Genomic DNA, 54,908 nt, shown 5'->3' on the forward strand with positions numbered 1-54,908 from the left:
CGCCACCGAGGTCGAGGTCAAGGAAAAGAAAGACCGCGTCGATGATGCCGTCCATGCGACCAGGGCGGCTGTCCAGGAAGGAATCGTGCCGGGCGGCGGCGTGGTGCTTCTGCGCGCCAAGGCGGCGGCCGCCAAACTCAAGAACGACAACCCCGACGTGCAGGCCGGCATCAACATCGTCACCCGCGCCTTGGAAGCCCCGATCCGGCAGATTGCGGAGAACGCGGGTGTCGAGGGCTCGATCGTGGTCGGCAAGATCAACAGCAACAACTCGGAAAGCTTCGGCTTTGATGCGCAGACCGAGCAGTATGTCGACATGCTGCAGGCCGGCATCGTGGATCCCGCCAAGGTGGTGCGCACCGCGCTCCAGGATGCCGCCTCGGTGGCGGGCCTGCTCGTGACCACCGAAGCCATGGTCGCCGAGGCGCCCAAGAAGGAGGCCCCGCCCGCCATGCCGGGGGGCGGCGGCATGGGCGGCATGGGCGGCATGGACTTCTAAGCCCAGCCAAGCTCACCATAGAACCAGGGGCCCCGGAGCAATCCGGGGCCCTTTTCGATGGAAGGGTCTTGCGCTTCTGCGTTCCGACCGTCGAAGCTGGCCCGGCGAATGATGGACCGGTCCCTGGAAGCGCTTGGCAGGATGGGTGGAGATGACGAGGCGTGACCTTCTCCTCGGGACGGCTTCGTGCTTCGCCGGCATGGCCTGGACCCTCGAAGCTGTGGCAGCTTCGAACGATGCTTTCGAGATCGTTCGCACCGAAGCCGAGTGGCGGCGGCTCCTGACGCCGGTCCAGTATGCCGTGCTGCGGGAGAAGGAGACCGAACAGGCAGGCTCGAGTCGGCTCGTACGCGAGAAGCGACGCGGCACTTTCCACTGTGCCGGCTGCGACCTGCCGGTCTATTCCTCGCGGGCGAAATTCGACTCGGGGACCGGCTGGCCGAGCTTCTGGGCTGCTCTCGAAGGCGCGGTCGGAACACGGGAAGACAACTCCCTCTTCATGAGGCGAACGGAAGTGCATTGCCGGCGATGCGGCGGGCATCTGGGGCACATCTTCGATGATGGTCCACCCCCGACCGGACTGCGCCACTGCATCAATGGCATCGCGCTGAAGTTCGTGCGCAGCCCGGTATAGAGTCCGCTGAAAAGATGATGCCCCCGCAGGGATGTGCCGGGCGTCACGAGGCGCGCCCGTTTCGATCCTCAGCCTGTCGAGGATGGGCTTTTCCGGCTGGCGGGCTCCCTTGCGGTCTGGCAAGGTGCATCTCGCCTTTGAGGAATTTTCTGAAACACTATGGCCGTCGGGAAGCTATCGGGACAGGAGAAACGAGACGTACTCGGGACGCATCCACTCTTCGAGGGACTGCCGGTCTCGGTGCTCGACCGCCTCGCGGCTCATGCCCGTATTGCCTCCTTCCCGGAGGGAGATCGGATCTTCGAGAAGGGCGATCCCGGCCTCTCGCTGATGCTGGTGCTGGAGGGGGTCGTCAAGATCAGCATCTTTTCCGACGAGGGCAAGGAAGTCGTCCTGAACCTCATCCGCGAGGGCGAAATCCTCGGCGAGATCGCGATCGTTGATGGAGAGAAGCGGACGGCCGACGCCTGGGCGCTTCGCGACCTGACCCTGCTCGTCATCGACCGTCGGGACTTCATGCAGGTGCTCGCCAGCGAGCCGATGCTCGGCGCCCGCCTTCTCAAGGTGTTGAGCGATCGCTTGCGGAAGACGAGCCAGCAGGTCGAAGAGATCAGTTTCGTGGATCCGCGCTATCGCCTCGCGAAGTCGATCCTCAAGCTCGCAGCCGTCCAGGGCGTGCTGCAGCATCCGGAACCACGCATCACGATGACCCAGAAGGAGCTCGGACAGACCATCGGACTCTCGCGCGAGAGCACCAATCGTCAGCTCCGGGAATGGGCGGAAACGGGGCTGCTCAGCCTCGAGAAGGGCGGGTTCCGGATCCGCGCCATTGACCGCCTCCGCGAGATCGCCAGCACGCCCGCTCCAAAGCACGATTCCTTCTGACGTTCGCGCGTGTCGGGCCTGCGGAATCAGGCTCCGGGCCCCTCCGAGTGCGCACCCGCATCGCCGTAGGCTCGTCGTCCAGCATCAGACCGCCATCGAACGGCGCAGCAATGCGCCCGAGTGCAGCCCGGAAGGCATCGTCTCGGACATACGTGTGAAGAATGCCTTCATCCGCGGGTCCGCTCGCCTGAAGAAGCGACACGAATTGCTCCTCGTCGAGTGTCGGGAGGCGTGCCAGAAAGTCCCGCATCCGGTGACCAGCGGACGGGTCCTGACCTGCGGCAAAAGTCGCGAGAAATCCCTGGACGAGGCGCGTCGCGAGCGCATGGTCCGGATGGGTGGAGTTCTCGTGGGCCCGCCCGAATTCGTAGAGATGGCGTGTCGCGCCCCAAGGGACGGGCGCTCGCGGCAGCCGTGCCGCGAGTTCCGTTTCCTCGGCAGCCACGTAAAAGCGGTTCAGGCCGTCGAAGAGCGCGAAGACGTAGTCCTGTGCGCGGAGAATAGCATCCCATTCCCGCCAGGACTCGGCTGCGCCGTGCGGGGCGACGACTTCGCCGACGACGATGCGCGGCCGCCATCTCGACCAGTCTGCGCCCGCGAAGACGTCCGCCTCGGCTCCTTCGACGTCGACCTTCAGGAAATCGATGCGGTTCACATCGTGTCGCGCGCACAACTCCGCAAGCGTGGTCACGGGGCGCCGGACGGTGCTGTAGGCAGCCCCGAAAGCAGCCGCCCGCCTAGCATTCCGCTCCACCATCGATGACAGCCCGTGGAGCCCCTCGACGATGTGGAATGCAGCATCGCCGGTCTCGCGGCCGATGAGGCTGCCCGAAGCGATGTCGCGCGGCCTCAAACGACGATAGAGCGCAAGGAGAGGCTCCTGCGGTTCTACGACGAGGCCTCTCCAGCCCTGGAGGTAGAACCAGAAGGAGACATTGTCCGCCACCGGGTGGCCGGCTCCGATATCGACATAGAATCCTTGCCTCTGGTCCGCGAAGGCGCAGGCGAGATGATAATCCTCCAAGCGCTGCGCATAGGACAGATCCATGCCTTCGGCTCCACGGTTCGGGTCGCCGAACCACCGTGCGGGCGCGTCAGATCAGGAGCGATTGCCCGCCATCGATCCAGACAGGTGTGCCCGTGATGTGCCGCGCGCGATCGGAGACGAGGAACAGCACGAGCTCCGCGACCTCGTCGCTCGTTCCTGCCGTGTCGCCGGTCAGCGGGATCTTGCCGGCGGGATATTCCGCCGGAAAGGCCGCCTTTTCCGTGTCTCGCTGTTCCGTGTTCTCGTTGATTTCCGTGCTGATCCGGCCCGGGCAGATCACGTTCACGCGGATGTGGTGCTGCGCGAGCTCGAGGGCGAGCATCTTCGTCATCGCGACCTGCGCGGCCTTGGTACAGGCATAGGCGGTGGCGCCGGCGCTCGAGAAGGTTCGCGTGCCGTTGATCGACGCGGTGATCACGACCGATCCGCCACCTGATTTCCTGAGATGGGGAACCGCGTAGTGAAGCGTCAGGAACGTGCCGCGCAGGTTGGTGTCGATCGTCCGATCCCATTCCTGCGGCTGAAGCTCGTCGATCGGCGCCCAGACGCCGTTGATGCCCGCATTGGCGAAGACGATGTCGAGCCGCCCGAACTTCGCGACGCAGTCCTCCACGGCCTTCTGCATCTGCCGCTCGTCGCCGACATCCGCCGCGAGCGGCACGGCTTCGCCGCCTGCGGCCGTGATCTCGCTGCAAGTTTCCCGGATCTCCTCTTCGGTGTCGCTCAAGGCGCCGATGCGTGCGCCTTCCTTTGCCAGGCGAAGCGCCGCCGCCTTGCCGATGCCCGATCCCGCGCCCGTCACGAGCGCAACCTTGCCGCGAAGTTCCATCGAGGTCGTCCCAATGCCTGAGCCCCCGACGTGAACCGGACGAACCGCATCCGGTTCCCTTTCCGGCTCGCACGGCAGAAGTCGGACCGATGGCGTCGAAGGGCTGTCTTCGGACAGGTCGTGCCAGTTTGCCGCGAATGCGAGTTTCGGCGGCAGCCGCGCCGTTGCTTCGGGGCCGGCTGCGTAGTGCTAACGAACGGTAAACATGTGCGTTGGAACACATTCGCAACGCGCATGGAAGCCGTGACAGCTTTGCGCTTCTCAGGAACTGCTAAGAAGGGCTTCTGTTCTTCATCTTCCTTCCGCTGCGCCGTTCCGCGTGCGCGGCTCTCTCCGAGAGCGAAATGACCAGCCAGTTTTTGACAGTGAGGGTTCCCGGGGATCGCGCCCAGGGGGCCGCGGCGATGCATTCCGCTCTTTCGGGGCCGCTGCGCGGCATCCTCCTCATCGTCGCGTCCACCCTGTTCTTCGCCTGTTCCGACGTGTTCACGAAGGCGCTCACCGCAACGGTGCCGGCCGTTGAGGTTGCGTGGATTCGCTACGCCACCTTTTTGCTGCTGGTGCTGCCGCTCGTTCTGGCGCATGGCGGCCGCAAGGTCCTCCGTTCGCAGAGGCCGGGGCTTCAGGTGCTCCGCGGCCTCGGCATGGTCGGCTCGGCCCTCCTCTTCACGATTAGTCTGCGCTTCCTGCCGATCGCGGATGCGAGCGCCATCAATTTCGTTTCACCGATCCTGATCACCGCTCTCTCGATCCCGTTCCTCGGCGAGGTCGTGGGCTGGCGACGTTGGACGGCCGCCTTCGTGGGGCTCATCGGCGTTCTCATCATCATTCGTCCCGGGACCAGCGCTTTCGAAGCGGCTGCTCTTCTGCCGCTGCTCGGCGCCACCTGCTGGGCCGGCGCCGCGATCGTCACCCGCCTGATGAGCAACAGGGATCATACCGTGACGACGCTTGCCTATTCGGCGCTGGTGGGCGCGGTCGTGCTCAGCTTGGCGATGCCCTTCGTCTGGGTGACGCCGACCGCCGAGGAGCTTGCGCTCGGACTCAGCGTCGGCGTCCTCTCGACGGCCGGGCACTGGCTCGTCATCCTCGCCTACAAGCATGCGAGCGCCTCGACGGTCGCGCCCTATTCCTACGTGCAGCTGATCTGGGTCGGTGTGCTCGGCTATTTGGTTTTCGGATCGCTGCCGGATTCCTGGACGATCGCCGGTGCCGGCATCATCGTCGGCAGCGGCCTCTATACGGCCTATCGCGAGCGCGTGCGGGCGGCGCAGCGCTGAGGTCGCATCTCACGCGAGCATGATTTCGCTCGCGTGGGTGGTTTCGGCGCACCGGGCTCCTGGCGCGGGAAGGGAGGCTGTTTCTGCCACGAGACTCCGCTAGATGCGGGCGGTGACCGTTCGGTGCGAGCCTCCCTCCAACCGCCATCGCTGAAAGGTGCAAGATGCAGCTGCGAAATCTCGGGAAGTCGGGCCTGCGCGTTTCGACTGTCGGCCTTGGCTGCAACAATTTCGGCGGGCGCCTCGATCTCGAGGCGTCGCGCCGGGTCGTCCATAAGGCGCTCGATCTCGGGATCACCTTCCTTGATACCGCGGACATCTACGGTGATGCCGGGGGCTCGGAGACGATCCTCGGCGAGATCCTGGGCGACCACCGCAAGGAAATCGTGCTCGCGACGAAGTTCGGCATGGTGATGAGCGAGGAGCGCCAGCTCAAGGGAGCGTCGCGCCGCTACATCATGTCGGCGGTCGAGGACAGCCTGCGGCGTCTCAAGACGGACTGGATCGATCTCTACCAGCTCCATACGCCCGATCCGCACACGCCGATCGAAGAGACGCTGCGTGCGCTCGACGACCTCGTCCACCAGGGCAAGGTCCGCTATACCGGGTGCTCCAATCTGCCGGCCTGGCAGGTCGTGGAAGCGCAATGGACATCTCGGACCCTCGGGCTCAATGCCTTCGTGTCCTGCCAGGACGAATACAGCCTGCTCGTCCGCGACATCGAACGGGAACTCGTGCCGGCCGCCCAGGCTTACGGTCTCGGCGTGATCCCCTACTTCCCGCTGGCGAGCGGCCTCCTGACCGGCAAATACAAGCACAATGCGCCGCTCCCGGAGGGCACGCGGCTGGCGAACACGCAACGCCTCGCATCCCGCTACATGACGGAGCGGAATTGGCGAAAGGTGGAGCGGCTGACAGCGCTCTGCGAGACCCGCAACCGCAGCCTGCTCGAACTTGCCTTTTCGTGGTTGCTCGCCCGTCCGCAGGTCGCCAGCGTCATCGCAGGCGCGACCCGACCGGAACAGATCGAGCAGAATGTCGCTGCGGCCGGATGGGAGCTGAGCCAGGACGACCTTGCCGAGATCGATCGGGTGCTGTCGGAGGCGTGATGGTTGCGCTATACTTATAAATATAGTGCTGCCCTTTACCTCTCCCCCTGGCGGGAGAGGTCGGACGCGAAGCGTCCGGGCGAGGGGTGAACCGCCGCGCTATCCTGTTGATGGTATTGTGAGATTTTCTCCCGAGAGCTTTGCGCTGCCTCCATCGCCCGCCCCTTGTGGGAGAGGTGCCCCAATTTGGCAGAACGAACCCAAATTGTGCCTTCGCCTCTCCCCTTATGAGGTCGCCCCAAGGGGGATGAGGGGAACCACCGCAATCCCAAGTCGACCGCGGCCGACGGGTTCCTCGCTTCGGACACTCGCCATGTCACATTCCGATCGGCTGTTCCGTCTTGGCATCGGGACCACACATTCGGGAGACCACGATGAAGCCGAGACTGAATCCGAATACCGCTGCGCCCGAGCTCATGCAGGCCATGATCGATTTCGAGAACCGCGTCAGGAACAGCGGTCTCGAGCATAGCCTCATCGACCTCGTGAAGTCGCGCGCCTCGCAGATCAACGGCTGCGCTTTTTGCATCCATATGCACACCCGGGATGCACGGGCTAACGGAGAGACGGAAGAGCGTCTGTATCTGCTCGACGCATGGCGCGAGTCGCCGCTCTACTCCGATCGTGAACGAGCGGCGCTCGGGTGGACAGAGGCGCTGACGCTCGTTTCCCAGACGCACGCTCCGGACAGCGACTACGAGGCCCTGAAGGCGCAGTTCACCGATGAGGAGCAGGTCAAGCTCACTCTGCTGATCGCCGCCATCAATGCATGGAACCGGATCGCGATCGGCTTTAGAGCGGTGCATCCGGTCAAAGCGAATCGCGCCGCTGCATGATGCCTGTCACACAGGACGATGCCATCGCGTCCTTCGATTCTCTCAGGCCGCGACTGATCCGCATTGCCTACCGGATGCTCGGATCAGTCGCGGATGCGGAAGACATCGTGCAGGACGCCTTCATCCGCTGGCATCAGACCGATCGAACCGTCGTCCGCAATCCGCAGGCATTCCTTACCCGAACGGTGACGCGCCTGTGCCTCGACTTTCTCGACTCGGCCCGTGTCCGACGGGAAAGTTATGTCGGGCCGTGGCTTCCCGAGCCTGTCGTGGAGCCCGCCTTCGACAAGATGGAAGACATCACGCTGCCGCTCATGATGGCGCTAGAGAGACTGTCACCATTGGAGAGGGCAGCCTTTCTTCTCCATGACGTCTTCGGAACCGGCTTCGACGAAATCGCGCAGATTCTCGGGCGCGATTCCGCCGCCTGTCGACAACTCGCCAGTCGTGCGAGAGCTCATATCCGTGCCGCGCGGCCACGTTTCGCAGTGCCGAAGGAGAAAGGGATGGCGATCGCAACCGCCTTCTATGCAGCCTCGCGCAGCGGCGATGTGCAGGCGCTCAAGTCGCTGCTCTCGGCGGATGTCGTGTCCTACACGGACGGGGGCGGAAAGGCACCGGCGGCGCTCAAACCCATCCAGGGCCAGGATAAGGTTGCACGGTTCTTTGCCGGAATAGCCAGGAAGAGCGGGAGCGGCGCGTCTCGACTCCTCTACCAGGGCCTGCTCAACGGAGAGCCCGGTTTCGTGACGATCGAGAAGTTCGGGATTCTGCAGACGACGACTCTCTCGATCGAACACGATCGCATCGCAGCCATCTACATCGTGCGCAATCCCGACAAGCTGGATCACATCCGGTATCGTCGCGAGGTCACCCAGGCACTGAACGCCTGAACGCGACGCGACCGGCTACGTCGCCCCAAATTGCATCATCGATCGCCCTGCAGCCCTCCCGATGGAGGCAGCCGGTCGTCCTGCGAGGTCGATGCGAGACTACGCGGCTTCCGCAGATTGAACTGCAGGCGGAAGGGTGGCGAGCCAGAGCGCAACCGCGAGTGCGGCGAGCAGCAGGGCGGAGACGAGGCCCGTAACGCCCCACCAGCCGGCCGACGACCAGAACAATCCGCCGATGGACCCGACGATGCTCGATCCGGCGTAATAGCAGAACAGGTAGAGGGCGGAGGCCTGGGCACGGCCGCGCTGCGCGCGGCGGCCGACCCAGCTGCTCGCGACCGAGTGGGCGCCGAAGAAGCCGAAAGTCGCGATGGCAATCCCGGCCAGGATCATCATAATCTGGCTGAAGGTCGTGACGGCGACGCCGGTCAGCATGATGACGATCATCGCCCAAAGGACTTTCCGGCGGCCCAGTCGTCCCGCCAGATCGCCGACCCAGGTCGAGCTGGCCGTGCCGATGAGATAGACGACGAAGATCGCTCCGATGGCGGTCTGGCTGAATCCGTAGGGCGGGGCCGCAAGGCGATAGCCGAGGTAATTGTAGACGGTCACGAAGGAGCCCATCAGCAGGAAGGATTCCGCGCACAGGCCGCAGAGGCCCGGATCCCGGATGTGATCCGTGAAGGATCTCAGCTGGCTCGCCAGATTGGAGCGTCGCGGCCGGAAATTCACAGCCGAGGGGAGGCTGCGCCACGCCGCAATGGCGGCGACGAGCCCGAGCGCGCCGAGGCAACTCAGGGCGAAGCGCCAGGACCCGAAATCCGTCAGAAATCCGGTGACGAGACGACCGGCCATGCCGCCAATGGCATTGCCGCCGATGAAGAGTCCCATCGCAAGGCCGATCGACTTTGGATGCACCTCCTCGCTGACATAGGTCATTGCGACGGCCGGAAGCCCGCCGAGCGTCACTCCCATCAGAGCCCGGGCGAGCAGGAACCTGCCAGCTCGGCATGGCGACCGAGACGATGGTCAGAGTGGCCGAGGACATGAGGGACAGCACCATGACCGGCTTGCGCCCCCAGGCATCCGAGAGCGAGCCGGCGACCAGCATCGAGAAGGCGAGGAGCCCGGTCGTGAGCGACAGCGCAAGGCTGCTTTCGGCGGCACTGATCCGGAACTCCTCCGAGAATACTGGAAGCAGCGGCTGCACCGAATAGAGCGTAGCGAAGGTCACGAATCCCGCCGCGAAGAGCGCGAGGTTCATGCGGCGAAACGCGGGTGTGCCGCTTTCGAGCAGCCGTGGCGCCTCTTCTCGAATCTCCTGCATCATGCGACTCGTTCGGGGCCCGTGAGACGGCAGCGACGTCGTGGGGATGCGCCGTCATGAACTTCCGGACGGAGCCCGGCAAGGCCGCTGCGATCTTCAATGCACTCTGGGCAGGTCGGGTCCCGAAGTTATTGCGGGCCTTGCATTAACCCGATGGTAACCATGTTGAGGCGTAATGGAGACGATGACGTTGCGTAACGAGCGTGACGTTACAGTCGGCTCCACTTCCGATCCGGCTCCTCGGCCTCACCGAGACCGCTTGCTCCTGGCGGTGGTGTGTCCGTGATGCCGGCTCCCCGTGTCGCCACTGTGGCGGAATCCGATGGACATTCGACAAGGGACGACGCGCATGGGGAAGGTTCTCGTTGTGACATCCGGCAAGGGGGGCGTCGGAAAGACGACGTCGACGGCCGCTCTCGGGGCTGCGCTGGCGCAGAACGGGCAGAAAGTCGCCGTCGTGGATTTCGACGTCGGTCTCCGGAATCTCGATTTGATCATGGGTGCGGAACGCCGCGTGGTCTTCGACCTGATCAATGTCGTTCAGGGCGACGCCAAGCTGGCGCAGGCCCTGATCCGCGACAAGCGCATCGACACGCTGTTTCTGCTTCCCGCCTCGCAGACCCGCGACAAGGACAGCCTGACCGAGGAGGGAGTCGCGAAGGTCATCGGCGAGTTGCGGGAGCAGTTCGACTGGGTGATTTGCGACAGCCCGGCCGGCATCGAGCGCGGTGCGCAACTCGCGATGCGTCACGCGGATGTCGCGGTCGTCGTGACGAACCCGGAAGTTTCGTCCGTTCGCGACTCCGACCGCATTGTCGGCGTGCTCGATTCCAAGACGGTGCGAGCCGAGAAAGGGGAGGTCGTCGAGAAGCATCTCCTCCTCACGCGCTACGATGGCTCGCGGGCCGAGCGCGGCGAGATGCTCAAGGTCGAGGACGTGCTGGACATCCTGTCTATTCCGCTTCTCGGCGTCGTGCCGGAGAGCCGGGAGGTGCTGCGCGCTTCGAATCTCGGGACCCCGGTCACCCTCGGAAGCCCCGGCAGCGCACCGGCCCAGGCCTATGAGGAGGCCGCTCGGCGCCTCCGAGGCGAGACCGTCACGACGAATACGGGTCGAGGTTTCCTGGGCAAGCTGTTCGGACGGAGGGCCGCATGAAACTTTGGAGCTTCTTTGGCCGGAGGGAATCAGCCCCGGTGGCTCGCGAGCGCCTCCAGATCCTGCTCGCGCACGAGCGCACGGCGGGCAGCGGTGAATCCGACCTGGTTGCCCTCCTCCGGGAGGAGATCCTCGCCGTGATCGCCAAGCACCTGGCGGTCGAGCAGGACAACATCCAGATCAAGATGGACCGCGGTGCCTCGGTCTCGACGCTCGGGGTCGACATCGAGATCCCGATGCGGGTGGGGGTTGCTTGAGGCATATAGCCTTCGCAGGAAAACCGCTCTCGCGGGAGAGATGGTGTGCGTAAAGCCGCACATCATCTCTCTTACGAGGCATCGGTCTGTCTGCCGTTATCCGAACTGAGGCGGTGTCTTCTGCATGGAGGGGCGCTGACTCATCGCCTCCCACCATTGGCGGAGGCCCGGTGTAGATGCGAGCAAACCTTCGGCATCGGGCGCCAGGACGAGATAAGCGAAGATCGGAGCCAGGAAGCAATCCGCGAGGCTGATGTCCTGTCCGGCGAGAAATGGGTTCGAGCCCTTCAGGCGCTCGAATTCCGACAGGCATAGTTGCACCATGCTCATCGAGGCTTGCACGATCGTCTCGTCGCCCTGGCCGCCCTGCATCGGCACGACGAGGCGCTGCCAGACGAGTTGCCTGATGATGGATCCATAGGCGTAGGAATCGATCACCGCGATGATCTGATCCATGCGGGCTGCCTGCTTGGCGTCGGACGGTTGCAGGGACGGGCCCGAAAACACGCGATCGATGTAGCGGGAGATCGCGATGGTTTCGTAGAGCGAAAACCCGTCATGCTCGAAGGCAGGCACCTTGCCGAAAGGATGGCGCCTGGTGTGTTCCGCCCCCTGCGCCTCGCCGGCCATGATGTTGACGGGCTTCAACTCGTAATCGACGCCCTTCTCCTCCAGCACGAGGCGAACGGTTCGCGTATAGGTGCTGAGGCTCGGTCCATAGACGATCGGCTTTGCCACGAGTTCCTCCCTTGCCGTGATCGGATCTTGCCTGTGGGGCATACCCGACGGTCGGGAGTGTAGTGCGATGGCCGCGATCACGCTACGGCATCTGTGCGGAGATGATCTACTAAGCGCCGGGCCTCGATGTTCTGCTGAGCCGACCGGCTGAGATCAGTGCCACTCGGGAGACGAGTCACGCCCGAGGGCGAACGGACCCACTGCCGTCCTTGCGAGCCGCAGGCGTGATGCACTGCCCGTTCCAGCGCCTCACCGTCTTTGCGAGCCGCAGGCGAAGCAATCTACCCGTCGTCCGATTCGCTCCTGGATGGCTTCGCTCTGCTCGCCATGACGGAGCACCTCACTGCAGGCGTGCGATCCGTCCTGAGCGCCTCTCACGACAGCAGGTGCGGCAGGAAGAGCGCGACCTGCGGCACGAACAGGATGAGCAGCATGACCGCGATCATCACGGCAAGGAACGCCGTGAGGTAACCGAATGAATCCGACATCGGAATCCGGCCCACGCGACAGGCTGCCATCAGGTCGATGCCGAGGGGCGGCGTGTTGGCGCCGATGGCGAGATTGAGCGTCAGCAGAATGCCGAAATAGACCGGATCGATCCGGTAATGCTGCATGATCGGAACGAAGACGGGCGCGAGGATGAGAATGATCGCGATTGTCTCCATGAACATGCCGAGGAGGAGCAGGATGAGCATCATCAGGAGAAGGGCGACGGTCGCGCTGTCCGTGAAAGTGCCGATGAACTCCACCATGTACTGGGGCACCTGTTCGGCGGCGAGAATCCAGCCGAAGAGGCTGGCGGTTGCGATAACGAACAGAATGCTGCCGGTCGCCTCGGTCGCCTGCTTGAGCTGCTCGACGATGATCTTCAAGCTGAGTGCGCGATAGATCAGGCCGCCAACCACCAAGGCGTAGGCGACGGCGACGCCAGCCGCCTCGGTCGGTGTGAACAGGCCGCCGCGAATGCCCCCGACGATGATCACCGGCGCAAGAAGGGCGAGCCAGGCGCTGCCGAGTGCCTGTCTCAGCTCCCGCCAGGAGAATGCCTCGCCGCCGCGCCAGTCATTCTTCCTGGCGATGATGTAAGCCACGACCATGAGGCCGAGTCCGGTCAGGATGCCAGGCACGATGCCGGCCACGAAAAGCTGGCCGATCGAGGTGTTCGTCGCCGTCCCGTAGACGATCATCACGATGCTCGGCGGAATGACCGTGCCGAGCGATCCGGCGCAGCCGAGCAGGGCACAGGAAAAGCCCGGGTCGTAACCGCGCTCGCGCATGGCCGGGAGCATCATCGTACCGATGGCGACGACGTCTGCAACGCCCGATCCCGACAGGGCGCCGAAGAGCATCGCTCCCATTACGGTAACGAGAGCCAGACCGCCGGTCGTGCGCCCGACGATCGCGCTGCACAGCCGCACGATCCGCGGCGTCAGATCGCCATGCAGGAGAAGCAATCCGGCGAGCAGAAACAGAGGGATCGCGAGCAACGTGAACGAGTCGATCCCGGCGACCATGCGCTGGGCGACGAGGATGATGGGCGCAAGATCGGAAAAGAAGAGATAGCCCGCGGATGCGAGACCGAGCGCAACCGCGATCGGGACGTCGATGACGACGAGGACCGTGAACAGGCCGAGAAGAAGAACGAGACCATTCACGGAATCAGCATCCGGAATAAGCGTGCCGCGAAGCGCGGCGGCAGCTGTGAATCACGACTCGGAAACTTTCGGTAGGGGATACTTAGCGTCTTGGAAGCGCGATCAGCGCGATGATGCACGAGAGAGCAGCACCGACGGGCAGCGCGAGATACATCCACGCCACGGGAATTTGCAGGGAGGTCGTCAGCGAATTCCAGGTGCGTGACGTCAGGTCCCAACCCGTCCAGGCGACGACGGCCATGAAGCCGATCGTGCAGAGGTCCGCCAGCATCGAGATAACCGATCGGGCGCGCTCATGGCGGACGATCAGGGGCAGGAGGCCCGCCGAAAGATGCGAGCGGCGGACCGTCGAGACGACGACGCCGAGGAACGTGACCCAGATGAGCAGAAGGCGCGGCACCTCTTCTGCCCAGGGTGGTGTCCGATGGAGCAGAAAACGCATCGCAACGGTGTAGATGACCGTTGCGGAGAACAAGGCGACGCCGATCGAGCCGATCGCCAGCGTCGTCTGCTCGATCAGGCGTTCGAGCCGCGTGAATTCATGCCCCGGTTCCGGCTCGGCCATCTCCACCTCCAGCCACGCAGAGCATGCACTCGTCGCAATAGGCCGAGACCACGACCCATTCCTCGGACAACACCTCGACGATGTGATCGGTCCCAGGCGGGATGCGAACGGCCGTTCCAGGAACCAGACGGTAGCGTTGATCCCCGACCCGAAGTTCGGCCTCGCCCTCGAGAGTGAGCGTGACCTCGTCGCGCGGGTGCGTGTGAGGGAGACTCATGGCTCCCTTCTTGCCGCGCACGACCGCGAACTTGATGAAGCCCTCGCCCCGTGCGGCCGGTGAGAAGATCACCTGCCGCTGGAAGTCGAAGAGTTTTTCGACCGGAACGTTGTCGAGATGGACAACCTCGGCCTGGCGCTGCCCGGGCATCACTGGCGATACTTGTTCAGGAGAGACATGAGCTCGGGCCCGTAGACTGCCTCCTGGCTCTTCCACACCGGCTGGACCGCGGCCACGAAGGGCGCCGTATCGACCTTGTTGATTGCCATGCCCTTGCCCTCGAGCTTCTGGATGAAGTCGGCGTCCGATTCCGTGATCATGCGGCGCTGCTCGTCACGCCACTTTGCGGCGGCTGCCCGGACGATCTTCTGGTCGTCCGGTCCGATGCGGTTCCACACGGATTGAGACACGACCAGACAGGCCGCGCCCCAGACGTGGCCCGTCAGCGACAGGTATTTCTGGACCTCGAAGAAGGACGAGCCGTAGATGATCGAGAGCGGGTTCTCCTGGGCGTCGAACACGCCCTGCTGCAGGGCCGAATAGAGTTCGCCGAAGGCCAGCGGCGCGGGCTCTGCTCCGAGCGCCACGAAGGTGTCGAGGCGGACCTTGTCGGGCGTCACCCGGATCTTCAGCCCCTTCAGGTCCTCGGGCTTATTGATCGGCTGCTTGTTGTTGGTGACGTGGCGATAGCCGTTCTCCCACCAGCTCAGGACGACGATGTTCTTGGAGAGGAGAAGCTTGTCGAGCGCCGCACCGAGCTCGCCGTCGAAGGCCGCGAAGGCCTTCTCGCGAGTCGGCCAGGCATAGGGGAGCTCGACGATGCCCATCTTGGGCTCGATCGGCTGGAACGAGCCGCTTCCGATCACGCCGGCCTGAACGGTGCCGATCTGAAGCCCCTCGACCACCTCGCGTTCGCTGCCGAGCTGACCTCCGGAAAAGACCTGGATGTTGACGCGTCCCTGCGTCTCGCGCGCAACCTGCTCGGCAAAGCCTTTGGCTGCGACATGCCAGCTATGGCTGTCCGACAGCACGTGGCCCAAGCGGATCGTCACGGGCTTGGACTGGGCGGCTGCCTCGCCCGCAGCGAGGCCAATTGCAAGCGCGCCGCATGCAGCGGCTATGAAGGAACGACGAAGCATCTTCTGGATCTCTGGTCCGGTCTGGGCGCCGGTTGGGATGGTGGGACGGGCCCTTTTAGCCGACTTCCGGCGTGATGCCAGGGGCAAACGGAAGGTGTGAATCCATGCTTGGGCATTGTCCGCGGAGGAGTGAGCCTGCGGCAAGTTGTATTCCGAATCTTGGGAATTCCGGGGTGGCGCGCGGCCTGTAGCCCGTCCGGAAGATGGCGACGCGGGCCATTCGGCAGCGTTTTGCGGTGCTCGTTCCGGTTCTCGACGAGGGCGGCCCCGCTCTCGCCCATGGCAGTCGAGGCGTCGGCGGCGCTAACCATGACAGAACCAAGCGGTGAGGCGCGCGATTGGTCTGGCGCGCGGCACCATCGGGCGGATCCGGCACCCAAGTGGGCCGGCAAGCCGCTGACCACACGGGATCCACCCCTGCTGACAGCGATGGCTCGAACGGGTCGCGGGCGCGCCTTTGGAAGCTGGATCTGCAAAGGTTGGTCGATCACCTGATGGCCGGCCAGCGTCTGCCATCTGCTGTCCAGCGCCTCAAAGCGGAACAGGATCGAGTACTGCCTGTTCGGGCTCGCCACCGGCAGCTCGAGTGACAGGCCGCTGATCAGCCATCAGGTGATCGCGCGGATGATCGCCGCGAGCGCTACCGAAATCGGTCCGACGGTGCATTGTGCACCCGACGCCAGCCTCTATCCGGCCGGCCTCATCGTCTCGGAGCGCGTTATGGTCGGTGTCCATCTCACCCGTCACGATTTTCCCGGGGAATGGAAATATGCCATCTCGCCGAGAACCTCCTCATCGAAACAGCAATTTCGGGACAAGCCCCAAGGCAGCGGGATGGATGAGCACTGCGCTTTCGGTATCGAGGGCCGTACATGTGCCGGCGCTTCCTTGGTGCTCCTCTGGGCTGGGAGCGATGGCGCCTTGTATTCGCCCCATTGGATCGCTACATAGCATTTATCGACTTTTGGCCGGACAATTGGGCCGTTACGCCTTGGCATGCCGGGCGCACGTTCAGACGCTCTTCCCAAACATCGACAAACCCGAGTTTGAGGTCGTGCATTCGCACACCGTGAGCTCACGTGCAGTCATGCATAGCCAAGGATACTCCCATGAATACGGGCACCGTGAAATTCTACAACGATCAAAGAGGCTTCGGCTTCATCCAGCCTGATAATGGCAGCAAGGACGTGTTCGTCCACGCGACGGCGCTCGAGCGCGCCGGCCTGCGTGGCCTCGTCGAGGGCCAGAAGGTCGCTTTCGATACCCAGGAAGACCGCCGCACAGGCAAGGTCGCCGTCAACAACATCCAGACGGCCTGACTTCGATCACACGCAAGCGGTGTGGTGCGCCACGCCGCTTGGCAAAGCCGCCCTCCGAGCGGCTTTTTGTTTTTTTCAACATGGAGCACTTGCAATGGCCAAGGAAGAATTAATCACGTTCGAGGGTGAGGTCAGCGAAATCCTGCCGGATGCTCGCTATCGCGTGAGGCTGGAGAGCGGCCACGAGATCGTTGCCTACACCGCAGGAAAGATGAAGAAGAACCGCATCAAGACGCTCGCGGGTGATCGCGTGACCGTCGAGATGTCGCCTTATGATCTCGACAAGGGCAGGCTTATCTTCCGTCACAAGGATAGCGGATCCGGAGGTCCCCGTCCGGTGCGTCGCCCGCAGTTTCGCCGCCGGTAACTGGTATCCCGGCCGGATGAACTCAGCCGAGCAAAGGTTGGTAATGCCCGAGAAGACCTGGACGTTTGAAGCTGGCGATCGAGTGCCGGAGTGGCTGATGCGTCAAACCAATTGCCTGTTGCGGTTTCATCGTGATGCGATTGTCGTCGAGAGAAACAGGGAGTTCCAGATCTATCCGGTCAGCGTCATGAACGCTGACGACACGATGGTATTCGCTGAAATCATAGACCAGCAACGTGATGCAGAAGTTCAGCAGGTTCTCCCAATCAGGGCCCATACGGCTCCCAGATCGATCTCTCTGAACTGACCGGTGAGATGTGACGAGCCGCCAGCAGGTTGCTGCACTTGCTCGGGCGCGACATGCCTGATCAGGCCGCATGCGGCCAACAATTCCTCCGAAGAGAAGCAATACGCAGTGCAGCGCGCCCGTTCAACATTGTTCGAAATTCTGCTGGCTCTCTGGACCGGGCTATTCACGCCTGCTCTGGCGGTGCTGTGGTTGTGTGGATCGCCTGAGCGCAGAGTTCGGCAAGTGACTCGGGTGTGGGCTCGCGGCGTTCTCATCGAGCTCAAGTGGATTGTCGGACTGACCCATGTCCAACGAGGTCAGCACAATATCCCTGATGAGCCTTGTCTGATCATCGCCAATCATCAATCGACTTGGGAGACTCTGGCATTCCTGGTTCTTTTCCCTGATGTGGCAATTGTTGCGAAACAGGAACTGCTCACGATCCCTGTGTTCTCGTGGTTCCTCCGCAAATCGCCGATGATCTTGATCGATCGGGAGAGCGGATCAAAAGCCGTGCGGAAGATGATCGATGAAAGCCGGGCCGCACTGGCCCAAGGCCGTTCCGTGCTCGTTTTTCCTGAGGGGACCCGAAAGCAGGCCACCACGCGGATCGAGTTCAAACGCGGAGTCGAACTCCTCTATACAAAGCTCGATACGGTTGTTCTCCCTGTGGCCCTGAACTCGGGTCTATTTTGGGAGCCGGGCCGGGGCCTGAAATGTGCAGGGGCGATCTCGGTCTCTTACCTGAGTCCGATCGAACCAGGTCTCCCAGGCAGCGAGTTCACAAGGAGGGCCGAGCAACTCCTTGAAGCCGAGAGGGTTCTCTTGGTCCGAGGCGGTTCAGCCGTCTCTGAGAATCAGCCGAACCAGATCACTCTCGAGCCGCCTCTCTTGTCTGAGCCTACGAGCGGTTAGGGCAGTCTGGCCGCGCTGGCGACATATCAGCGGCGCACCCTGGACCCCGGCCAGCATAGCGTAGAGGAAGCAAAAACCCGGTCGTGTAGCACTCTGCCGTTCTATTGACCCGCGGCTCGCCCCAGGGTTAATGTTCCCATTATGTTCCATCCGGCAGCATCTTGGGACTGGCTCCCGCCGCGCAGCAGCACTTTGGAAGCGATCCGCTGAGGCAATGGCCAGCCAATCGGGATCACGAACGCTTTTCTTCTTCGAGAAGCCGTCGGCCATGCGGCAGCTGCAGCGGTTCTTCAGATCCCCCAGCACCGTCTGCGTGTCGGCCGAGGGGCATCTTCTGACGGCGGAGGAGCCCGGCGAAGTGCGCGAGGAATGGAAGGCCTGGCGCTTCGACACACTCCCGATCCTGCTCGACCGCATTCCCGTCACTTACGGCACCAGCCGCTCAGGCCAGTCGCACAAGCCCAAGATCGAGGCGATCAAACAGGCCCTCCAAGGCGTAGAGCGGGTCATCATTGCCACCGACCCGGGCCGCGAGGGCTCGATGATCGCTTGGGAGGTGCTCGAACATCTCCGCTATGGGGGTCGCGTGGACCGCCTGAAACTCGGTGCGCTCGATGAGGTCTCGATCCGACGTGCTTTCGCGGTGATGGCCCAAGAGACCAATTCCGGCGAGCGTGATTACGCGGCCTATCTCGAGGCCCTGTGCCGACAGTATGAGGACTACCATCTGGGTCTCAACGGCACCCGCGCCATCTCGCTTCGGCTCAGGCCGCCGGCACTCCGGGAGCCATGGCGCTTCGGCGGCGTGCAGACGCCGACGCTCGCCATCCTGGCTGATCTCGAACAGCGCATCCGGGATTTTGTCCCGCAGGACTACTACAAGATTGCCCTGGCGATCACGACCGAGAGCGACGCCGAGATCACACTCTGGCACGCGCCGAAAGACAAAATCTTTGAAAAGTCGGTCGCGGAGGCCATTCAGCAGGCCGCCGAAGCGTGGTCGGGACCGCTTGCCGTCGAGCACAAGGATGTGCGCAGGGCGCCACCCCGACTGTTCTCGAAGGACACCCTCGCGCGGCGCTGTGCCAAGCGCTTCGGCTGGGATCCCCAGCACACGGCAAAGCTCGCGCAGGATCTCTACGATCAGGGATACTTGAGCTATCCCCGCACCGAATCCGAGCACCTGCCCGAGAGCCAGACCGGCGATGCCAGCGCGGTCATCGGAAGCCTCGTCGAGATCCTCCCGGATCTTGCAGGTCTCGTTCCACCTGAAGGCCAGCTCGTATTTCGCAAGGGCAGCAAGGGACACTACGTCAAGGATCCCGGCGAGCACCATGCGATCGTCCCGTTGCGCAAGGTTCCCGGGGAGAGAAGCGTCGGGAGCGATCACCTCCGCCTCTGGAGCCTGATCGCTCGAAGCTTTCTCGCTGCGCACCTGCCGGACGGCATTGATGCTCGCACCACTGTGTCCGCGCTGGTCCCGACGCCGCTTGGTCCCAAGCGTTTTGCGGTCAGTGGAAGCGTCATCAAGGACCCGGGCTGGCGTGCCGTCTATGGAGCGGAGGCGGACACGGACGTGGACACTGCTCCCGGTAAGGCGAAGTCGGATGAAGAGCCCACCACAGCGCGCATGCCGCTCATTCAGGATCTTGAGGCAGGCAAAGCAGCGGACGCGAGGATCGAGACGGCTCAGACCGAGCCACCACGGCGGATCACCCGCGGCGAACTGCCGGTCGTCATGGGCCGCCTCATCGACCAAGTGGAAGACCCTGCACTGAAAGCTGCCCTCGAAAATCCCGTGAACCCGAACGAGCCTAAAGGTCTCGGGACTGCCGCGACACGCGACACGATCCTGCCGAAGCTCGAGAAGAGCCGCTACGTCGAACTCCTGAAGGGAAAGGACCCCCCGATCCAGGTGACGGAAATCGGGCTTGCATTTGTTGCAGCCGTGCGACGCGTTTTCCCGACTTACGGCGATCCGGTGGGGCGGGCAATGTTCGAGGCGGAGCTGGCAGAGATCGGGCGGGCGTCAACACGAGACGAGGCTCTTCGGCGCGCGGCGTCCTATCAGGAGCGAACCCGCATCCGTGTCGCAGAGCTGATTGCAGCAATCGCACAGTCGAGGACTGCCGATGTTGATCCTACCAGTGTGCGCATGACTTCCGCTGCCGGGAGCGGGAGACCGCCCACGAAGGCGATGATCGCGTTCGCGACCTCGCTTGCTGCTCGGAAGGGGGTGACGCTGCCGCGGGGCTTGAAGAGCAACAGCGCGATCTGCCGGGCCTTTCTCGATCAGCATGCACCACAACGAACATCCGGGTCAGGAGACCCGACGCACGGAGGTGGATCCCGCTCACCGAGCGAAGCGATGGTGCGCTATGCTCGGGCTCTTGCTGAAGGGAAGGGAATTGAGTGCCCATCAGCAGTAACAACCGACTTCGAAGCATGCCGGGCGTTTCTCGACGAACACTCGGAAAAGGCGCAGCGCCCTGGAACCAAAAGCGGGATCAGAACCAGAGGGGGAACCAACGCCCCCGGAGGACACGCCTCGAACGGTTCGCCAAACAACGGCAGCAACAACCGAAAGCGATCGGCCGCCAAAAGGCCCACAGAGAGGACAGAGGGCGCCACACACCGTCTGACACAGTCGCAGCCGACGCAACGATGAGTGAGAGCGCCCATCTGCTCTCGGCAGCCCTGATCTGGCACTCAGCAGCGCGGCAGCACCCAAAAGTCCGGCTGGTTCTCGGGCTTGCGCACGATCGCGATTACGAAATCGCGGTAGGCGGCCTGGCTCAGCTCTCCCTCCCCGGATGCACAGGCTGATATGATTATGGCATCTGTGGTGGCGCAAGCCAGCCTCGAAGGTGGCAGTTCAGGGGACGTTCGGCGCAGCTTCAGCTATGGGAACATCGATCGATGGAAGACCATCTGTTGACGGGTTCTGGACCTTCCCTTCACGCAACACGAGAAAGCTGCCAGGCTGCACCTCGGTCCAAACTTCGTCCCGTGTGAGTGGTCGCGTTGCAACGACAGTCACAACGTCAGTCGGTAGGGTCTCCTGGGCAAAGTCAACGCGCCAATCCTCGTCGATAAGGGTCGCAGCTCCGAATGGAGCACACCTCGTGAGATAGCAAAGGCGCTTGCTGCAGTGACAGTAGAGAGTGCGGCTGTCGCTTAGGAGCATATTGAACACGCCGAGCTCATTTAGGCGGGAGCAAAGTTCGCGGAGAAAGAAATCGAGGTGCCTCGGAGTTGGAAGAGTGCGCCATCGCGTGCGCAGCTGATCCAGGATCCAGCAGAACGCATGCTCGCTGTCGGTTGTGCCGATCGGTTGAAAATAATTGAGAGGCCAGCGCTTGATACCCTTCAGCTGGCCGTTGTGGGCGAAGGTCCAGCTTCGACCCCAGAGCTCTCGCGAGAATGGATGTGTGTTCTCGAGCGCCACTCGGCCTCGGTTTGCGCGCCGGACATGAGCAATCACAATCCGGCTCTTGATCGGGTATTCGCGCAAGAGGCGGGCGATGTCTGATCGGGCGCTTGGCTGTGGGTCATGGAAGCTACGGCAGCCTTTCCCCTCGTAGAATGCCATTCCCCACCCGTCGCGGTGGGGGCCAGTTTCGCCGCCTCGCCGAGAAAAGCCGGCAAAACTAAAGCGGATATCAGTTGGCACGTTCGCACTCATGCCGAGGAGCTCGCACATCTGCTCAGCCTTTTGATGGAAGACGCATCATGGCAGCATGCTCCTTGGATCTCATCGCACGCCCTGTGCGTCTCGGCAGGATGACGGGGTGCGCTGAGGAGGCCGATGTGATCGACCCGTATTACTGGCTCGCTCCAAATGGGCACAAGATCACCATGCTCTTGGAAGAGGTGGGGCCTCCCCTGTGAGATCCGCCCGGTCGACATTCGTGCGGGCGATCAGGGGCGATATCGCCGGGCAATCGCATACCCGCCAGAGTGGTTCCTAATCCAATGGGGGGCTGTGAGCCCGTCTCGGTATTCGAATCAGGCTGTCCGTGGGTCCCCTACAGCTAAGCTAGACCTAGCCCCGTTGAATCAGTGCCGAGCCAAGCTTCAGGATCGGCCTGAGAGAGGTTGGGCCGCAGCGGCACAGCCGCAACGCACCCGACACGATTCGAGCGGGCGACCTTGGCCTTAGGAGACTGCCCTCCAAGGGTGTTGCCGGACGCCCCGGTATCCGCTAATTGAGGCTCAGGCTCCTCGCCAAGGCACCCGTAGCTCAGCTGGATAGAGCGTTGCCCTCCGAAGGCAAAGGTCACACGTTCGAATCGTGTCGGGTGCGCCAAAATCTCCCTAGAATATCAACGTATTAGGCGCTCACCGGATGCGGTTGGTCCGCCACACTCAGCGCTGCCCATGCTACCCCGTGCAGGGGCGCGCAGCACGCTGGGTAGGGCCTCCTTGGCCCTGGCGTGATCGAGTGTGTCCCACGGTGAATGTCCCTGTCGCCTCAAGATCTGCGAATTCTGATCCCAATCTGTCCTCGGGGTCAGGATCAGCTTTAGAATGCGCCTTCCCTCGCTCAGGCTGCGGAGGGGGATCGCGACCGGGCTCTGCGGCTGGACGATCTCCAATGCTCTGGCCGACCTGCTGGAAGCGGAGCGGCGAACGGCAAATGGTGTCCAACTGATTTCTCGCGGCTATGCCCGAGGGGCTTTCGGGCGGGCCCGAGATTCGCTGCAGGACCTACGAATCTCTCGGCCATCCAAAGGCGTCGCCAACTGACCGCCCCAGCAATCGCGCACAACGACAGCCCATCCGATGCGTGGCGTCGAGCGCTTATCTGATTTCCCGTAGGTCACGGTCTGGGTTGAATGCCCTCATTGTCCTCATCGACATGGGAGCTATCGTCTTGTCCACCTTGCCGAGAAGTTCGGCGCTGAGTTCATGCTGACCGAGGTCTTGGATCGAATCGCCTTCGACTGTCCCTGGCGCACCCCGCCCGGCAAGCAACCGCCGGACCATTACGACGCTAAGTGCAAGCTGAGGTTCACGGACCTGGACCGGAATCGCCACCGCCATCTGATGGACCACCGCTACTGAGACGGCTTAGAGTCGCATGTAACGATCACGGCAGATGGTCGAGCGTTCGCACACAGCGGCGCGTGTGTTGGTGAGCACAGACGTGGCATGTAACGATCACGGCAGATGGTCGAGCGTTCGCACACAGCGGCGCGTGTGTTGGTGAGCACAGACGTGGCATGGTCGGCCGTTATAGTGACCCAGAATGCGATGCCGGAAGCTTCATGATGCACCCCAACACAGACTTCTTAAGTCTGAGATCGTGCGGGGGGCGCTGTTGGGAGAGAGCCATGAGCCACGAGGTTGAAAAGGGCTCGTTGCCAGCGAGCATCGGTGCGACCCTTGCTGTTATCGGCATGCTTAGCATCCTCTATGGTCCGCTACTCGCCGGATAGGCCCATTCTCGTTTGCCTGGACCGGCAGATCGAAGAGCACCGCCCCTCTCGGCGGCTCGTGACCATCTCACCCGGTCAGCCTGTGCTGCCCTATTCTACACGTCGCGGGTTGTGGCTCTTTCCGCATCCTGTCAGCGACTTCCGCAAAGATGGGCAGGCTGCGGTCGATCATTGCGTCGGATGCCGTCAGGCTGAGGCGGAAGTAATCGGGCCTCTCCATGACACGGCCCGGCATGACGAAGACATCCCGGTCTGCCAAAGCATCCCAGAAGCGATCCGGGTCAGCGCCAGGGCTCTTGCAGAACAGGTAGAACGTGCCCTCTGGCGGCAGCACTTCGTACCCGACTCTTGCCAGGGCCTCAATCATGCGAGTCCGCTTGGCCGAGAGAGCGTGCATGTCGATGCTGAGCCCCTCCAGATCGGGAATGGCATACTGCATGACCGCATTGGGGAAGCACCAGCCCAGCGCCATCTGGGCGGCGAACAGGCTGTCCTGAAGAGCCTGCCGCTCGGGTCGTGGCATAAGCGGCGAGAGGGCCAAGTAGCCGAGACGCTGGCCCGGTGCGAGCAGAACCTTGCCGTAGCTGTAGGTGATCACAGTCCAGGGATAGACCGCCGCCGGGTTCACGAACTCTCGCCCGTCGAAGCGAATGCGCCGGTAGGGCTCGTCCGAGAGGAGGAAGATGCGCCGCCCAATTCGATCCGAGGCTCGGTCCAGGAGGTCCGCCAGCGCGACAATCTCATCGCGGCTGTAGATGCGTCCCGTGGGGTTGTGCGGCGTATTGATGATGACGAGCCGGGTCCAGGGCGAGATCGCGGCCTCTATGGCGCTGAGATCGAGGTCGAACGATCCGGGGCGCAGCGTCACTTTGCGGGGGATTGCGTCCGCTGCATGCAACAGCGGTTCGTAGCAGAACCATCCTGGCAGCGAGAAGACCGCCTCATCGCCCACATCGAGGAGCAGGCGGACCGCGACGCTGATCGCGGCGAATCCGCCGGTCGTAAGAGCGAGGTCGGCGGGCTCAAAGGGCAGCGCCAGTTCCTGGCTGAGGCGATCCGCCAGGAATGCCTGCGGCTCGGCCTCGCTGGTCTTGTAGGCGAACCAGTCCTTGTTGTGGGGCACCGCATGGTGCCGGACGGCCTCGACCAAGCCGGCCAGCGGCATCTCGTGAGGGTTGCCGAAGGTGAAATCGCTGATCCCCGGCTCACTGCGCCGAGCCGCGTATCGGGACTGGAAATAGAACCGCTCGACAGGCGCAAAGCTCCTGGCAGCGGCACGCACGCGATTGGAGACGACCTGCATTCCTTCCTCCCTATGTGCATAGACCTCTCAGAGCCGATGGCGGGGTTCTCTGGGGTCTACTGCCCAGAGCGGATTTTGATCACGGTATTGCCAGCCGCCAGTCCGAGCCCCATCCCCATAGCGGCTGAAGGGTTGCAGGGACAGGTACGCTCCGCGCCCGTTCAAACTCCTGTGCATCCAGTCATTGCAGCATCAATCCTCTGCCACAAGCCTGGAATGGATCGGGTCATCCGACCGTAAGCAGGATTGGACTGCGCTTCCGTGCGGGAGGTCACATTTTTCCCTCCACCCTCGGCCAGCTTAAGCCAAGAGCCGCTTCATCATGCCAGCCGGGTGGCTTACCACCTGTGTTCCGACTTGCTCCGGCCTGTCTGAGGGAGTGCTCTCTCGATTGGAGGCCCTATGCGGAACCTGCGGTGGCAGGCACTGGCATGAGGAAAGGCCGGAAACCAACCAAATGGTCCCGCCATTGACCACCCTATGTAGTCTATACGCTGGTCGGAGAGATCATGCTCGCTGGACTGCTCGCCCTGATTGTTGCCGCGCTCTTCGCCGGAGCCGCCGTCTATATCAACGTCGCCGAGCAGCCCGCCCGCTTGCTCCTGGACGACCGCTCGCTCCTGATCGAGTGGAAGTTCGCCTACAAACGCGGGTTCGTGATGCAGGCGTCTCTGGCCGTCATCGGCTCCCTTCTCGGGATCGCGGCGTGGTCGCAAACCGGAAACTGGCGCTGGCTCCTCGGCGCAGTCGTCTTGATCACAAACTGGCCTTACACACTGGTCGTGATCATGCCGGCCAACAACACGCTCATGCAAATGTCTGACACCGAGCCTGATCCGACAACGCGTGCTCTGATCGAGCGTTGGAGCAGGTTGCACGCAAACCGCACGGCGCTTGGGTTCGCGGCAACCCTGATCTTTCTCTGGGCTGCACTTTCGTGACGGCAGCCGGGAGCGGTTACACGCAATCGTAATGGCTGGATAGAAAACTGAACATGAAGGCGAACCGATGTTTGATGGCTTTCAGCGCGATCTGATCGAGACCTCCGAAGCCAGCATCTGCTTGCGCCATGGTGGGTCGGGTCCTCCCGTCCTGCTCCTGCACGGGCACCCGCAGACGCATGTCATGTGGCACCTCACGGCCCCCGTGCTCGCGAAGGACTACACGGTCGTGTGCGCTGACCTGCGAGGTTATGGCGATAGCTCGAAGCCGCCGACCACAGCCGACCATGAGCCCTATTCGAAGCGGGCGATGGCCCGCGACATGATCGAGGTCATGCAATCCCTCGGGTTTGAGCAGTTCACCGTGGTGGGTCACGACCGGGGTGGCCGGGTGGCGTATCGGATGGCTCTCGATCACCCTGCGCGCGTGCGGGGGCTCGCGGTGCTCGATATCGTTCCGACCGGCGAGATGTTTCGTCGGGCCGACATGTCGTTTGGCCTCGGCTACTGGCACTGGTTCTTCCTGGCCCAGCCCTTCGATCTCCCTGAACGCGTGATCGGAGCGAACCCGGACGGGTTTTATTTCCACCGGGGCCGGGACGTGTTCGATCCAGCGGCTATGGCGGAATACCGGCGCTGCTATACGGACCTGGCGACAATCCATGCCATGTGCGAGGACTATCGTGCGGGTGCAACCTTCGACTTCGACCTCGACGAGGCTGACCGGAGGGCCGGAAAGCGCATCCGGTGTCCACTGCTGGCGCTCTGGGGCGCAAAGGGACACATGGATCGCTGGTATGACGTGCTGGAGGTCTGGCGCGCTTGGGCCGATGATGTGCAGGGGCAGGCGCTCGATTGTGGGCACTACCTTTCGGAGGAGGCTCCAGAAGCCACGCTGGAGGTGCTGACACCGTTCCTGGCACAGGTTAGCGCGTATTGATCGACCGCGCCGAGGTGCTGGAGCAGAGCCTACTGCCTCTGAGGTGGACCTCGTCCGAGGCAAGCTAATCGAGAACCTCTTTGAGGCTCCTGATGGCGGCTTCATGTCCGGGCGATGGATCTGGAGGGGAGAAATGGGACCGCCGTCGCGGTGATAGCCTGCTACGGCTACAGCGTCACCGGAGTCAGCCGCAGGCTTGTTGGTGTATACCGGAGCCTCGACGAGGCACGTGTTGCACTTGGCAAGGACTTTTGTCTCGGAGAGGTTTGAGTCACCCACATACGGTTCTGCATACGAGGATCAAAACGCCTCGACCTTAGCCTACTCACGGGTGTCACGATGCGGCTTGAGGTAGACAAGGAACAACTGGCTATCCTGAGGCGCGCCCTCCAGGCAAGAGTGCACGACATGCAACTGCGCTTGGGCAGCGAGCCCGGTGATGAGGGTTATCAGCGAGAGGCAGCACTATCCACGCAGCTTCTCCGGCAGGTGGAAGATTTGGAACGGCGTGCGGGCCGCCGCACCTGGGGCGCAGGTGATGCGGAGTTCTATCCGAGCAATGACAAGGATTGAGGCTTGCAATCGACTCTGTCCGCACTGGCGGACATCGACTGCGTCTTCGAGAGGAACCTTGAGACTGTTACGACGAGCGGGGCTCCTGAGGCTATCAAGAAGGAGGCCATCAAGACGCTCCAGCAGCGCCACCAAGACGCCCGTGTGTCATACGTTCGGCAACCCAAGGCGCTGCATAGGCGAGCCATGACAGCGGCATTGGTCTCCTTCCCCGTCCCGTCGAGTTTGCAGCAGTTAGACGGTTCAGCCGAAAGATAGGAGACCTGTTGGACGGAAACTCGCTCTGGGGGCCAGAGCCATCCCAGCATATTTCCTTCCATCTCGGCGATGCAACGCGTGTCGAATAAGTTCGAGCCGCACGGCTTCCTCGGGCGGCTCGTGCACTCGGTCACTGGACAGCCTTGTAACTGTTCGAGCCGCTAGAATGTCTATGCCGGTAGTGCCACGCGGAACCGCGAGTGTGCCGACCGTCATAGTTATGGGCATAGCTCAGGGGCTAAGGCGCAGCAACCGCGAGAGGTTGGCCCGCCTCCGCCAGCATACAATTCAGAACTTTGGCAGGTTCAGTCGAGCTTGCATTCCGGGCATTGTGAATGTGCTTGGCCGGATTGAAAGTGGCTTCGCCTGCCTTCAATTGGAAAGGCTGCTCTCCGTGGGGCTCGAACACCATTGTCCCTTGCAGGACGTAGATGAGTTCATCGCCAGGATGGAGATGGCGGCCCGCAACGGCCCCGGGCGGCACATCGGCGACAAACATCACTTCTTCTTTTCCCTCAATGCCGGAGATCGACTTACGAAGGAGTTCGGTGCGCGTGACCGATGGAGGTTTTTCCTGCGCACCGACATAGCTGACGCCGAAAGCACCAATGGCGATACCGATGAAATTCACGCTGACGAGTAGAACTGCGTTGCGCATCGGATTCTCCTTTGATCCAAGACTTACTGATCAGCCACCTTCCGGAACGACTCGATGCAGTGCTAAGTACTCACTCTTGACTCTTCCTTTTGAAGAGATTCAAAGCTGGCTGAGGTTGGTCCTTTAGGAGCCGAGCACCTGAGAGAGGACGGCAGGTGCACGCGGCTCGGTTTGGCCGATACTATCTCTGCACATGGCTTCAACTGCGACGGCCCCAAGGCCGATCAGGAAATCGCGATGCCGAGTATTATCTTCACCTCTCTTGTGACGGTGTTGAGCCGCAGAGCAGCAAGTTCGCAATAATATTGCTCTGCTCCGTGTCGGAACAGCGCGGCTTAAATTTGCCGGGCTTAGATACGCTACTTGGTAGTAGTGCAGAAAATACCATGTTTGAACTGTCATGGCGAGCCAAGAAGTAGTGATTATGTTTGCGCCTCGCTTCCTCCGTTTCGGAGGAGCGGCACCTCATTCACCCCTGGCGTGTCGCGAACGTTCTTTCGAGGTCCACCAGCCGAATCCCAAGGTTGAGAGCGTCGATGAGCCATCATCCGTGCAGGCTTGAACAAGACAAACAGGGATAAACAGGAAGGAGCAGGAGCCGCCTCGACCGACATAGGACAGCATGGCGAACCTGCTGCCGTAGTACGCGAACCCGGCGACCTGACGCATTCCCATCCTGGCATGCGCCCGCAGGGAGGGATCGTTGTCGTGCCGGCCGCCTCGATGGTCGTAACGGCTGGAGACCACCTCTGGGCCACTCCAAGCTCGATTTGGACCCCAGGCTTGGAAAGTCAGAATAACCTTGCCTGTCCGACATGGCGGGAACGATGCAGATTGGCTTTTCGTGACACGGCAATCATGGTTGCCGCCAACGCCATTTCCTGAGAGACCTCGATGCCCGTTGGCCCTGATCCTTGTGCTCGCTTTCCGATCCCCGATCAGCCCTCGATGGTGTTTCTGAAGAACGTCGTCACGAACCCGCAGATCGAGATTGGCGACTACACCTGTTACCACGACTTCGACGACCCGCTCGGATTCGAAAAAAATGTGCGCTACGCCTTTCCCTTCATCGGGGATCGGCTCGTCATTGGTCGCTTCTGCTCCATCGCCTCTGGTGCGACCTTCATCCTGAACGGGGGCAATCACCTCACCGACACGGTCTCCTCCTATCCCTTCGCGATCTTCGGTTCGGGCTGGGAGAATGCGATGCCCGAGCGCTGGCCGCACAGAGGCGATATCGTCATCGGCAATGACGTGTGGATCGGTTTCGAGGCGACGCTCATGCCGGGCGTTCAGGTTGGAGATGGCGCGGTGATTGCCGTCAAGAGCGTGGTCGCTTCGGATGTGCCGCCCTATGCGGTGGTCGGCGGCAATCCGGCGCGGGTGATCCGCTTCCGGCATTCGGAAGCCGACATCGCCCGTCTCCTTGAACTATGCTGGTGGAACTGGCCGGTCGAGACCATCACGAGACATGCGCGCGTGATCGCAACCGGAAGCGTCGATGACCTCGAACGGGCGCTGCTTGAGCCATGATTTTGCGAAGCGGACCTCTGCCTGACATGCTCTATGAGCGCGCCAAAACCCGGCGCATGAAGATCGTGCCGATCACGGGCGTGTCGTAATAGGACTCTATGGGCTCGAACCCGGATTTCCGGTAAAGCGCGACGGCCTCCGTCATGGAAGGCAGGGTATCCAGCCTCATCTCGCGGTAGCCGATCCGCTCGGCCTCTCGCACAATGGCTTCGACCAGCCTTTTCCCGATCCCGGAGCCTCGCCCATCCGGAGAAACATAGAGGCGTTTCATCTCGCAACAGCCATAGGGCTCGATGGGGCGGAGCCCAATGCACCCCACCGGAGTGCCGTTGGACGTTCGAGCCAACAGCAGTTCGCCGGCTGGCGGAGCATACTTGCCCGGCATGGTCGCCATTTCCGCCTCGAAGTTCTGATACGACAGATCAACGTCCAAAGAGGACGCATAGGCTCTGAACAGCATGACCACTGCCGCCAGATCTTCCGCTGTTCTGACCGGAGCAATGAAGGTGCAGGATTGTTCGTGCCCGCGCGTGTGAGGACCGCCCGCATGGGAGGATTGGGAGTGTTCTGCGCGCGCTGGCATCTCACAACCGCTTTTCGAACCAGTGATGGGCGTAGGGCTCGGTGTTGAAGGGCGCGACCTCCTGGTAGCCCTCCTGATGGTATAGAGCCTGAGCTTCGGTCAGGGCGCGGTTGGTTTCGAGATGCAGTTTCGTGAGACCGGCTTCACGCGCCCTCGCCTCGAGCGTGCGCAGCACCTTGCGCGCAATCCCGAGCCCGCGTGCGGAAGGCGCAGTCCACATCCGCTTGATCTCGCCCGTGATCCCATCGCCGACCTTGAGCGCCCCGCACCCTACTGGGCCGCCGTCGAGCCAAGCGACAACGAAGTAGCCTGCCGGGGGCGTCATCTCCTCGTCACGGGCCGAGATGCTCCTCGAAGGGTCGAACCCGACCTCGAAGCGCGCGGCCAGTTCCTGGAAGTACTGCTCCAGGCACGATCGCGCGGCCGCGCTGTCCGGCGCTTCGTAGCGCACCTCCACCGTCCCTGCGCGAAGCAGGCATTCGACCTCGGCCATGGCGTTTACCAAGCGGTCGCGCTGGGCCGGATCGAGGGGTTCCAGGAACGACATCGCGAGGTCGTCGGACAGCGCGTCATAGGTCGCGCGTTCGGCGCGTCCTTTGGGCGTCAGGACGACGCGCCGAACCCGGGCGTCGCCCCTCTGGCTGCGTGTCCGGACGAGACCCTGTGCTTCGAGCGAGCGCAGCAAGCGGCTGACGTAACCCGAGTCGAGCTTGAGCCGCTCGCGCAAGACCCGCACGTCGATGCCATCCGGTCCCACCTCGTGGAGCAATCGTGCCTCGCCCAATGGGCGACCGCGATGGAGGTAGCTGTCCTCCAGCGCGCCGACATGCTGGGTGACGATGCGGTTGAAGCGACGGACCTGCTGTATCTGGTGCTGATCCATTCTCTGACTTTAGTCAGATATCTGCGCGGCGCAAGCGGTCAGTCGTGCCGCCATATACGTCACGCTGATGATGACCTGCGAGCGGACTGTCTGTGCCTGAGCGGCTCGCTTCAGTCGGAGATATCCCTGCCGAGACTGTTCGATCCAGCGGCCTTGGCGAAACACCAGCGCCGCTCCGGAGATCCGGCTAAGTTCCACGCCATGTGCGAGGTCGATCACGCGGGTGCGACCTTCGGCGCCAACGAGGCCGTTCCCGGCACGCGTGAGCCCGCAGCGCACCCCACGATCTCGACAGGTGAAGAGGGATCGGCGCGAGCCGCAATGGCCACTGAGGAGATGCCGTTCAGGAGCGGTTCAAGCCGCGCGTGCGATCCTCGCCTCATCATGGGGGCATGGATTCAGTTGCGAAGGAGACGCCGATGGTGGTGAAGGTCGCAGCGCGGATGAAAGCCTTGTTACCAGCTGGCCTTGCGGCGCTCATGCTCGGCGGGGCCGCACTGATCACAGCGACCCCTGCTCAGGCGCAGTGGGGCTATGGCCCACCGCACTATCGGCCCTACTATGGTCGGCCCTATGGCCCTCCCGGGCCGTACTACGGTCGGCGCTACTACGGCCCGCCCTATGGGCCGCGCTGCCGTGTCGTGGTCACCCGGCGCATCAATCGCTGGGGTGAGCCCGTCATTGTCAGGCGGCGGATCTGTCCGTGACGACAGATTAGGCTGCCTGGGTGCGTTTGGTGATGTGCGCCCGATAGGCCGCCGCCGACTTCATCGTGATCGTTCCAGCTTCGGTGAGCTTCTCGATCTCCGTTTTGGCGCGCCTGGCGGCCTGTGGCGTGTAGGAGGGCTTCAATGCGACCCGAACCCGGCTGGCAATGTGCCTGCGGTGCGCCCCTGCCTGCCGTGGAGTCAGGGTCTTCCTGGCGACGAGCTGATCCAGTTGATCGTACGCCCGCTTGGCTTCCGCAGGGGTGTAGGTGCTTTTCTTCTCAAACATGAAAGTATCCTTCTGAAATTTCTTCTGCAGGTAAGCGCAGCAGTCGAGCATTTCCAGGGTCTACCTCGAAGCTGAGGCGCGTTCCTTCAGTTCCTGCTCCAGTTTTTCCGTTTCCATGTGGTTGATGGCTTCATGCCACCGGGACCAGTCGCGCAGGCCGTCGATCCATTCGCGAAGCTGAACGCTCGTCTCCTGCAGTCCAAGCTCTTTTGCCCGGATCTGAACCTCGGGGAAGGATACTCGGTGGTCCGTACCAGCCCAGTCCAACGATGCGCCGCCCCGTCGCACAGCGAGCGTTCGGCGGAGAAACTCGAACTCGATCCAGGCAACAAATCGAACTTGGTTCGGGGTCATCATGCCATTTCCCTTGATCTCGTCGATGTCGATCGGTCTTCCTCCTCGCTGTCCTCGTCTCACGAGCCATTAGCTCGGGCGACTTTCCCATCCTCTTGTGCGCCCTTGTGGCGCTCCCTCTTACAGTCTCGGGCGAGCCGCCACGCTGAAACTGAATCCTGACCGATACGTTGGTCCGCTGCCTCCAGGCGCACAGGCGAGCAAGCACCAAACAAGGATCGCACGCACTGGCGGGCTTTAACACCGAGTCGGATGATCGCGTGAGCGGCAGCAGCTTTGCTGTTCAGGACTGGGGGATACCTTCAGGAGGAACGAGCAATGGCAGATACTCGGAACAACGCGAGCGAGGCGATCGATCAGTCTACTGAGGCCGGACGTGACATGGTGGAGGCAGCGGCGGGTGTGGCGCGTGAGGCTGCCGTGATGGGGCTCGAGGGGGTACGGCGTGTGACGGATCGCTTCACATGGGCCTTTGGCTTTGCCGGAGAGGACAGCGAAGCCGTGGCTCGTCAGGCGAGCGAGAACCTTGGAGTCCTTGCGGAAACCGGCACCGTGCTGGGGCGCGGCATGCAGGACGTATCACGGGAGTGGCTGACCCTATCGCAGCACGGGTTCCAGAAGAACATCGAAGGGCTGACGGAACTGGTCCGCTGCCGGTCGATCCAGGACCTCTTTGCCGTGCAAAGCGAACTGATGCGCAACAACTGGCGGTACATGATCGACGTCAGCCGTCAAATCGCCGAACACTCGATCGAGATCGCCAACGAAGCGACACAGAAGATCGGCAGTGAGCCGAAACGGATCGGTGGCCGCACTCGCAAAGCGGCCTGACGGCTTACGCCTGCGATCAGATTCATAAGTCGAGAGCGCCCATCGCGGGCGCTCTTTCGCTGTCGTGAGAGATCGCGAGCGTTTCTCTGCTCCGCAGGGTTGGCTCAAGAAGCCCTGATCCTCGATCAGATCGAGATCGAGCTACGAGAGATGTTGGGCGAGGTGCTTGTTCATCTCGAACATGGTGACCTTCTTCTGCCCGAAGATCGGCTCGAGCTTGTCGTCGGCGAGGATCTCGCGCTTGTTCTCCGGGTTCTGGAGATTGTTCTTCTTGATGTAGTCCCACATTCGGCTGACCACGTCCGGGCGTGACAAGGGGTCGGAGCCCACAACGGCAGCCAGCTCCTTGGACGGCTGGAGGGGCTTCATGAGGGCCGGATTGACTTTCTTGCTCGAAGCCTTGGCCGTCTTCGCATTCGCCATTGATGTCTCCTGAAATAGACCGTTGGTCGGGCGACATTCCGCTGGGGAAGCGGGCCCTGGTCCGGCCAACCTGCGCGACTGTGGTTACCAATTCGTTTCCGGCAGCGCGCTGCGCAGTGCAGGTTCAGGCATTCTCTTTCCTTGTGGCCGCGCATGGCACGGCACCTGCTTGCTCCCGAATGGCGAAAATCAGGGTCTGCCGGCCCCCGAAGTCCGGTGAGGCGGGCCATGCTCTCCACTAGGCGCGGGTCACTTGACGTCCGGAGGGCCGCGGTCGACGCTCTCGAGGCAGATGCGTTGCGTATAGCTGCCGATGTCCATGAGACAGTCTTGGCGACACTGGGCAGAACAATTCCCGATCGGCTCCGGGAGCTCTTGGCCGATTCACCATCCAGCGATTGTCCGATGGCGAGCGGAATCCGGACTGCCTCCGTGCGGTTGCGCTGGAACATGGAAGGTGGCTCATCCGGCAGGATGCGCGAACGGGCGCAGCCGAGCGCGAGCCGAAAAGACCCTGCCCGGCAAAAGGGGCAGGTCGGACAGGCCAAGTTGCCAGGAGCACACGTTACCCATTCAGCCGACGGAACGGCGCTACCCTCTCGCCCGTCATGCAGGTTGGTTCATGAGGGCTCGCTGCTCTAACCTTTGTTTTTCCAAGTCGACAACCGAGAGGGGCCTCGGCTTCGCCCCGAGACGTCGCAAGGCATCGCAGGAGCCGTCACGCACTTCTTGGACTCCTGCCTTGGTGATCCATATGGAATTCCGGGTGGCGCTGCGGCCACGCGATGATTCGGGTTGGAGAGGGACGAGATGAGAGTTCGGGATGTCTGTTTCGTTGGGTCCGCTCTCATCGTGGCCTGCATCCTCCTCGTCCCGGGGCAGGCAAATGCGGCCGGCGATGCCCGGAGCGGCCGACAGATTGCGCAACGCTGGTGCGCCTCGTGCCATCTGGTTGCGCCCGGGCAGGCCACCGGCTCGCCGGATGTGCCCAGTTTTCAGGCCATTGCCCGAAGCGAAGATCTGACGGAGGCGCTCCTCACGGCGTTTCTCTCCAGTTCCCACCCGCGGATGCCCGACATGTCTCTCTCGCGGCGCGAGATTGCTGATCTGGTCGCGTATATTCGCAGCCAGCGGTGACCTGAGGTGGTGCCCATTTCCGTCCTTGCGAGTTGCAGACGGCGCGATCCATTCTGAGGCGACGGCCTGAATTGCTGTACTTCGTTCGCAATGACGGTGAGGGCATGAGAGAGGGAAGAGCACCGCCGGAACCGGAGTGATGCCGGCCTCACTTCATCATGGCGAGCCGCAGGCGAAGCAATCCAGGAATCGGCACCGTCGTCTGAATAGCCCCACTCGCAACAACTGAAGAAGATTGTAGTCTCGATCAACGCGCCGTCTGCCCGCGGGCTTATCCTTCGCGGAGTAGTCGGATGCGGAGAATGGCGAAGCTGTCAGTATAAGACCGGACCGACGTCGAGGTGTTACGCCGGGATAGCGGCCTTGCACCACCGACGTGTTGGCCTTCGTGTAGATGAGCCGGCGTTGAACCGAGCGGTGGAATGCGATGCGCCTCGGCGCCAGCTTACGATGATCCCTGCATGTGCCGGTGGGTGCAGGGGCTCGGACCAGGACGATCTCGAGACATCGCCTGTGATCAACTGGCTCTCTTCGTCGAGCGGACCAGGTGCCGCTCGAATATTTTGAGCGCGGCGTTCTGACCGGCTTCCTGAATGAGGTCCAGGATCTCATGCTTGGTGAGCCGGAGTGCGGAGAATGCGGCGATGGAATTCTCGATCGCAGGATGTTCGTACTGCTCCAGGAGCGCTCGCCCGGCGGCATGGAACTGCTCCTGAAGCGATGCTAGTGAAATTTCCGTGCCTTCCGACCCCTTCCTCCTGCCGGCCGCAGGCGTGCCGCCCCCGTGCGCTCGTGGTTCAGAACGGATATGTCTCATGAGTCCCTGTGCGCTCTGACGCAGATGAAAGCAAAAGGATCATGCAGCAGCATTGCTCCTGCCGATGACAGCGCCAATTGCTCTGGTTTCCATACCACTGATGCAATATGCGAGGCGATAGCCGCAAGGACATTGACCTGCCTCAAACGAGCGATCTCGAAAGGGCAGGCACCACGACGGGCTCGATGATCGATCCGCCCTTCATCAGCCAAACTCGGATGCGACGCTGTGAGGCGCGATGGCCTGCAAGAACTTGATCCAAGGCAATGACGATCGAGATCGATAGAGAATACAAGGCCAGGTGTTCCGATATCGCAACGAGGAGGAAACCATGCGTCGGTTGATCATCGGATCCATTCTGGGGAGCGCTCTCCTGGCCGCCGGGGCGACCGGGGTGGCGAGCCAGGACATGATGCGCGGTGAGCGGATGCGCGGACCCATGATGGGTCGGTCCGACACGGGGATGATGGGCGGCCGGTGGGTCGAGGACGCCCAGGCGTTCATGGACGCGCGCATCGCCGCTCTTCATGCGGGGCTGAAGCTCTCGGCGGATCAGGAGAAGCTGTGGCCGCCGGTCGAGGAAGCGATCCGGAATGCGGCCCGGCTGCACGTCTCCCACATGCAGGCGATGCGCGATCGTGCCGACGATCCGATCGAGAGGCTCCGCAACGCAGCCGACCGGATGGCGCAAGGCTCGGACGCGATGCGCAAGCTCGCCGATGCGGCCGCTCCCCTCTATGCGACGCTCGACGATGCCCAGAAGCGGCGGCTGCGAATCCTCGTGAGAGACATGGGGCCGCGTGGCATGATGGGCCGTGGCTGGCGAGGGATGATGGGCGGGCGGTTCGACTCGGATAGCCAGGACGAGCATCGCAGCATGATGGGGCAGGGCAGCGGCCGAGGCATGGGCGGCTGGTTCGACCCGGATGACGACGGCCAATAGGCGCAACGGCGTCCTGATGCTCCTGGCGGATCGGATTCGTTGAGAATCGAGCGCTTGCTCGAACTTCGCATGAGGAAGCTGCAAAAGGTCGATCGTTCGGGTCTTCCGTGAGGTTCAGCTCGGCCCTCTCGATTCGTACGTGAAGAGGAGCGCACCATGTCTGCTCTCGATGCTCTGCTTCTTGGCGATCCGTGGCAGATCAGTGCAGCCGCTTACCCGGAAGCGGGCAGCGCCGAGGAGAAGCTCGCCTTTCTGCTCAACTATGCGGTTCTGGCGCCCTCCGTCCTGAACACGCAGCCCTGGAAATTCGTGGTGAGAGACGGTGCCGTCGAACTCCACGCCGATCGCGGGCGAAGGCTGCCCATCGTCGATCCGGACGGGCGTGAGCTTCTGCTCAGCTGCGGGGCCGCGCTCTTCAATCTGTGCACCGCGATGCGAAGCTTCGGACATCGTGCGGATGTGAGAATTCGTCCGAATGAAAAGGATGCCGATCTCCTCGCAGTGGTGACACTCGAACCGGCAAAAACGCCGTCGGATCTCGATCGGAACCTCCGAGATGCCATTCCGAAGCGGCGCACGGTCCGGCGCCCCTTCGCCGAGCGTCCTTTGCCCGAAGAGCTCCTGGACGAGCTGTCCGAGGCCGCGGCCCGTGAAGGGGCCGACCTATCGCGGGCCGGGGATGCGCACAGCAAGAGCCAGGTTGCCGAGCTGGTAGCCGAGGCGGAGCGCCTTCATCTGGCCGATGGGGCCTATCGCAACGAGCTGTCGGCCTGGATCCAGCAGCGAATCGGCGAAGCACGCGGGCATGATAATGAGGCCGCGGTGCGGCTCGGGCTGGGAGGATCCACACCGGATCCGCGCGCGACGGCGGAGGACCTGTTCGTGCCGCTCGCAGCCTCGGTCGCGCGGACGTTCACGAGCGCCGAGGCGGCAGCGGCCCACCAGCAGGCTCGCACCGCAGGCGCACCGGCCGTGGTCTTGCTGACGGCCCCTCAGGACAGCCCGAGAGACTGGCTCGCGGCAGGGCAGGCGCTCCAGCGCGTGCTCCTCACGGCGACGCGGGCCGGCGTCTCCTCCTCCTATCTGAACCCGCCGGTCGAAATCCCCAGCCTGCGGAGGCGCGTCGCCGTAGCGTTCGGGCGCCATGACGTGCCTCAGGTGCTCCTGCGGCTGGGCTACGGCCCTGACGTCCCACCCGCATCACGGCGCCCCGTGACGGAGGTCGTCACATTCGCATCTTCCTGATGAAGCGTGACGGACAGATGGCCGAGGCTGCTGGTGCATTTGCGCGCTCGATCGCGCCATCCTTCGCGATCATTGACTTGCCGCAATCCTGGCGGGAGCTGACGAGGTAAAGTAAATTCCACTCGGCTACCTCAGGTGAAGCGCTAGAGCTTCTGGCGGCACGGGAGGGGTTGATGAGCTATGGGTCGCTTCTGGTTCATGTCGAGAATGGCAGCACCTCGTCCGACGCGCGTCTCGCTCTCGCGGTTGCTCTGGCCGATCGCTTCGATGCGGCGCTGATCGGCGTCGCGGCCGAGGCCGTGCGCCCACCACCGGTGGACGGCATGGGCGGCGCCCTCCTGGTGGGCGACATCATGGTCGCCGAGGACGAGCAGATCCAGGCCGACCTCGAGGCGGCCGAGCAGAGGTTCCGCGCCCATCCGGGGGTACAGGATCTCGAGACCGACTGGCGCGCGGCCGTGGGCCGGCCCGTCGAGGTGCTGGCCCGCGAAGCCCGGGCGGCGGATCTCCTCGTCATCGGACGCGATCTCGAGCGGCTGCGCGCCGGCAGCTACCGCGCGCTCGATCCGGGCGAGATGGTGATGGCCGCCGGCCGGCCCGTGCTCGTCGTGCCCTCCGGCGCGCAACGGCTCTCCGCCGACCACGTTCTGGTGGGCTGGAAGGATGCCCGCGAGGCCCGGCGCGCGCTCTGGGACGCTTCTCCGTTCCTGCGTGCCGCCGAGGAGGTTCATGTTGTCGAGGTTGCGGCCGAGGCGGCGCTCGACGACGCCACGGATCGCGTCCGGGATGTGGTGCGTCACCTCGAGCGTCATGCCGTCAAGGCGCGCGGGGAGGTGCGCACGCAGCGCGAAGCCTCGGCGGCCGGCGAGCTTCTCCTCGTGGCCGAGCAGCACGGGGCCGATCTCATCGTGGCGGGCGCCTATGGCCACACGCGGCTGCGGGAATGGGTGTTCGGCGGCGTCACCCGCGATCTCCTGCGGAACTCCCCGAAATGCTGCCTCCTGGCCCATTGACGGGGCGCGTGTGTTTGGTCTGGCATCGGTGCATTCCCGCCGCGCACTTTGCGGGAAGCCACTGTGGCATGATCACCGAATGCTAAGTTGACGATCGGCTCCAGCGCGCTTCCTGCCGGATGAACCGGTGTGGATGGGTCGCAACGGCGGCAAGGCCTTCGAGAGCGGGCTCGGCGTGGGTGATCAGAATGGTCGGCGTCCGCTCCATGACGGTCTCGAAGGGAAACTTTCGCTCGAACTCGGTTCGGAACGCCCCCGCATCGAGTAGCCCGCCGATCCTCTGCGCAATGCCGCCGGTGATGAAGACCCCGCCGGCTGCGCCAAACACCAGGGCTAGGTCACCCGCGAAGCGGCCGAGCAGGCCGGCGAAGAGGTCCAGCGTATCGGCCGCCAATTCGTTGCCCCCGTCGCGACCAGCCGTCACGACGTCAGCAGGGCTTGCAAGCTTCGGATGCAGGCTGCGTGATCGGGCCAGAGCCCGGTAGAGCCGAACGAGACCGCTTCCGCACAGCAACGTTTCTGCACTTACCCGGCCTCCCGGATGCTCAACCAGAGGCCACAGCTTCATCTCGCCTTCGTGCCGCGCCCCGAAATCCATGTGGCCGGCCTCGGTCGCGTGGAGCACGCATTGCAACCCGTAGGGGACGAGCGCTGCGGCCCCGAGGCCCGTCCCGGGACCAAGCACGACCTGCGGTCCTGCGCAGGCGGGAGCGGGACCAATCCGCATCAGGTCCGTGGCCGGATCGAGGACTGTCAGGCCTGCCGCGGTTCCGACGTAGTCGTTCAGGAGAATCACGTGCTCGAGGCCGAGGTCCCGGCCGATCTGCCCGGCATCGAGCGTCCAGGCCGCGTTCGTCAGGTGCACGACCGGCCCGGAGATGCGCCCGGCCAGGGCCAGCAAGGCCGAGACCGGCCGCGCCCCGGAGTGGTGCTGCAGGGCCGCGAGGATGGCTGAGGTCGGATCGGCATGGGCTGTGGTCAAGCCCTTGGCGAGGAGCTGGACAGGTGCTCCCGGCTCAAGCAGGACCGCGAAGCGCGCAAAGGTGCCGCCAATGTCGCCAAGCAAGGCGGGAAACTCGATCATCGGGTCGGGACACCTCTCGCGTTCGTGCCGTTCTGGGCTTCGAGATTGGCTGAAACTGATCCTGGTCGACATCAGATCCGCGAAAGCTGCCTTTTCGGTGGCGCTCCTTCAGGAAGGAGGCTCGGGATGCCAGCACGAGCGACGTGATCGTCAGGCCGAAGCCGTCGACACGTCATCGATCGGCAGCGCCGCTCTCAGCAGCCAATAGCATCGATCCGCGGCGGCTCTGCCGATCCGGCACCCGATTCCCCCGTCGGCTTTCGTCGCTTCGCTCCCGGCCTGCGAAACCCGTGTCTTACAAGGGGAGCAGCGACGCGATCACGGCGAGAGAGTCCGTTGCTCTGCGGCATAGCGCTTCACGAACTCCGCGGAGACCAGATAAGCGACCACGAGACCCAGCACGCCCATGCTCACGCCGAATGTCAGCGGAACGAACCCGAGAACGTCACCGAGAGGCGTCAAGGCCAGGATGAGCGCGGCGCCGAGGGCTGCGAGCGAGGTAAAAGCGAGCACTGGATGGGCACGGCTCATCCAAGCGGGTCCTGCCGTTCGGATGACGAAAATCACCAGAATCTGCGTTGCCATGGACTCGACGAACCAAGCCGTACGGAACGCTTCCACTCCGACATCGAACCACAGGCGCAGGAGCGCGAAGGTTGCGAGATCGAATATCGTGGACAGCGAACCCATGACGAGAGTGAAACGCAGCACCTCGCGCATGTCCCACGCATGAGGCGCGACGATTTCCTCGGGATCGACCGCGTCGAACGGAATCCCCGTCTCGGAGAGATCATAGATCAGGTTGTTCGCCAGAACCTGCACCGGGGTCAGCGGCAGAAAGGGCAGGAACAACGAGGCCGCCGCCATGGACAGCATGTTGCCGAAATTCGAGCTCGTCCCCATGCGGACGTATTTGATGATGTTCGCGTAGGTGCGCCGACCCTCCTCCATGCCGTGATGCAGGACACCGAGGTCGTGCTCGAGGAGAATCATGTCCGCAGCCTCGCGCGCGACGTCGGTGGCCCCGTCCACCGAGAGCCCGACATCGGCGGCACGGATCGCCGGTGCGTCATTGATGCCGTCTCCCAGAAATCCCACGATATGCCCGCGGGCCTGCAAGGCCCGTACGATCCGGGCCTTCTGGTCCGGCGATACGCGTGCGAACAGGTCGACCCCGTCCACCCGTGCCGCGAGCGCGGGATCGGTGAGCGCATTGATTTGCGCGCCAGTGAGGACTCCCGTGGCGGGAAGCCGGAGAACCTCGATCAGGTGGCGTACGGCAGGCTCCGAATCTCCCGATATGATCTTGACCCGAACTCCGGCGCCGCCGAGCCGCGCGACGGCATCCGCCGCAGAAGGTTTGGGTGGATCCAGGAACACGCAATAGCCGGCAAAGACGAGATCGCCCTCGTCGGCGGGATCGAGTGTCCCGCGGTCCGGCGGAATCTGCTTCCAAGCAACGCCAAGCAGCCGGAAACCGCCCGCCGTGCGCGTCGCATGCAAGGCTTCGAGGCTTTCCCGGAGCGCCGGATCGAGCGGCCGGACGGAGCCGCCATCCATCTCGGCCTCGGTACACCGGGCGAGAATCTCCTCGGGCGCGCCTTTCACGATCGCCAGCCGTTCGCTGTCCCGCTCCGCCAGAACCGAGACGCGGCGACGCTCGAAATCGAACGGCACCTCGTCGAGCTTGATCCAGCCCGGGAGCGGATGGTCTGCCGTGTGGGCCAGGATGGCATCGTCGAGGGGGCTGCGGACGCCGGTTTCGAAGCGACTGTTCACCGCGGCCAACTCGATCACGCGTTCGCAGTCGGCGCCGTCCGGGCCGGGATGGGCGACGAGGGTGATGCGGGCCTCCGTCAGCGTTCCCGTCTTGTCCGTGCACAGGACATCCATGGCGCCAAGGTCATGAATGGCCGACAGCTTCTTCACGATGACCTTGCGGTCCGCCATGCGGATCGCGCCGCGCGAGAGGGTCACCGTCATGACCATGGGCAGGAGTTCCGGGGTGAGCCCGACGGCGAGCGCCTGGGCGAACAGGAACGACACCAGCGCTGGCCGCCCGAACACGAGCTGGGTCAGGAGCACGAAAAGGACGAGGAAACCGGTGAGCCGCAGAATGAGGATTCCGAAGCGATGGATGCCACGCTCGAACGCACTCGGCGGTTCGTTGGATTGAAGAGCTGCCGCAATGCCGCCGAAACGCGTCGCCGCGCCCGTGGCGACGACCAGCATCGTGGCTTCGCCGCTCACGATCGAGGTGCCGCCGAACAGGGCATTGAACGCATCGGCTGCGGTCTCGGTCGCGCAGGGTCCGGGCCGTTTCTCCACGGCATAGGGCTCACCGGTCAGCAGGGCTTCGTTCGCATGGGCGGACCGGCTCGCCAGCACCACGCCATCGGCCGGCACGAGATCGCCCGCCTTGAGTTCGACAACGTCACCCGGAACGAGCGCTTCCACGGGAAGCGACACCGCCTTCCCGTCCCGATGTACGTCTGCTCTGACGGCCACGGAGCGCCTGAGGGCGTCGGCGGCCGTCTCGGCGCGATGCTCCTGAAACACGTCGAGGGTGATCGACAGGGCGACGATGATCAGGATGATGAAGAAGCTCGGCCAGTCACCGGTCAGGCCCGACACGACGGCGGCCACGAGGAGAATGGCGACCAAGGGCTCGACGAGGCGCCGGCCAACCCGCGCGAGCACGTGACGATGCCGCGTCGTCGTGGTCAGATTGGGCCCGTAGCGCTGCAGGCGCGAGCCGGCCTCCTCGGAATTCAGACCGTCTTCGCGCGCATCGAGCCGTAGGAGCAGATCCCCGTTGGGCAGTGTCCAGAAGTCGCTTTCGGCGACCACTGCCTTCGTGCGGGCCGGCAGACCAGGCCCACTGATGAGGCGGTCGGCAAAAGAAAACGGCATGTCTTGGCGGGCCATGAGGGCGGAAAGTCCAAGGTCTCGGAGACGTGAAGCCGAACTCCGCGTGAATGATCATTCGGATCCAAGAGCCGTGGGGCGTCCTTGATTTTGCGCAAAGCCCTAGTGGTGAAAACATCGGAAAGTGCAATTTATGCCCGTGGTGCAGTTTAAGCCCTGTTCCCTCGAGAGGATGACATGCTCCGGCCCATGACCCTGCCAGAACTGGAGTCCAAACTCGATCGCCTTTCCCCGGGCGATCGGTGGGAGATCAACCAAGCCGATTACCTCCGCGTTTTCGGCGCCAACGACGTGGCGCGCGCCCGGCTCGAGAACTTCGCACGGGGGCATCGCTGTGGGATCGCCGTCACGCAGTCCGGCATAGAATTTCGCAAGCTGCACGCCGACCAGGTGGTCCCGATCAGATAAGCTGTGAAATTCCCGGCCTATGCGGGATGCAAGTTCGGTCGCACGTCGGTTCACGGCTGAGGAAGTCGTCCCGCGAAGCCTGCATGGCGGTCCTGAAGGGACTTCCAGCGTTAGCCCGATCAAGGACTCTCGCGCAGGCTCGTGATGTAGGCAGTCACGTCCCGAAGCTCGTCGGGCGACAGCATGAGGTTCGGCATGGTCGTATGCGAGGTCTGCAAGGCTACTGTCAAGGCGAGCGCTGTCATCCCGGGTACGTGCGCCAATTGCTCGAAGCTCGGAGCATTCGGATCGGGCGAGTTCGTCTGCCCGTTCGTCACGGCATGACATGCCGCACAGACCCTGCGCGCCAGAGCCTGCCCGGAGCGAACGTCGCCGGCTTCCTGCGCGCGCAGCTGACTCGTCAGGATCAGCCCGAGAAGGACGAGCAGGCCTGCGCTTCGGCTCATGGGAGATCCCTCCATCGTGACCCTGGTCTGGAGCGGCCGCTTCAAAACGGGCTCGCCCCTGCCAATGATAGCCTAGCCGATCCAGGACCCGCCGTCCTGCTTTGCAAGACGTGCCAAAGCATTCGCGAGCCCATGTCCGCAGCTTGGCAGCAACGCAAGGGTGGGTGAGAAGTTGGAGGCATTGGGGCCAAGAGGACAAGGCATGGATGAGCCCGTCTCATACCGCACCCGGCCACGTCACGTCGCGCGGATCGTCTTTGCCGGAGGGCTCGCCCTTGTCGCATTGTGGATGACGTTCGGCATTCTGGTCGTGCTGGCATGGGCCATGGTTTTGGCCGTCAGTACATGGCCGTTGTATCGCCGCTTTCGCGATCTGTTCGGGGAGCAATACGGCACGCTCGCATCGTTCCTATTCACTCTTCTCGCCGGGGCGGTTCTCTTCAGCGTGATGTATCTCGCCCTCGTCGAGGTGAGCCGGGATGGGTCTGTCGTCCTGCAATGGATCCAGCAGGCTCAGCAGAGTGGCGTTCCGGTTCCGGGCTGGGTCGTTCGCTTGCCGGTCCTTGGCTCGTACGCCGACGCATGGTGGCGGCTTCACCTGAGCAACCCGCGCGGAGTTGCCGATCTCTTCAGGGGTCTCGACCAGGAGAGCATTGCCGCTTGGACGAGTTCGGTCGGAGGGCAGGTTCTCCACCGGTTCTTTCTCATGATTCTGACGCTGATCGCGCTCTTTTTCCTTCTGCGCGACGGCGAATGGGTTGGAGAGCGGTTACTGGTCCTGGCAAACGGCTGGCTCGGAGATCCCGGTGAACGTCTTGCCGAGAAGATCGTCGAAGCCGTACGAGGAACTTTCAACGGAACGATCGTGGTTGCTTTCGGAGAAGGTCTCCTGATCGGCGCTGCCTATGTGATCACCGGAGTCCCGCATGCGGTTCTCTTCGGGTTTCTGACCATCCTGTTCGCTCTGGTGCCCTTCGGCGCCTGGATTGCGTTCAGCGCTGCCTCGCTCACCTTGCTGGCCACAACGGGCAGCGTCGTGGTCCCCGCCTGCCTCTTTGCGTTCGGTTCCTCCGTGATGCTGATCGGAGATAACCTCGTACAACCCGCCATCATCGGCGGGGCCGCCCGTCTGCCATTCTTCTGGGCGCTGCTCGGGATCATCGGTGGGCTGGAGAGCCTGGGGCTCGTCGGCCTCTTCATCGGCCCGGTGATCATGGCGGCGCTCCTCACGGTGTGGCGTGAATGGGGAGATGTTTCGCCCAAGAGACGGGAGAGTACAGGCGAGGGGCGATGATCATGCGCATGGGCGAACCTTCATGATGCAGAAGGGGGCAACCGTGAACCGTTTGTTCGCGGCGCTGATTCTCGCTGTCACCATGCTGCTGTCGACGGACTGCGAGGCAAACCAAGACCGCTTGCCCGACCCGCCGCCACATTCGACGAACCAGAAATTGCCGGCACTCCCGGATCTCGACCGCACTGCGATTACGGTATCGGGCCTGTCATCGGGTGGATTCTTCGCGCATCAGTTCCATGTCGCCTTCTCCAGGCTCGTCAAAGGGGCAGGAATCATCGCGGGTGGACCGTATGGCTGTGTCGAGGATATCCCGAATCCATGGTCGCCCTTCTGGCGGGTTCCTCTGGACCGGGTCTCCGCGGCCGTCGTGGCTTGCACGCACTATTACGGCGACCGCTACTATGGCCTGCGTCCTGCCCTTCCCAAGGTTGAGGATTCGGCCGGGCTCATCAGAGAAAGCGCAAACCAGGGATTGATCGACAATCCATCCCATCTTGCGGACAGCCGGGTCTGGCTGTTCCACGGCCGGAGCGATCATATCGTTCCGCTGCAGGTCATGGAGACGCTCGCGCAACTCTACGGTGTGTTCGGCGTGGATGCCCCGAAACTCGTATTCGACAAGAACAGGGGCGAAACGTCAGCTAATCACGGCATGCCAGTCGGCACGTTCATGGGCAAAAGCAAATTTCCCGTGCGGACATGCGGTCAGCACGAGCCGCCCTACATCATCCAGTGCGGCTACGAGGCTGCCGAGATGCTCCTGCGCCATCTCTATCCCGAGGATTTCGAGCAGGCCTCGGATGACCCTCATCGAGACGGGACCTTGCTCGCTTTCGACCAATCCGAGTTCTTCGGCCCGGCCGCCGAAAGCGCCGGCCTCCACGGCGTCGGTTATCTGTATCTTCCGACCCGTTGCACCGCAGAACCATGCCGGCTGCACATTGCTTTCCACGGTTGCAAGCAAGATGTCGACAGCGTGTACGACGATTTCATCCGTGATGCAGGCTACAATCGCTGGGCCGCGACCAACCATATCGTCGTCCTCTATCCACAAACGACGGCATCGGCCGTGAACCCGAACCGTTGCTGGGATTTCTGGGGTTATACCGGGCCGAACTACGACAATCGCAACGGGCCGCAGATGCGGGCCATCAGGGCGATGGTCGATCGCCTGATCGGTGAGGCGCCATAACCATGCCGCCGGTGCGGGCATCAATGCGCTCTCGCGGAGCACGTCTGTGAGGCTGACGGCGCATGCGTCCGGGTCAAAGGAGTGCCGTCATGCATCGACTCTCCGAATGGCCCCACCCGGATCCCGAGTGGGGCTCGTCCCGTACGGAGCAAGCCGACCCGCCGTCCTTCAGAGCACGGAAGTCACTCGATGACCTGCACGATCTTGCGGCTGCGCGGGTCGACCAGCACGGTATGATCGTTCACGACCGTATAACGGTAGTCGGTGCGGACCCCCGTATCGGCCGGCACGGTATACAGCTCGACATTCGGCGGCAATGGCTCGCCGACCGTCACCTTCTCGGTGACACGCACCGATGGTCTGTGCTCCCGGACAACGTATTGCTTCACCTTGGTGGATTCATCGGCCGAAAGCGCTCCTCCGAGGGCAGCGCCCGCCACGCCGCCGACGACGGCGCCTACGGGACCACCTACGACTGCACCGGCCGCCGCTCCTCCGACCGCACCGGGAACTGCACCGCTGCCCTGGGCGTGGGCCGCAATCGGGAGGCTGGAGATGGCGAGAACCGCAGCAATAGTGACACTTTTGTTCATGGGGAACTCCATACGCTGTTAACGCAAGTTAACGCGTGTGAGTTGAGACGGGTTCAAGCGTAGCCGCAAATGGCGCGATTCGACGCGATAGGGGGAGGGCGGACGCAAGATGCCGTTACTGCCGGTCGTCGACGCGAGATGGCGATCGGCGGCTGCTCGAGGAACCCGCATCGATCTTGCACGTGGCGGAAGTCAGTCCGGCTCGCAGCCCGGTGTGCCCCAACTCGGCTTCGGGAGACCAACTCGGCAAATTCGGGGCTCGCCCGTTTCGGCCTGCACGCCTTCCAAATGCATCGGACCTGAATCTGGATCGAGAGTGGAGGCATTTCAACAATCGGGTCATGCCGACGGAGCGCTACTTGGCTACTCGTGCCTCACCCCGCTTGTTCACATGCCAGATCACGACATGGTAATGGGGCATCTCCACACCGGGATGACCTCCATTGAAATACATGGACACGTGATCGTTCCGGCCCGCGAACCCTGCCAAGTCGAACTTCTTGCGATTTGCAATGTCCTCAACTGGGATCATGTAGATGGTGCTGACCCGCCGTCCATGCCGGTCATACGCGAGGAATGGGCCTGTAGGCAGAGTTTCGGGTCGGACATAAAGCACACCCAGCCCGGGCAGGAACCCTGGGAGCGTCACGAGATCGCTGACCTTCTTGAAGCCGCGAGGTGGGTGCCTCGGAGGTGTTTGAGCTTCAGCGGCCGAAGTGATCAAGGTCGCCAGCACACCGGCAGCAATCAACTGCTTCTTCATGGCTGTACTCGTTCAATGGGGCTTGCCCGCGATAGGTTGCGACTCCATCAGTTTGCTCCCACCCAGGCTGATTTGGTTGACTGAACGCGGCCCACTCACCAAGGCGTAAGCTCACTCTTCTTCTATAGCTTCCCACTCTTTATATGCGACGGGATCATAGATGTATTCGAGCGTTGGCACGAGGCGAAGCTCTCGTCCTCCAAATTTCCGTTTGAACATGCTGATATCCGTCCATCCATCACATGGTCCGCCTTGTGGAGTAACGCCAAACAAATCATAGAGCTGGAGGCCGAGAGTTCTTGCCTTTCGCATGATCTCGAAATGCAGCAGGTAGGGCGCCATCACGTTGCGGTGAATGGCACGTGAACCACCATGATAATATGTCGCCGTGCGGCCGAAGTATACTACAAGAGCCGTTGCGACTCGTGTGCCTTGGTACTCTGCGAAGAATATCGAACCTCTTTCTGAGGCCGAAAGCACCGGGATCAATGTATGAAAATAACCGGGAGAAAGTCCGTGCAGCCCTTTACGGTCGCATGTCTCCCTATAAATTTTTAGAAAGTCTTCGATGCCTTGCGGAGAAACATCCTCAACGACCGACACGCCGAGTCGCCGAGCGACACCAATGTTGTACCTGCCTTTCGGCTTCATCTGGGCCAGTATGGCGATTTCGGGTGGGATCAAATCAATGCAATGAGTATCTCGGGGTGAACCATAATAATGGCTGGATTCGCGAAACCCCCTCACGAAGCTGGGCACATGTTCCCACCGTGGTTCGATAGACAAATGGCTAACCGCTTTCTGCTCACTCTGCCGTTTCCTCTCAACAAAATCCATGACTGCGCGAAACACCTGCTCCTGCTCAGCGCTCGAGTCATCTTCCAGGAACACCGGGCCATCAGGTACGTAGTAGTAGCATTTTTCAGGGGTGAATGATCGCTCTAGAACCATAGCACCCCCGACGATAGCTTCCCCATCCCTCAGCACCGTCCCAAAGTGCTTCCATCCACGGGCAGCCTTGAAGGCCGTATACCACGATGATTGCCTGAAGCCCGTATTGGTCTTTGTTTCGAGGAAATCGTCCCAGGCCTCCCACTTATCAAGTTCTACAGTGTGTTGTTCGGCGCTTGCTTCATATCCCATCGCAACCTCCCATTCATCGTAGGGAACCAAGGCTCATTTCACTCCTGCGAGAAGACCACTTCAGCGCCCTCTTTGTTGTTCACGCCATAGCAGAAACTCTCTGAACAGGCGTTCATTTTCGGCGTCCCTTCCAGTCGAGTCAGGTCGTGGCACCGAACCTGTAGCAGTACTGCCTCTTTGTCGGGCCTGCGAACTCTGAAGCCAACGTTCAGCCGGCTTGAACCGCCTCCAGCCCGGCAGGGAAGCGGCGAGATTGATCTCCTGCCATTTGGGAAGTCGTGAAGCAGCCTGGAATTCAGAGAAGCGGGAGAAGAATGCATCCACAAAATCGCTCAGCAGCCGGTGACGACTGCTCTTCTCCGGCCAGTCATAGGCCACGAGGACGGTCCCGATCGCAACTGTGTCTATCCTCTGTCCTGCCGGGATGAGGTTTGGATAGTCTTCATAGCGCAGGGAGGCGGGCAGAAGGAGCCCTGTGTCAGCAGGAAACGGGATTGGGACGAGATGAAATCCGCCGTCGCGTGTGAGGCGCTCGACAAAGGCCGCTGGCTTTGGAGCCAGAAGGACAGTCGCGGCAACCCTGCCTTGTCGCATTTCCTTCAGGGCCTCATCCTGTCTCACGTGAACCTCCGACATCTCGAGGCCGAGAGTCCTGAAAAGCTCGCGTGTGATGTCCTCAACACTGCTGCCGTAATCTCCGAAATTGACGGGCTTGCCGGTAAGATCGGAGAGTTGCCGGATGTCCTCCCGCGCGATGACATGCAACTCTTCGTTGAAGAGCTTGGTGATGTAGACGAGCTTGCTCTCGAGATCTCCAAGCTCTTTGCTCTCCTGAAGACGGGTGAGCATGTGCTCCTGTGTGATCCCCATGTCGACGCCAGGAAGCGTGAGAACATCGCGGATGTCGTGAACCCCTCCGCGACCGACAACCGGGAGGACACGCAGCGCCAACTCTCCGCGAGGGCCGGTCTCCTGCCCGGATACCAGGACTCTCGCGATTTCATCGACGAACGAGAGGGCACTCCCTTCAGGACCTCCTGCGACAATCCCGACTGTGTTCGGGTCTCGAGCAGACGCGGTCTGCTTTATCGATCGCGACGGCGGAGTTTGCGCGAGTGCGGCCGATGGGACTAGCCCAGGCAGAAGGAGGAGCGCGACGGCCACTCCGAATACCCGAAGCTGGCATACAGAGCTAGGAACCATGTTGGCCTCCTGTGCGGAGTGCACCCAAACACTCCCGATTCTCTGGAGCATTTTAGGGTAGGAGGATCAGAGGCGTGCCCACTGACTGGCCAGTAAATTATAGGAATCGGGCAAATCTTCGCATTCTCGTCTCTTGTATTAATGACCAGACCCGACCAGCGGCTTGAAGCCGAGTCTGGTATGCCCATGAAAATTCCTCAAGGTGTACTCCGGATTCCTCTGCCCCACATTCCGAGAGTGAGGATTCGCTCACCACGTCGATGACAAAGCGCTGTTCCAATGGCTACCCTAACCGAGATCAAGCCCACAGTGCCTTCGCAAGAGCAGTTCAAAGGTGCGGCATGAGCGGGTCTGCAGGGGGCCAATCTCCGTGGTGATGAATGACACCTGCCGGCTCATGAGGTCGGTGATAAGTGCCGCCGCGCAAGACAGATTGGGCGTCTTGATGGGAGAGTGCACTCCGCCGCTTTGCCATGACGAGGGCCGCTGCCAGTGCGGATCGACGCTCAAGAGTACTATCACCTCGCCGGTCTCGGTCTCCATCTCTGTGTGATTGCCGATGACCTCATATCCTGGAGTCTCGCAGAACCTGGAATCATCCGCTGGCTGTGTCTGCACCAAGCTGTCCTTTGGGTGGGTCTCCTACCTCCTATGTAGTATCTCTTCTTGCTGCTACATAGTAAACGCTTTTGTGAACACATAATGTTGCTTTCCCGACAGACGTATGGCCAGAGCAGTCATAAGTCATAAATCGACGCTGCGTGGGATCAAAGCCGAGTTTATCCTGCGAAAAAGCTCGGCAATTCTCCGCGACGCCGCGAGTGATGCGTTTTCTGAGGACATCCCCAAGTCTTGAGGAAATTGTTATGCGCGACTTAACAAGCGAAGAACTCGTTCACGTCTATGGTGCCTGGGCCGAATGTTGTGAGCCGTGTGAGAAAGAGAAGGACGAGTGCGAGAAGGATAAGGACAAGGATAAGGACAAGGATAAGGATAAGTGCAAGGAAACTCGTCCCGGATGCGGGTATGGTGATAACAACCACTACCACACTGGCGCGGCATAAAAGCAAGGCAACAACGGTTGTAGTAACGACGGTGATGACGGCTCTCCGGACATAGCAAATCTAGACTGCACCAGCTGAGTCGGGCAGCCGAAGCAGAAGCAACCGGCACAGAGTGGCGGCTCCGCCCGGAACTGATCAGATCAGTCGTGGAGGTGCCACTCTGATGTATTGGGTCCTCTCGAAGCGAGGTGGGCAACAGCAGGCACTTGTCAGTGCAGCCCCCGTGCATTCCAAAGCCGGCCTTGGGGAAGGTGCAGGAAGAAATCCGTGCAGTTTTCGAGGGATATTGACGGACAATACGAAGGGCACCGCGGGCCAAATCCCCGCAAAAGGCGTGCGACAGCTCTATGAGAGTACCGGGAGGTCACGGGCGAAGTGCCATGCGTCACTCTGCTCGTATGTCACAGGACTTGATCAAGCCCGAGAAGCCTGCGGCAGTCCAGCCGCTCTTTCGACCGGAGGTGATGGTCGAGCACCAGTCGCAGTGGCTCGGCACGGTTCTGCTGGAGCCGAGGATCGCCCACTGGATGTTTGCCGTTCTGGCCCTGCTGGCGACTGCCGCCGTGCTGGGACTCCTGTTCTTCACCTCCTACACCCGCAAGGCGCGTCTCAATGGCTGGCTGGTGCCCCAGCAGGGTCTGGTGCGGGTCTTTGCCCCGCAAGCAGGCGTGATCACGCAGATCCACGTGCGGGAAGGCATGGAGGTAAAGAAAGACACGCCGCTGCTGGCCGTGTCCACCGAAATACAAAGCGAGGCACTCGGAGCGACGCGCCAGGAAATCGTCAATCGTCTGATCAAGCGCCGTGACAGCATGGTCGAGGAGAAAGCGGTCCAGAAGCGCCTCTTCACGCAGCAGGCCGCGGACCTGATGCGGCGGCTCAAGGCATTGGAGAATGAGCAGAGTTACCTGACTCGGGAGCTGAGCTTGCAACGCACACAGCTCCAGCTGAACGAGCAGATTGCCGAGCGGACGCGGGAGATGCGCGTGCGGGATATCGTGACGATGCCGCGCCTCGAAGATGCCGAACGGGAGCGAATCCAGCAGGCTGCGAAGCTACAGGGACTGGAACGGATGCAGGCTGGCCTGGAACGCGAACGCCTTCAATTGAAGGCCGCCTTAAGCGAGATTCCTCTTCGACGCGCCACCCAACTCGCCGAAATCGAGCGCAACGTCGCGGCGCTCGAACAGGAGTTAGCCGAGGCCGAGGAGCGCCGGGAGATCGTGATCCTCGCGCCTCAGGACGGCACCGTCACCGGGCTGCAGATCGAGCGAGGCGGTAGCGCACAGCCGAGCATTCCCCTCATGAGCATTGTCCCTACAGGGGCAACTCTCCAGGCCCAGCTTTTCAGTCCAAGCCGCGCCGTCGGATTCCTCCGGGAGGGCCAGCGGGTGATGCTGCGCTACGAGGCATTCCCCTATCAGAAGTTTGGGTTGCATGAGGGTTTCGTGGCCTCCGTATCGCGCTCCGCTATCAGCCCGGCGGAGATGACCCAGCAACTCGCGGGCCTGACTGCCCTCTATGGAGCCAACGAGCCCATCTACCGGGTCACCGTCGATCTGACGCAACAGACCGTCATGGCCTATGGCAAGCCCATGCTGTTGCAGCCGGGCATGCAGCTCGAAGCCGACGTGCTCCTCGAGAACCGACGCCTGATCGAGTGGATGTTTGAGCCCCTGTTCACTATCAGCGGGAAATGGAATGGATGAGCGACGATGCACGCCTGAACCTGGGTTGGGGGCGCCGCACCCCAGTGATCCTGCAGACGGAGGCCTCCGAATGTGGCCTCGCTAGCCTGGCTATGGTCGCGAGCTATTTCGGCTATGAGGCGGACCTCGTCGACCTGCGCCGGCGCTATGGTCTGTCGCTCAAGGGAGCAACGCTCAAGGAACTCATCCGAATTGCGGATCAGCTCGGCTTCGCAACGCGCCCGTTACGTCTCGAGGTCGAGGAGGTATCCAAGCTGCGGCTGCCCTGTATTCTGCACTGGGATTTAAGTCATTTTGTAGTTCTCGTCAGCATCGGGCGCTCCGGCGCAGTAATCCACGACCCCGCTTTCGGCATACGTCGTACTAAGGAAGCGGAGCTGTCGCGCCATTTCACGGGAGTGGCGCTCGAACTCTACCCAACCGATCGCTTCGAGACCGCGACTGCCCCGCCCCGCATTCGATTCCGGAAGCTGCTCGGTCGAATGGTCGGAGTCAAGCGCGCCCTGTTTCACCAGTTCTCCCTCGCACTGGCGATCGAGGTTTTTGCGATGGCCAGCCCCTTGTTCATGGGCTGGGTCGTCGATCATGCACTGGTTTCTGCCGACCGCGACCTCCTGCTAACACTTGTGCTTGGATTCCTGCTCCTGCTGCTGCTGCAAACTGCCATCACCGCGATGCGAAGCTGGATGTTGATGGGGCTGAGTGCAACGCTCAAAGTGCAGTCGCGAGCGAACCTGTTCTCGCATCTGATCAACCTGCCAGCCTCGTTCTTCGAGGCGCGTCATCTCGGCGACGTGACCTCCCGGTTCTCCTCCCAGGAGGCCATCCTGAGCGCAATCACCTCGGAGCTGGTCGAAGCCGTCATGGACGGCCTGATGACAGGCCTTACACTGACGATCATGTTGGTCATCGCTCCGGGAATGGCGGGTATTGTGGTGGCCGTGGCGGTTCTTTACGCTGTCCTGCGCTGGGCCTCCTATACACCCCTCCGACAGGCCTCGGCCGAGGCGATCGTGTGGGGAGCGAGACTCGACACCCACTTCCTCGAAACCCTTCGCGGCATTCGCACGATCAAGCTGTTCAACGGGCAGGAGGATCGCCGGGCTCGTTGGCTGAATCTTCTGATCGAGGCCACCAACCGCCGCCTCGCGGCCGACAAGCTTAGATTCCTATTCCGGACAGGCAATGCACTGCTCTTGGGAACTCTCAAGATCCTGATCATTTGGCTCGGCGCCAGACGAGTTTTGGACAACACCCTTTCAGTTGGCCTGTTGCTCGCCTTCATCTCCTACAAGGATCAGTTCATCGGGCGCGCGACCGAGCTCATCGATCGGGCCGTGGATCTAAAGATGCTGCGACTTCATGCTGAACGATTGGCTGATATTGCGCTGACCGAGCCGGAGACGCGGACCTCGCTAGTTCCACCATTCGAGGAGCGAGCGCCTCCGGCCATCGAACTGCGGAACGTCAGCTTCCGTTACAGCGAGCAGGAGCCCTGGGTGCTCGACAACCTGAACCTGCGGATCGAGGCCGCGGAGTCACTTGCTATCGTCGGACCATCGGGCGGCGGGAAGTCAACGCTCTTGAAGCTCCTGGCCGGGCTGGCGAAGCCCAGCCATGGCGAGATACTTGTTGATGGCGAACCCCTCGCTCGCATCGGCCTGGAAAACTACCGGGCGATGATCGGCGTCGTGATGCAGGACGATCAGCTGTTCGCAGGCTCGATCGCCGACAACATCAGCTTTTTCTCGGAAAGGCCTAATCTCGATCGCATCATGCAGTGCGCCAGGGGTGCTGCCATTCACGACGATATTATCGCTATGCCAATGGGCTACGGCACTCTGATTGGCGACATGGGAACGGTGCTGTCCGGTGGCCAGAAGCAGCGCGTGGTAATCGCACGCGCGCTCTATCGGCGACCCAGCATTCTCCTGCTCGACGAGGCGACCAGCCACCTCGACATTGAACGGGAAAGGCTGGTGAACGCCGCCTTCCAGGAGATGCGGATCACGCGCATCGTCATTGCCCATCGGCCGGAGACTATCCGCATGTCGGGGCGGGTGGTCGCGCTCGAGCAGGGTAAAGTCCGCAGCATCGGACCCGGGGATGAGCATGGTAACCTGCCCGAGCCCGGAGGGCAGGAGCATTACGTCTTGGGAGATGTCCTGGTCTCTGACGCCGTTTCAAAGCCCAAAGATGCACGGACGCAGGTATTCCGAAGGAGAAAGTATTCGCTGCACGCCGGCCTG

The 54,908-nt window shown here is 62.4% G+C and carries 55 protein-coding genes, 1 tRNA gene and 2 pseudogenes (1 of these 58 only partly in view); 32 read left to right on the top strand and 26 right to left on the bottom strand.

What is annotated here, in order from left to right; genetic code table 11:
- From BN1233_RS13405 to BN1233_RS13415, 3 genes are all read left to right on the top strand, one after another.
- Positions 1-499 (top strand): TCP-1/cpn60 chaperonin family protein (locus BN1233_RS13405; protein ID WP_046864092.1); only part of this gene is annotated, 499 nt, incomplete at its 5' end.
- 151 nt (positions 500-650) lie between these two features.
- A complete protein-coding gene (gene msrB, locus BN1233_RS13410; RefSeq protein ID WP_046864093.1) occupies positions 651-1,133 on the top strand; it encodes a peptide-methionine (R)-S-oxide reductase MsrB in 483 nt (160 codons plus the stop codon).
- A 159-nt stretch (positions 1,134-1,292) separates the two neighbouring features.
- On the top strand, positions 1,293-2,018 hold the full coding sequence (locus BN1233_RS13415; protein WP_046864094.1) for a Crp/Fnr family transcriptional regulator: 726 nt from the start codon (positions 1,293-1,295) through the stop codon (positions 2,016-2,018).
- On the opposite strand, the gene BN1233_RS42870 is transcribed toward BN1233_RS13415, so the two are convergent.
- Both BN1233_RS42870 and BN1233_RS13425 read right to left on the bottom strand, forming a co-directional pair.
- On the bottom strand, positions 1,927-3,066 hold the full coding sequence (locus tag BN1233_RS42870) for an FkbM family methyltransferase (protein WP_048709133.1): 1,140 nt from the start codon (positions 3,064-3,066) through the stop codon (positions 1,927-1,929). The genes BN1233_RS13415 and BN1233_RS42870 overlap by 92 nt on opposite strands.
- A gap of 46 nt (positions 3,067-3,112) precedes the next feature.
- Positions 3,113-3,895, bottom strand: coding sequence for an SDR family oxidoreductase (locus BN1233_RS13425; RefSeq protein ID WP_046864095.1), 783 nt, complete (start codon positions 3,893-3,895; stop codon positions 3,113-3,115).
- A 344-nt stretch (positions 3,896-4,239) separates the two neighbouring features.
- Between BN1233_RS13425 and BN1233_RS13430 the strand changes: the two genes are divergently transcribed.
- The 4 genes from BN1233_RS13430 to BN1233_RS13445 all read left to right on the top strand — a co-directional run bounded on the left by BN1233_RS13430 (position 4,240) and on the right by BN1233_RS13445 (position 8,013).
- Entirely contained in the window at positions 4,240-5,175 is a 936-nt protein-coding gene (locus BN1233_RS13430) for a DMT family transporter (protein ID WP_046864096.1), read from the top strand.
- A 164-nt stretch (positions 5,176-5,339) separates the two neighbouring features.
- Positions 5,340-6,284, top strand: a complete 945-nt coding sequence (locus tag BN1233_RS13435) for an aldo/keto reductase (RefSeq protein ID WP_046864097.1) — start codon at positions 5,340-5,342, stop codon at positions 6,282-6,284.
- A gap of 374 nt (positions 6,285-6,658) precedes the next feature.
- Positions 6,659-7,120, top strand: a complete 462-nt coding sequence (locus BN1233_RS13440) for a carboxymuconolactone decarboxylase family protein (RefSeq protein WP_046864098.1) — start codon at positions 6,659-6,661, stop codon at positions 7,118-7,120.
- Positions 7,117-8,013, top strand: a complete 897-nt coding sequence (locus BN1233_RS13445) for a sigma-70 family RNA polymerase sigma factor (protein WP_046864099.1) — start codon at positions 7,117-7,119, stop codon at positions 8,011-8,013. Before BN1233_RS13440 ends, BN1233_RS13445 begins: the two co-directional genes overlap by 4 nt.
- Positions 8,014-8,112: 99 nt before the next feature.
- On the opposite strand, the pseudogene BN1233_RS13450 reads toward BN1233_RS13445, so the two are convergent.
- Positions 8,113-9,340, bottom strand: a pseudogene (locus BN1233_RS13450) (MFS transporter).
- Between the two features lie 349 nt (positions 9,341-9,689).
- Here BN1233_RS13450 and minD point away from each other — a divergent pair.
- A complete protein-coding gene (gene minD / locus BN1233_RS13455) occupies positions 9,690-10,496 on the top strand; it encodes a septum site-determining protein MinD (protein ID WP_046864100.1) in 807 nt (268 codons plus the stop codon).
- Positions 10,493-10,753, top strand: a complete 261-nt coding sequence (minE, locus tag BN1233_RS13460) for a cell division topological specificity factor MinE (RefSeq protein ID WP_046864101.1) — start codon at positions 10,493-10,495, stop codon at positions 10,751-10,753. Before minD ends, minE begins: the two co-directional genes overlap by 4 nt.
- Before the next feature lie 96 nt (positions 10,754-10,849).
- Here the strand turns inward: minE and BN1233_RS13465 are convergent, their stop codons facing one another.
- The 5 genes from BN1233_RS13465 to BN1233_RS13485 all read right to left on the bottom strand — a co-directional run bounded on the left by BN1233_RS13465 (position 10,850) and on the right by BN1233_RS13485 (position 15,067).
- Positions 10,850-11,491, bottom strand: coding sequence for a glutathione S-transferase family protein (locus tag BN1233_RS13465; RefSeq protein ID WP_048709135.1), 642 nt, complete (start codon positions 11,489-11,491; stop codon positions 10,850-10,852).
- Between the two features lie 374 nt (positions 11,492-11,865).
- Entirely contained in the window at positions 11,866-13,146 is a 1,281-nt protein-coding gene (locus BN1233_RS13470; RefSeq protein WP_046864103.1) for a TRAP transporter large permease, read from the bottom strand.
- An 82-nt stretch (positions 13,147-13,228) separates the two neighbouring features.
- Positions 13,229-13,711, bottom strand: a complete 483-nt coding sequence (locus tag BN1233_RS13475) for a TRAP transporter small permease (RefSeq protein ID WP_082145444.1) — start codon at positions 13,709-13,711, stop codon at positions 13,229-13,231.
- Entirely contained in the window at positions 13,686-14,078 is a 393-nt protein-coding gene (locus BN1233_RS13480) for a cupin domain-containing protein (protein ID WP_046864104.1), read from the bottom strand. Before BN1233_RS13480 ends, BN1233_RS13475 begins: the two co-directional genes overlap by 26 nt.
- Positions 14,078-15,067 carry a TRAP transporter substrate-binding protein gene (locus BN1233_RS13485; RefSeq protein WP_046864105.1) on the bottom strand — a complete coding sequence of 330 codons (990 nt, stop codon included), beginning with the start codon at positions 15,065-15,067 and terminating at the stop codon, positions 14,078-14,080. Before BN1233_RS13485 ends, BN1233_RS13480 begins: the two co-directional genes overlap by 1 nt.
- A 516-nt stretch (positions 15,068-15,583) precedes the next feature.
- On the opposite strand from BN1233_RS13485, the gene BN1233_RS51070 reads away from it, so the two are divergent.
- From BN1233_RS51070 to infA, 3 genes are all read left to right on the top strand, one after another.
- A complete protein-coding gene (locus BN1233_RS51070) occupies positions 15,584-16,018 on the top strand; it encodes an ISAzo13-like element transposase-related protein (protein WP_082145445.1) in 435 nt (144 codons plus the stop codon).
- A 158-nt stretch (positions 16,019-16,176) separates the two neighbouring features.
- A complete protein-coding gene (locus tag BN1233_RS13495; protein WP_046864107.1) occupies positions 16,177-16,386 on the top strand; it encodes a cold-shock protein in 210 nt (69 codons plus the stop codon).
- 94 nt (positions 16,387-16,480) lie between these two features.
- Positions 16,481-16,753, top strand: a complete 273-nt coding sequence (gene infA / locus BN1233_RS13500; protein WP_046864108.1) for a translation initiation factor IF-1 — start codon at positions 16,481-16,483, stop codon at positions 16,751-16,753.
- A 22-nt stretch (positions 16,754-16,775) separates the two neighbouring features.
- Here the strand turns inward: infA and BN1233_RS46870 are convergent, their stop codons facing one another.
- Entirely contained in the window at positions 16,776-17,030 is a 255-nt protein-coding gene (locus BN1233_RS46870; protein WP_048709138.1) for a hypothetical protein, read from the bottom strand.
- A 264-nt stretch (positions 17,031-17,294) separates the two neighbouring features.
- Between BN1233_RS46870 and BN1233_RS13510 the strand changes: the two genes are divergently transcribed.
- Together BN1233_RS13510 and BN1233_RS13515 are read left to right on the top strand one after the other, a co-directional pair.
- Complete coding sequence (locus BN1233_RS13510; protein ID WP_244470902.1) at positions 17,295-17,957, top strand: lysophospholipid acyltransferase family protein; 663 nt, start codon at positions 17,295-17,297, stop codon at positions 17,955-17,957.
- A gap of 268 nt (positions 17,958-18,225) precedes the next feature.
- Positions 18,226-20,625, top strand: a complete 2,400-nt coding sequence (locus BN1233_RS13515; RefSeq protein ID WP_244470897.1) for a type IA DNA topoisomerase — start codon at positions 18,226-18,228, stop codon at positions 20,623-20,625.
- Positions 20,626-20,832: 207 nt separating this feature from the next.
- On the opposite strand, the gene BN1233_RS13520 is transcribed toward BN1233_RS13515, so the two are convergent.
- Entirely contained in the window at positions 20,833-21,660 is an 828-nt protein-coding gene (locus BN1233_RS13520) for a class II glutamine amidotransferase (protein WP_046864112.1), read from the bottom strand.
- A 29-nt stretch (positions 21,661-21,689) separates the two neighbouring features.
- Between BN1233_RS13520 and BN1233_RS46875 the strand changes: the two genes are divergently transcribed.
- On the top strand, positions 21,690-21,848 hold the full coding sequence (locus BN1233_RS46875) for a thioredoxin domain-containing protein (RefSeq protein WP_154678264.1): 159 nt from the start codon (positions 21,690-21,692) through the stop codon (positions 21,846-21,848).
- A gap of 341 nt (positions 21,849-22,189) precedes the next feature.
- Positions 22,190-22,266: transfer RNA gene (locus BN1233_RS13525), tRNA-Arg, on the top strand.
- A gap of 1,199 nt (positions 22,267-23,465) precedes the next feature.
- Here BN1233_RS13525 and BN1233_RS13535 read toward each other — a convergent pair.
- Positions 23,466-24,701 (bottom strand): aminotransferase class I/II-fold pyridoxal phosphate-dependent enzyme, encoded by a 1,236-nt coding sequence (locus BN1233_RS13535; protein WP_046864114.1) that lies wholly within the window; start codon positions 24,699-24,701, stop codon positions 23,466-23,468.
- A gap of 509 nt (positions 24,702-25,210) precedes the next feature.
- Between BN1233_RS13535 and BN1233_RS13540 the strand changes: the two genes are divergently transcribed.
- The 3 genes from BN1233_RS13540 to BN1233_RS13550 all read left to right on the top strand — a co-directional run bounded on the left by BN1233_RS13540 (position 25,211) and on the right by BN1233_RS13550 (position 27,155).
- On the top strand, positions 25,211-25,642 hold the full coding sequence (locus BN1233_RS13540) for an anthrone oxygenase family protein (RefSeq protein ID WP_046864115.1): 432 nt from the start codon (positions 25,211-25,213) through the stop codon (positions 25,640-25,642).
- Between the two features lie 67 nt (positions 25,643-25,709).
- On the top strand, positions 25,710-26,582 hold the full coding sequence (locus BN1233_RS13545; RefSeq protein ID WP_046864116.1) for an alpha/beta fold hydrolase: 873 nt from the start codon (positions 25,710-25,712) through the stop codon (positions 26,580-26,582).
- A gap of 408 nt (positions 26,583-26,990) precedes the next feature.
- Entirely contained in the window at positions 26,991-27,155 is a 165-nt protein-coding gene (locus BN1233_RS13550; protein ID WP_154678265.1) for a hypothetical protein, read from the top strand.
- Between the two features lie 496 nt (positions 27,156-27,651).
- Here BN1233_RS13550 and BN1233_RS13560 read toward each other — a convergent pair whose 3' ends face one another.
- Entirely contained in the window at positions 27,652-28,071 is a 420-nt protein-coding gene (locus BN1233_RS13560) for a cupin domain-containing protein (RefSeq protein WP_048709142.1), read from the bottom strand.
- Positions 28,072-28,965: 894 nt separating this feature from the next.
- On the opposite strand from BN1233_RS13560, the gene BN1233_RS13565 reads away from it, so the two are divergent.
- Positions 28,966-29,604, top strand: a complete 639-nt coding sequence (locus tag BN1233_RS13565) for a CatB-related O-acetyltransferase (protein ID WP_046864119.1) — start codon at positions 28,966-28,968, stop codon at positions 29,602-29,604.
- A 31-nt stretch (positions 29,605-29,635) separates the two neighbouring features.
- On the opposite strand, the gene BN1233_RS13570 is transcribed toward BN1233_RS13565, so the two are convergent.
- Genes BN1233_RS13570 through BN1233_RS13580 form a run of 3 tightly spaced genes read right to left on the bottom strand, consistent with a single transcriptional unit; the run spans position 29,636 to position 31,349 of the window.
- Complete coding sequence (locus BN1233_RS13570; protein ID WP_082145446.1) at positions 29,636-30,187, bottom strand: GNAT family N-acetyltransferase; 552 nt, start codon at positions 30,185-30,187, stop codon at positions 29,636-29,638.
- A 1-nt stretch (position 30,188) separates the two neighbouring features.
- Positions 30,189-31,070 carry a bifunctional helix-turn-helix transcriptional regulator/GNAT family N-acetyltransferase gene (locus tag BN1233_RS13575; RefSeq protein WP_046864120.1) on the bottom strand — a complete coding sequence of 294 codons (882 nt, stop codon included), beginning with the start codon at positions 31,068-31,070 and terminating at the stop codon, positions 30,189-30,191.
- A 9-nt stretch (positions 31,071-31,079) separates the two neighbouring features.
- A complete protein-coding gene (locus BN1233_RS13580; protein WP_046864121.1) occupies positions 31,080-31,349 on the bottom strand; it encodes a hypothetical protein in 270 nt (89 codons plus the stop codon).
- Between the two features lie 140 nt (positions 31,350-31,489).
- Here BN1233_RS13580 and BN1233_RS13585 point away from each other — a divergent pair, with 140 nt between their 5' ends.
- The gene (locus BN1233_RS13585; protein WP_046864122.1) at positions 31,490-31,777 is read left to right on the top strand and encodes a hypothetical protein; all 288 of its coding nucleotides are present in this window, start codon (positions 31,490-31,492) and stop codon (positions 31,775-31,777) included.
- A 7-nt stretch (positions 31,778-31,784) separates the two neighbouring features.
- On the opposite strand, the gene BN1233_RS13590 is transcribed toward BN1233_RS13585, so the two are convergent.
- Positions 31,785-32,066 (bottom strand): hypothetical protein, encoded by a 282-nt coding sequence (locus BN1233_RS13590; RefSeq protein WP_147707224.1) that lies wholly within the window; start codon positions 32,064-32,066, stop codon positions 31,785-31,787.
- A 60-nt stretch (positions 32,067-32,126) separates the two neighbouring features.
- A complete protein-coding gene (locus BN1233_RS13595; RefSeq protein ID WP_147707226.1) occupies positions 32,127-32,423 on the bottom strand; it encodes a hypothetical protein in 297 nt (98 codons plus the stop codon).
- A gap of 315 nt (positions 32,424-32,738) precedes the next feature.
- Here BN1233_RS13595 and BN1233_RS13600 point away from each other — a divergent pair, with 315 nt between their 5' ends.
- Positions 32,739-33,251, top strand: coding sequence for a phasin family protein (locus tag BN1233_RS13600; RefSeq protein WP_048709144.1), 513 nt, complete (start codon positions 32,739-32,741; stop codon positions 33,249-33,251).
- 141 nt (positions 33,252-33,392) lie between these two features.
- On the opposite strand, the gene BN1233_RS13605 is transcribed toward BN1233_RS13600, so the two are convergent.
- A complete protein-coding gene (locus BN1233_RS13605) occupies positions 33,393-33,674 on the bottom strand; it encodes an SWIB/MDM2 domain-containing protein (protein WP_046864125.1) in 282 nt (93 codons plus the stop codon).
- Between the two features lie 810 nt (positions 33,675-34,484).
- On the opposite strand from BN1233_RS13605, the gene BN1233_RS13610 reads away from it, so the two are divergent.
- The 5 genes from BN1233_RS13610 (at position 34,485) to BN1233_RS13630 (ending at position 38,829) form a co-directional block, all read left to right on the top strand.
- On the top strand, positions 34,485-34,811 hold the full coding sequence (locus tag BN1233_RS13610) for a c-type cytochrome (RefSeq protein ID WP_046864126.1): 327 nt from the start codon (positions 34,485-34,487) through the stop codon (positions 34,809-34,811).
- Positions 34,812-35,358: 547 nt separating this feature from the next.
- Positions 35,359-35,538 (top strand): hypothetical protein, encoded by a 180-nt coding sequence (locus BN1233_RS13615; RefSeq protein ID WP_046864127.1) that lies wholly within the window; start codon positions 35,359-35,361, stop codon positions 35,536-35,538.
- A gap of 421 nt (positions 35,539-35,959) precedes the next feature.
- Entirely contained in the window at positions 35,960-36,571 is a 612-nt protein-coding gene (locus BN1233_RS13620; protein ID WP_046864128.1) for a Spy/CpxP family protein refolding chaperone, read from the top strand.
- 156 nt (positions 36,572-36,727) lie between these two features.
- The gene (locus BN1233_RS13625; protein WP_048709146.1) at positions 36,728-37,816 is read left to right on the top strand and encodes an Acg family FMN-binding oxidoreductase; all 1,089 of its coding nucleotides are present in this window, start codon (positions 36,728-36,730) and stop codon (positions 37,814-37,816) included.
- Between the two features lie 173 nt (positions 37,817-37,989).
- The gene (locus BN1233_RS13630; RefSeq protein ID WP_046864129.1) at positions 37,990-38,829 is read left to right on the top strand and encodes a universal stress protein; all 840 of its coding nucleotides are present in this window, start codon (positions 37,990-37,992) and stop codon (positions 38,827-38,829) included.
- Between the two features lie 82 nt (positions 38,830-38,911).
- On the opposite strand, the gene BN1233_RS13635 is transcribed toward BN1233_RS13630, so the two are convergent.
- The gene (locus tag BN1233_RS13635; RefSeq protein WP_046864130.1) at positions 38,912-39,913 is read right to left on the bottom strand and encodes a glucokinase; all 1,002 of its coding nucleotides are present in this window, start codon (positions 39,911-39,913) and stop codon (positions 38,912-38,914) included.
- 318 nt (positions 39,914-40,231) lie between these two features.
- Positions 40,232-42,841 (bottom strand): magnesium-translocating P-type ATPase, encoded by a 2,610-nt coding sequence (gene mgtA, locus BN1233_RS13640; RefSeq protein WP_244470898.1) that lies wholly within the window; start codon positions 42,839-42,841, stop codon positions 40,232-40,234.
- Positions 42,842-43,018: 177 nt separating this feature from the next.
- Here mgtA and BN1233_RS13645 point away from each other — a divergent pair, with 177 nt between their 5' ends.
- A complete protein-coding gene (locus BN1233_RS13645) occupies positions 43,019-43,249 on the top strand; it encodes a hypothetical protein (protein ID WP_046864131.1) in 231 nt (76 codons plus the stop codon).
- Between the two features lie 119 nt (positions 43,250-43,368).
- Here the strand turns inward: BN1233_RS13645 and BN1233_RS13650 are convergent, their stop codons facing one another.
- Complete coding sequence (locus tag BN1233_RS13650; protein WP_046864132.1) at positions 43,369-43,695, bottom strand: c-type cytochrome; 327 nt, start codon at positions 43,693-43,695, stop codon at positions 43,369-43,371.
- A 202-nt stretch (positions 43,696-43,897) separates the two neighbouring features.
- Between BN1233_RS13650 and BN1233_RS13655 the strand changes: the two genes are divergently transcribed.
- Positions 43,898-44,989 (top strand): AI-2E family transporter, encoded by a 1,092-nt coding sequence (locus BN1233_RS13655; protein ID WP_046864133.1) that lies wholly within the window; start codon positions 43,898-43,900, stop codon positions 44,987-44,989.
- 43 nt (positions 44,990-45,032) lie between these two features.
- Complete coding sequence (locus BN1233_RS13660) at positions 45,033-46,184, top strand: extracellular catalytic domain type 2 short-chain-length polyhydroxyalkanoate depolymerase (protein ID WP_187144291.1); 1,152 nt, start codon at positions 45,033-45,035, stop codon at positions 46,182-46,184.
- A gap of 182 nt (positions 46,185-46,366) precedes the next feature.
- On the opposite strand, the gene BN1233_RS13665 is transcribed toward BN1233_RS13660, so the two are convergent.
- The 5 genes and pseudogenes from BN1233_RS13665 to BN1233_RS51075 all read right to left on the bottom strand — a co-directional run.
- Positions 46,367-46,777 carry a DUF1236 domain-containing protein gene (locus BN1233_RS13665; RefSeq protein ID WP_046864134.1) on the bottom strand — a complete coding sequence of 137 codons (411 nt, stop codon included), beginning with the start codon at positions 46,775-46,777 and terminating at the stop codon, positions 46,367-46,369.
- Positions 46,778-47,132: 355 nt separating this feature from the next.
- On the bottom strand, positions 47,133-47,540 hold the full coding sequence (locus BN1233_RS13670; protein WP_046864135.1) for a DUF5602 domain-containing protein: 408 nt from the start codon (positions 47,538-47,540) through the stop codon (positions 47,133-47,135).
- Positions 47,541-47,651: 111 nt separating this feature from the next.
- Positions 47,652-48,683 carry a lipid II:glycine glycyltransferase FemX gene (locus BN1233_RS13675; RefSeq protein ID WP_046864136.1) on the bottom strand — a complete coding sequence of 344 codons (1,032 nt, stop codon included), beginning with the start codon at positions 48,681-48,683 and terminating at the stop codon, positions 47,652-47,654.
- 60 nt (positions 48,684-48,743) lie between these two features.
- A complete protein-coding gene (locus BN1233_RS49665; protein WP_244470900.1) occupies positions 48,744-49,061 on the bottom strand; it encodes a hypothetical protein in 318 nt (105 codons plus the stop codon).
- A gap of 171 nt (positions 49,062-49,232) precedes the next feature.
- Positions 49,233-49,937: pseudogene (locus tag BN1233_RS51075) on the bottom strand (TAXI family TRAP transporter solute-binding subunit); the annotation flags it as partial.
- Between the two features lie 1,393 nt (positions 49,938-51,330).
- On the opposite strand from BN1233_RS51075, the gene BN1233_RS13695 reads away from it, so the two are divergent.
- The gene (locus BN1233_RS13695; protein ID WP_147707228.1) at positions 51,331-52,659 is read left to right on the top strand and encodes a beta-barrel domain-containing protein; all 1,329 of its coding nucleotides are present in this window, start codon (positions 51,331-51,333) and stop codon (positions 52,657-52,659) included.
- Positions 52,656-54,908, top strand: partial view of a peptidase domain-containing ABC transporter gene (locus BN1233_RS13700; protein ID WP_082145449.1) — the 5' portion only. The gene runs 264 nt beyond the window's last position; only the first 2,253 of its 2,517 coding nucleotides appear in the window; it begins with the start codon at positions 52,656-52,658; the stop codon falls past the right edge of the window. Before BN1233_RS13695 ends, BN1233_RS13700 begins: the two co-directional genes overlap by 4 nt.

This window comes from Microvirga massiliensis, assembly GCF_001006805.1.
In the GTDB taxonomy this organism is placed as follows: Bacteria; Pseudomonadota; Alphaproteobacteria; order Rhizobiales; family Beijerinckiaceae; genus Microvirga; species Microvirga massiliensis.

What these genes read in the sequence shown, in the direction of transcription:
- msrB (WP_046864093.1), top strand. Translation starts at nt 651, where the DNA reads ATGACGAGGCGTGACCTTCTCCTCGGGACGGCTTCGTGCTTCGCCGGC.
- BN1233_RS13415 (WP_046864094.1), top strand. Translation starts at nt 1,293, where the DNA reads ATGGCCGTCGGGAAGCTATCGGGACAGGAGAAACGAGACGTACTCGGG.
- BN1233_RS42870 (WP_048709133.1), bottom strand. Translation starts at nt 3,066, where the DNA reads ATGGATCTGTCCTATGCGCAGCGCTTGGAGGATTATCATCTCGCCTGC.
- BN1233_RS13425 (WP_046864095.1), bottom strand. Translation starts at nt 3,895, where the DNA reads ATGGAACTTCGCGGCAAGGTTGCGCTCGTGACGGGCGCGGGATCGGGC.
- BN1233_RS13430 (WP_046864096.1), top strand. Translation starts at nt 4,240, where the DNA reads ATGACCAGCCAGTTTTTGACAGTGAGGGTTCCCGGGGATCGCGCCCAG.
- BN1233_RS13435 (WP_046864097.1), top strand. Translation starts at nt 5,340, where the DNA reads ATGCAGCTGCGAAATCTCGGGAAGTCGGGCCTGCGCGTTTCGACTGTC.
- BN1233_RS13440 (WP_046864098.1), top strand. Translation starts at nt 6,659, where the DNA reads ATGAAGCCGAGACTGAATCCGAATACCGCTGCGCCCGAGCTCATGCAG.
- BN1233_RS13445 (WP_046864099.1), top strand. Translation starts at nt 7,117, where the DNA reads ATGATGCCTGTCACACAGGACGATGCCATCGCGTCCTTCGATTCTCTC.
- minD (WP_046864100.1), top strand. Translation starts at nt 9,690, where the DNA reads ATGGGGAAGGTTCTCGTTGTGACATCCGGCAAGGGGGGCGTCGGAAAG.
- minE (WP_046864101.1), top strand. Translation starts at nt 10,493, where the DNA reads ATGAAACTTTGGAGCTTCTTTGGCCGGAGGGAATCAGCCCCGGTGGCT.
- BN1233_RS13475 (WP_082145444.1), bottom strand. Translation starts at nt 13,711, where the DNA reads ATGGCCGAGCCGGAACCGGGGCATGAATTCACGCGGCTCGAACGCCTG.
- BN1233_RS13480 (WP_046864104.1), bottom strand. Translation starts at nt 14,078, where the DNA reads ATGCCCGGGCAGCGCCAGGCCGAGGTTGTCCATCTCGACAACGTTCCG.
- BN1233_RS13485 (WP_046864105.1), bottom strand. Translation starts at nt 15,067, where the DNA reads ATGCTTCGTCGTTCCTTCATAGCCGCTGCATGCGGCGCGCTTGCAATT.
- BN1233_RS13495 (WP_046864107.1), top strand. Translation starts at nt 16,177, where the DNA reads ATGAATACGGGCACCGTGAAATTCTACAACGATCAAAGAGGCTTCGGC.
- infA (WP_046864108.1), top strand. Translation starts at nt 16,481, where the DNA reads ATGGCCAAGGAAGAATTAATCACGTTCGAGGGTGAGGTCAGCGAAATC.
- BN1233_RS46870 (WP_048709138.1), bottom strand. Translation starts at nt 17,030, where the DNA reads ATGGGCCCTGATTGGGAGAACCTGCTGAACTTCTGCATCACGTTGCTG.
- BN1233_RS13515 (WP_244470897.1), top strand. Translation starts at nt 18,226, where the DNA reads ATGCGGCAGCTGCAGCGGTTCTTCAGATCCCCCAGCACCGTCTGCGTG.
- BN1233_RS13520 (WP_046864112.1), bottom strand. Translation starts at nt 21,660, where the DNA reads ATGTGCGAGCTCCTCGGCATGAGTGCGAACGTGCCAACTGATATCCGC.
- BN1233_RS46875 (WP_154678264.1), top strand. Translation starts at nt 21,690, where the DNA reads ATGGCAGCATGCTCCTTGGATCTCATCGCACGCCCTGTGCGTCTCGGC.
- BN1233_RS13535 (WP_046864114.1), bottom strand. Translation starts at nt 24,701, where the DNA reads ATGCAGGTCGTCTCCAATCGCGTGCGTGCCGCTGCCAGGAGCTTTGCG.
- BN1233_RS13540 (WP_046864115.1), top strand. Translation starts at nt 25,211, where the DNA reads ATGCTCGCTGGACTGCTCGCCCTGATTGTTGCCGCGCTCTTCGCCGGA.
- BN1233_RS13545 (WP_046864116.1), top strand. Translation starts at nt 25,710, where the DNA reads ATGTTTGATGGCTTTCAGCGCGATCTGATCGAGACCTCCGAAGCCAGC.
- BN1233_RS13550 (WP_154678265.1), top strand. Translation starts at nt 26,991, where the DNA reads ATGCAACTGCGCTTGGGCAGCGAGCCCGGTGATGAGGGTTATCAGCGA.
- BN1233_RS13560 (WP_048709142.1), bottom strand. Translation starts at nt 28,071, where the DNA reads ATGCGCAACGCAGTTCTACTCGTCAGCGTGAATTTCATCGGTATCGCC.
- BN1233_RS13565 (WP_046864119.1), top strand. Translation starts at nt 28,966, where the DNA reads ATGCCCGTTGGCCCTGATCCTTGTGCTCGCTTTCCGATCCCCGATCAG.
- BN1233_RS13570 (WP_082145446.1), bottom strand. Translation starts at nt 30,187, where the DNA reads ATGCCAGCGCGCGCAGAACACTCCCAATCCTCCCATGCGGGCGGTCCT.
- BN1233_RS13575 (WP_046864120.1), bottom strand. Translation starts at nt 31,070, where the DNA reads ATGGATCAGCACCAGATACAGCAGGTCCGTCGCTTCAACCGCATCGTC.
- BN1233_RS13585 (WP_046864122.1), top strand. Translation starts at nt 31,490, where the DNA reads ATGGTGGTGAAGGTCGCAGCGCGGATGAAAGCCTTGTTACCAGCTGGC.
- BN1233_RS13590 (WP_147707224.1), bottom strand. Translation starts at nt 32,066, where the DNA reads ATGTTTGAGAAGAAAAGCACCTACACCCCTGCGGAAGCCAAGCGGGCG.
- BN1233_RS13595 (WP_147707226.1), bottom strand. Translation starts at nt 32,423, where the DNA reads ATGATGACCCCGAACCAAGTTCGATTTGTTGCCTGGATCGAGTTCGAG.
- BN1233_RS13600 (WP_048709144.1), top strand. Translation starts at nt 32,739, where the DNA reads ATGGCAGATACTCGGAACAACGCGAGCGAGGCGATCGATCAGTCTACT.
- BN1233_RS13605 (WP_046864125.1), bottom strand. Translation starts at nt 33,674, where the DNA reads ATGGCGAATGCGAAGACGGCCAAGGCTTCGAGCAAGAAAGTCAATCCG.
- BN1233_RS13610 (WP_046864126.1), top strand. Translation starts at nt 34,485, where the DNA reads ATGAGAGTTCGGGATGTCTGTTTCGTTGGGTCCGCTCTCATCGTGGCC.
- BN1233_RS13620 (WP_046864128.1), top strand. Translation starts at nt 35,960, where the DNA reads ATGCGTCGGTTGATCATCGGATCCATTCTGGGGAGCGCTCTCCTGGCC.
- BN1233_RS13625 (WP_048709146.1), top strand. Translation starts at nt 36,728, where the DNA reads ATGTCTGCTCTCGATGCTCTGCTTCTTGGCGATCCGTGGCAGATCAGT.
- BN1233_RS13630 (WP_046864129.1), top strand. Translation starts at nt 37,990, where the DNA reads ATGAGCTATGGGTCGCTTCTGGTTCATGTCGAGAATGGCAGCACCTCG.
- BN1233_RS13635 (WP_046864130.1), bottom strand. Translation starts at nt 39,913, where the DNA reads ATGATCGAGTTTCCCGCCTTGCTTGGCGACATTGGCGGCACCTTTGCG.
- mgtA (WP_244470898.1), bottom strand. Translation starts at nt 42,841, where the DNA reads ATGGCCCGCCAAGACATGCCGTTTTCTTTTGCCGACCGCCTCATCAGT.
- BN1233_RS13645 (WP_046864131.1), top strand. Translation starts at nt 43,019, where the DNA reads ATGCTCCGGCCCATGACCCTGCCAGAACTGGAGTCCAAACTCGATCGC.
- BN1233_RS13650 (WP_046864132.1), bottom strand. Translation starts at nt 43,695, where the DNA reads ATGAGCCGAAGCGCAGGCCTGCTCGTCCTTCTCGGGCTGATCCTGACG.
- BN1233_RS13655 (WP_046864133.1), top strand. Translation starts at nt 43,898, where the DNA reads ATGGATGAGCCCGTCTCATACCGCACCCGGCCACGTCACGTCGCGCGG.
- BN1233_RS13665 (WP_046864134.1), bottom strand. Translation starts at nt 46,777, where the DNA reads ATGAACAAAAGTGTCACTATTGCTGCGGTTCTCGCCATCTCCAGCCTC.
- BN1233_RS13670 (WP_046864135.1), bottom strand. Translation starts at nt 47,540, where the DNA reads ATGAAGAAGCAGTTGATTGCTGCCGGTGTGCTGGCGACCTTGATCACT.
- BN1233_RS13675 (WP_046864136.1), bottom strand. Translation starts at nt 48,683, where the DNA reads ATGGGATATGAAGCAAGCGCCGAACAACACACTGTAGAACTTGATAAG.
- BN1233_RS13695 (WP_147707228.1), top strand. Translation starts at nt 51,331, where the DNA reads ATGCGTCACTCTGCTCGTATGTCACAGGACTTGATCAAGCCCGAGAAG.